This is a genomic window from Brevundimonas sp. Soil_N_31 (genome assembly GCF_057655995.1).
Window position 1 is genome coordinate 1 of sequence record NZ_JBDGLE010000009.1, and the last position, 54,639, is coordinate 54,639.

Annotated in this window: 54 protein-coding genes and 1 tRNA gene; 27 read left to right on the forward strand and 28 right to left on the reverse strand. The window is 67.6% G+C overall.

What is annotated here, in order from left to right; all coding sequences use genetic code 11:
* Nucleotides 1-182: 182 nt before the first annotated feature.
* From AC3A3G_RS14105 to AC3A3G_RS14115, 3 genes are read right to left on the reverse strand one after another with little or no spacing between them, the layout of a single operon-like run.
* Complete coding sequence (locus tag AC3A3G_RS14105; RefSeq protein ID WP_200167716.1) at nt 183-407, reverse strand: YdcH family protein; 225 nt, start codon at nt 405-407, stop codon at nt 183-185.
* 40 nt (nt 408-447) lie between these two features.
* Nucleotides 448-918, reverse strand: a complete 471-nt coding sequence (locus tag AC3A3G_RS14110; protein WP_487488485.1) for a TIGR02444 family protein — start codon at nt 916-918, stop codon at nt 448-450.
* Entirely contained in the window at nt 915-1,520 is a 606-nt protein-coding gene (locus AC3A3G_RS14115) for a UbiX family flavin prenyltransferase (RefSeq protein WP_200215850.1), read from the reverse strand. The genes AC3A3G_RS14110 and AC3A3G_RS14115 overlap by 4 nt, the downstream gene beginning before the upstream one ends.
* A gap of 127 nt (nt 1,521-1,647) precedes the next feature.
* On the opposite strand from AC3A3G_RS14115, the gene AC3A3G_RS14120 reads away from it, so the two are divergent.
* Entirely contained in the window at nt 1,648-1,821 is a 174-nt protein-coding gene (locus AC3A3G_RS14120) for a YdcH family protein (protein ID WP_125900050.1), read from the forward strand.
* Between the two features lie 78 nt (nt 1,822-1,899).
* On the opposite strand, the gene AC3A3G_RS14125 is transcribed toward AC3A3G_RS14120, so the two are convergent.
* A complete protein-coding gene (locus AC3A3G_RS14125; protein WP_368924643.1) occupies nt 1,900-2,565 on the reverse strand; it encodes a DUF1013 domain-containing protein in 666 nt (221 codons plus the stop codon).
* Between the two features lie 216 nt (nt 2,566-2,781).
* Between AC3A3G_RS14125 and AC3A3G_RS14130 the strand changes: the two genes are divergently transcribed.
* Nucleotides 2,782-3,444, forward strand: coding sequence for a beta/gamma crystallin-related protein (locus AC3A3G_RS14130; protein WP_487488486.1), 663 nt, complete (start codon nt 2,782-2,784; stop codon nt 3,442-3,444).
* A 57-nt stretch (nt 3,445-3,501) separates the two neighbouring features.
* On the opposite strand, the gene AC3A3G_RS14135 is transcribed toward AC3A3G_RS14130, so the two are convergent.
* Nucleotides 3,502-4,473: an NAD(P)H-quinone oxidoreductase gene (locus AC3A3G_RS14135; protein WP_487488548.1), complete on the reverse strand. Its 972-nt coding sequence runs from the start codon at nt 4,471-4,473 to the stop codon at nt 3,502-3,504.
* Between the two features lie 94 nt (nt 4,474-4,567).
* Between AC3A3G_RS14135 and AC3A3G_RS14140 the strand changes: the two genes are divergently transcribed.
* Together AC3A3G_RS14140 and rcdA are read left to right on the forward strand one after the other, a co-directional pair.
* Complete coding sequence (locus tag AC3A3G_RS14140; RefSeq protein ID WP_024353289.1) at nt 4,568-4,771, forward strand: DUF1192 domain-containing protein; 204 nt, start codon at nt 4,568-4,570, stop codon at nt 4,769-4,771.
* Between the two features lie 106 nt (nt 4,772-4,877).
* On the forward strand, nt 4,878-5,384 hold the full coding sequence (rcdA, locus tag AC3A3G_RS14145) for a protease adaptor protein RcdA (RefSeq protein ID WP_165906526.1): 507 nt from the start codon (nt 4,878-4,880) through the stop codon (nt 5,382-5,384).
* A gap of 43 nt (nt 5,385-5,427) precedes the next feature.
* On the opposite strand, the gene AC3A3G_RS14150 is transcribed toward rcdA, so the two are convergent.
* Together AC3A3G_RS14150 and rpmE are read right to left on the reverse strand one after the other, a co-directional pair.
* On the reverse strand, nt 5,428-6,984 hold the full coding sequence (locus AC3A3G_RS14150) for a L,D-transpeptidase family protein (RefSeq protein WP_200167705.1): 1,557 nt from the start codon (nt 6,982-6,984) through the stop codon (nt 5,428-5,430).
* 153 nt (nt 6,985-7,137) lie between these two features.
* Nucleotides 7,138-7,362: a 50S ribosomal protein L31 gene (gene rpmE / locus AC3A3G_RS14155; RefSeq protein WP_003168899.1), complete on the reverse strand. Its 225-nt coding sequence runs from the start codon at nt 7,360-7,362 to the stop codon at nt 7,138-7,140.
* Nucleotides 7,363-7,494: 132 nt separating this feature from the next.
* Between rpmE and AC3A3G_RS14160 the strand changes: the two genes are divergently transcribed.
* Nucleotides 7,495-9,339, forward strand: a complete 1,845-nt coding sequence (locus AC3A3G_RS14160) for an ABC transporter transmembrane domain-containing protein (RefSeq protein WP_487488487.1) — start codon at nt 7,495-7,497, stop codon at nt 9,337-9,339.
* Between the two features lie 209 nt (nt 9,340-9,548).
* On the opposite strand, the gene AC3A3G_RS14165 is transcribed toward AC3A3G_RS14160, so the two are convergent.
* From AC3A3G_RS14165 to AC3A3G_RS14190, 6 genes are all read right to left on the reverse strand, one after another.
* Nucleotides 9,549-10,589 (reverse strand): glycerophosphodiester phosphodiesterase, encoded by a 1,041-nt coding sequence (locus AC3A3G_RS14165; protein WP_487488488.1) that lies wholly within the window; start codon nt 10,587-10,589, stop codon nt 9,549-9,551.
* 243 nt (nt 10,590-10,832) lie between these two features.
* Nucleotides 10,833-11,639 carry an inositol monophosphatase family protein gene (locus AC3A3G_RS14170; protein WP_125900056.1) on the reverse strand — a complete coding sequence of 269 codons (807 nt, stop codon included), beginning with the start codon at nt 11,637-11,639 and terminating at the stop codon, nt 10,833-10,835.
* A gap of 132 nt (nt 11,640-11,771) precedes the next feature.
* Entirely contained in the window at nt 11,772-12,338 is a 567-nt protein-coding gene (gene efp / locus AC3A3G_RS14175) for an elongation factor P (RefSeq protein ID WP_200167699.1), read from the reverse strand.
* A gap of 127 nt (nt 12,339-12,465) precedes the next feature.
* Nucleotides 12,466-13,002 carry a TspO protein gene (locus AC3A3G_RS14180; protein WP_223850832.1) on the reverse strand — a complete coding sequence of 179 codons (537 nt, stop codon included), beginning with the start codon at nt 13,000-13,002 and terminating at the stop codon, nt 12,466-12,468.
* A 73-nt stretch (nt 13,003-13,075) separates the two neighbouring features.
* Entirely contained in the window at nt 13,076-13,576 is a 501-nt protein-coding gene (gene bfr / locus AC3A3G_RS14185; RefSeq protein WP_292060310.1) for a bacterioferritin, read from the reverse strand.
* Between the two features lie 181 nt (nt 13,577-13,757).
* Nucleotides 13,758-13,943, reverse strand: a complete 186-nt coding sequence (locus AC3A3G_RS14190; protein WP_003165676.1) for a (2Fe-2S)-binding protein — start codon at nt 13,941-13,943, stop codon at nt 13,758-13,760.
* Between the two features lie 117 nt (nt 13,944-14,060).
* On the opposite strand from AC3A3G_RS14190, the gene thiE reads away from it, so the two are divergent.
* The 3 genes from thiE (at nt 14,061) to AC3A3G_RS14205 (ending at nt 17,282) form a co-directional block, all read left to right on the forward strand.
* The gene (gene thiE / locus AC3A3G_RS14195) at nt 14,061-14,720 is read left to right on the forward strand and encodes a thiamine phosphate synthase (RefSeq protein ID WP_487488489.1); all 660 of its coding nucleotides are present in this window, start codon (nt 14,061-14,063) and stop codon (nt 14,718-14,720) included.
* Between the two features lie 85 nt (nt 14,721-14,805).
* Complete coding sequence (locus AC3A3G_RS14200; protein WP_487488490.1) at nt 14,806-16,482, forward strand: sensor histidine kinase; 1,677 nt, start codon at nt 14,806-14,808, stop codon at nt 16,480-16,482.
* Nucleotides 16,483-16,529: 47 nt separating this feature from the next.
* The gene (locus AC3A3G_RS14205; protein ID WP_487488491.1) at nt 16,530-17,282 is read left to right on the forward strand and encodes a hypothetical protein; all 753 of its coding nucleotides are present in this window, start codon (nt 16,530-16,532) and stop codon (nt 17,280-17,282) included.
* A gap of 4 nt (nt 17,283-17,286) precedes the next feature.
* Here AC3A3G_RS14205 and AC3A3G_RS14210 read toward each other — a convergent pair whose 3' ends face one another.
* From AC3A3G_RS14210 to AC3A3G_RS14225, 4 genes are all read right to left on the reverse strand, one after another.
* Nucleotides 17,287-17,622, reverse strand: a complete 336-nt coding sequence (locus AC3A3G_RS14210; protein WP_487488492.1) for a VOC family protein — start codon at nt 17,620-17,622, stop codon at nt 17,287-17,289.
* A gap of 231 nt (nt 17,623-17,853) precedes the next feature.
* Entirely contained in the window at nt 17,854-18,366 is a 513-nt protein-coding gene (gene eco / locus AC3A3G_RS14215; RefSeq protein WP_487488493.1) for a serine protease inhibitor ecotin, read from the reverse strand.
* 50 nt (nt 18,367-18,416) lie between these two features.
* Nucleotides 18,417-19,607: a thiolase family protein gene (locus tag AC3A3G_RS14220; RefSeq protein ID WP_487488494.1), complete on the reverse strand. Its 1,191-nt coding sequence runs from the start codon at nt 19,605-19,607 to the stop codon at nt 18,417-18,419.
* A 72-nt stretch (nt 19,608-19,679) separates the two neighbouring features.
* On the reverse strand, nt 19,680-20,516 hold the full coding sequence (locus AC3A3G_RS14225; RefSeq protein ID WP_487488495.1) for an acyl-CoA thioesterase: 837 nt from the start codon (nt 20,514-20,516) through the stop codon (nt 19,680-19,682).
* Between the two features lie 164 nt (nt 20,517-20,680).
* Here AC3A3G_RS14225 and AC3A3G_RS14230 point away from each other — a divergent pair, with 164 nt between their 5' ends.
* The 4 genes from AC3A3G_RS14230 (at nt 20,681) to AC3A3G_RS14245 (ending at nt 24,256) form a co-directional block, all read left to right on the forward strand.
* The gene (locus tag AC3A3G_RS14230; RefSeq protein ID WP_200167686.1) at nt 20,681-21,175 is read left to right on the forward strand and encodes a winged helix-turn-helix transcriptional regulator; all 495 of its coding nucleotides are present in this window, start codon (nt 20,681-20,683) and stop codon (nt 21,173-21,175) included.
* Between the two features lie 52 nt (nt 21,176-21,227).
* On the forward strand, nt 21,228-23,051 hold the full coding sequence (locus AC3A3G_RS14235) for a diguanylate cyclase (protein WP_487488496.1): 1,824 nt from the start codon (nt 21,228-21,230) through the stop codon (nt 23,049-23,051).
* Between the two features lie 58 nt (nt 23,052-23,109).
* Nucleotides 23,110-23,805, forward strand: a complete 696-nt coding sequence (locus tag AC3A3G_RS14240; protein ID WP_487488497.1) for a helix-turn-helix transcriptional regulator — start codon at nt 23,110-23,112, stop codon at nt 23,803-23,805.
* Nucleotides 23,806-23,875: 70 nt separating this feature from the next.
* A complete protein-coding gene (locus AC3A3G_RS14245) occupies nt 23,876-24,256 on the forward strand; it encodes a VOC family protein (RefSeq protein WP_234287710.1) in 381 nt (126 codons plus the stop codon).
* A 91-nt stretch (nt 24,257-24,347) separates the two neighbouring features.
* Here the strand turns inward: AC3A3G_RS14245 and mnmA are convergent, their stop codons facing one another.
* From mnmA to AC3A3G_RS14270, 5 genes are all read right to left on the reverse strand, one after another.
* Nucleotides 24,348-25,580 (reverse strand): tRNA 2-thiouridine(34) synthase MnmA, encoded by a 1,233-nt coding sequence (gene mnmA, locus AC3A3G_RS14250; RefSeq protein WP_374759225.1) that lies wholly within the window; start codon nt 25,578-25,580, stop codon nt 24,348-24,350.
* A 110-nt stretch (nt 25,581-25,690) separates the two neighbouring features.
* Nucleotides 25,691-25,975, reverse strand: a complete 285-nt coding sequence (gene sciP / locus AC3A3G_RS14255) for a CtrA inhibitor SciP (RefSeq protein ID WP_087139603.1) — start codon at nt 25,973-25,975, stop codon at nt 25,691-25,693.
* Nucleotides 25,976-26,161: 186 nt separating this feature from the next.
* Nucleotides 26,162-27,595 (reverse strand): flagellar hook protein FlgE, encoded by a 1,434-nt coding sequence (flgE, locus tag AC3A3G_RS14260; protein WP_040345797.1) that lies wholly within the window; start codon nt 27,593-27,595, stop codon nt 26,162-26,164.
* 12 nt (nt 27,596-27,607) lie between these two features.
* A complete protein-coding gene (locus AC3A3G_RS14265) occupies nt 27,608-28,348 on the reverse strand; it encodes a flagellar hook assembly protein FlgD (protein ID WP_487488498.1) in 741 nt (246 codons plus the stop codon).
* Between the two features lie 3 nt (nt 28,349-28,351).
* Nucleotides 28,352-29,740 (reverse strand): flagellar hook-length control protein FliK, encoded by a 1,389-nt coding sequence (locus AC3A3G_RS14270; RefSeq protein WP_487488499.1) that lies wholly within the window; start codon nt 29,738-29,740, stop codon nt 28,352-28,354.
* A 394-nt stretch (nt 29,741-30,134) separates the two neighbouring features.
* Here AC3A3G_RS14270 and flgK point away from each other — a divergent pair, with 394 nt between their 5' ends.
* From flgK to AC3A3G_RS14300, 6 genes are all read left to right on the forward strand, one after another.
* Nucleotides 30,135-32,225: a flagellar hook-associated protein FlgK gene (flgK, locus tag AC3A3G_RS14275; protein ID WP_487488500.1), complete on the forward strand. Its 2,091-nt coding sequence runs from the start codon at nt 30,135-30,137 to the stop codon at nt 32,223-32,225.
* Complete coding sequence (locus AC3A3G_RS14280; protein ID WP_200167676.1) at nt 32,222-33,169, forward strand: flagellin; 948 nt, start codon at nt 32,222-32,224, stop codon at nt 33,167-33,169. Before flgK ends, AC3A3G_RS14280 begins: the two co-directional genes overlap by 4 nt.
* Before the next feature lie 206 nt (nt 33,170-33,375).
* Nucleotides 33,376-34,494 carry an ABC transporter permease gene (locus AC3A3G_RS14285; RefSeq protein ID WP_125900073.1) on the forward strand — a complete coding sequence of 373 codons (1,119 nt, stop codon included), beginning with the start codon at nt 33,376-33,378 and terminating at the stop codon, nt 34,492-34,494.
* Entirely contained in the window at nt 34,491-35,285 is a 795-nt protein-coding gene (locus tag AC3A3G_RS14290; RefSeq protein WP_125900074.1) for an ABC transporter ATP-binding protein, read from the forward strand. Before AC3A3G_RS14285 ends, AC3A3G_RS14290 begins: the two co-directional genes overlap by 4 nt.
* Nucleotides 35,286-35,300: 15 nt before the next feature.
* Nucleotides 35,301-36,239: an MlaD family protein gene (locus AC3A3G_RS14295; protein WP_125900075.1), complete on the forward strand. Its 939-nt coding sequence runs from the start codon at nt 35,301-35,303 to the stop codon at nt 36,237-36,239.
* Entirely contained in the window at nt 36,236-36,856 is a 621-nt protein-coding gene (locus tag AC3A3G_RS14300) for an ABC-type transport auxiliary lipoprotein family protein (RefSeq protein WP_289647881.1), read from the forward strand. Before AC3A3G_RS14295 ends, AC3A3G_RS14300 begins: the two co-directional genes overlap by 4 nt.
* Before the next feature lie 85 nt (nt 36,857-36,941).
* Here the strand turns inward: AC3A3G_RS14300 and AC3A3G_RS14305 are convergent, their stop codons facing one another.
* Both AC3A3G_RS14305 and AC3A3G_RS14310 read right to left on the reverse strand, forming a co-directional pair.
* Nucleotides 36,942-37,592: a 3-oxoacid CoA-transferase subunit B gene (locus AC3A3G_RS14305; RefSeq protein WP_125900076.1), complete on the reverse strand. Its 651-nt coding sequence runs from the start codon at nt 37,590-37,592 to the stop codon at nt 36,942-36,944.
* 4 nt (nt 37,593-37,596) lie between these two features.
* On the reverse strand, nt 37,597-38,298 hold the full coding sequence (locus tag AC3A3G_RS14310; RefSeq protein ID WP_313575665.1) for a CoA transferase subunit A: 702 nt from the start codon (nt 38,296-38,298) through the stop codon (nt 37,597-37,599).
* A 195-nt stretch (nt 38,299-38,493) separates the two neighbouring features.
* Between AC3A3G_RS14310 and AC3A3G_RS14315 the strand changes: the two genes are divergently transcribed.
* The gene (locus AC3A3G_RS14315) at nt 38,494-40,935 is read left to right on the forward strand and encodes a S9 family peptidase (RefSeq protein WP_487488501.1); all 2,442 of its coding nucleotides are present in this window, start codon (nt 38,494-38,496) and stop codon (nt 40,933-40,935) included.
* A 159-nt stretch (nt 40,936-41,094) separates the two neighbouring features.
* On the opposite strand, the gene AC3A3G_RS14320 is transcribed toward AC3A3G_RS14315, so the two are convergent.
* Nucleotides 41,095-41,985, reverse strand: a complete 891-nt coding sequence (locus AC3A3G_RS14320) for a LysR family transcriptional regulator (RefSeq protein ID WP_487488502.1) — start codon at nt 41,983-41,985, stop codon at nt 41,095-41,097.
* Between the two features lie 241 nt (nt 41,986-42,226).
* Between AC3A3G_RS14320 and AC3A3G_RS14325 the strand changes: the two genes are divergently transcribed.
* Nucleotides 42,227-44,404 (forward strand): malate synthase G, encoded by a 2,178-nt coding sequence (locus AC3A3G_RS14325; protein ID WP_487488503.1) that lies wholly within the window; start codon nt 42,227-42,229, stop codon nt 44,402-44,404.
* Nucleotides 44,405-44,517: 113 nt separating this feature from the next.
* On the opposite strand, the gene AC3A3G_RS14330 is transcribed toward AC3A3G_RS14325, so the two are convergent.
* Complete coding sequence (locus AC3A3G_RS14330) at nt 44,518-45,861, reverse strand: MFS transporter (protein WP_487488504.1); 1,344 nt, start codon at nt 45,859-45,861, stop codon at nt 44,518-44,520.
* Nucleotides 45,862-46,048: 187 nt separating this feature from the next.
* Between AC3A3G_RS14330 and cyoA the strand changes: the two genes are divergently transcribed.
* The 7 genes from cyoA to AC3A3G_RS14365 are packed head-to-tail and all read left to right on the forward strand — an operon-like array spanning nt 46,049 to nt 53,021.
* Nucleotides 46,049-47,263, forward strand: coding sequence for a ubiquinol oxidase subunit II (cyoA, locus tag AC3A3G_RS14335; RefSeq protein WP_487488505.1), 1,215 nt, complete (start codon nt 46,049-46,051; stop codon nt 47,261-47,263).
* A 14-nt stretch (nt 47,264-47,277) separates the two neighbouring features.
* Nucleotides 47,278-49,290: a cytochrome o ubiquinol oxidase subunit I gene (gene cyoB, locus AC3A3G_RS14340; protein ID WP_487488506.1), complete on the forward strand. Its 2,013-nt coding sequence runs from the start codon at nt 47,278-47,280 to the stop codon at nt 49,288-49,290.
* 4 nt (nt 49,291-49,294) lie between these two features.
* On the forward strand, nt 49,295-49,939 hold the full coding sequence (gene cyoC / locus AC3A3G_RS14345; protein WP_313574232.1) for a cytochrome o ubiquinol oxidase subunit III: 645 nt from the start codon (nt 49,295-49,297) through the stop codon (nt 49,937-49,939).
* Entirely contained in the window at nt 49,936-50,322 is a 387-nt protein-coding gene (gene cyoD / locus AC3A3G_RS14350) for a cytochrome o ubiquinol oxidase subunit IV (protein ID WP_200167666.1), read from the forward strand. Before cyoC ends, cyoD begins: the two co-directional genes overlap by 4 nt.
* Nucleotides 50,323-50,347: 25 nt before the next feature.
* Complete coding sequence (locus AC3A3G_RS14355; RefSeq protein WP_368924625.1) at nt 50,348-51,115, forward strand: SURF1 family protein; 768 nt, start codon at nt 50,348-50,350, stop codon at nt 51,113-51,115.
* Complete coding sequence (locus AC3A3G_RS14360) at nt 51,112-52,461, forward strand: ATP-binding protein (protein ID WP_234287706.1); 1,350 nt, start codon at nt 51,112-51,114, stop codon at nt 52,459-52,461. The genes AC3A3G_RS14355 and AC3A3G_RS14360 overlap by 4 nt, the downstream gene beginning before the upstream one ends.
* 23 nt (nt 52,462-52,484) lie before the next feature.
* A complete protein-coding gene (locus AC3A3G_RS14365; RefSeq protein ID WP_087141195.1) occupies nt 52,485-53,021 on the forward strand; it encodes a response regulator transcription factor in 537 nt (178 codons plus the stop codon).
* 152 nt (nt 53,022-53,173) lie between these two features.
* On the opposite strand, the gene AC3A3G_RS14370 is transcribed toward AC3A3G_RS14365, so the two are convergent.
* Nucleotides 53,174-54,385 carry a CaiB/BaiF CoA transferase family protein gene (locus tag AC3A3G_RS14370; protein ID WP_487488507.1) on the reverse strand — a complete coding sequence of 404 codons (1,212 nt, stop codon included), beginning with the start codon at nt 54,383-54,385 and terminating at the stop codon, nt 53,174-53,176.
* A gap of 86 nt (nt 54,386-54,471) precedes the next feature.
* Nucleotides 54,472-54,547: transfer RNA gene (locus tag AC3A3G_RS14375), tRNA-Lys, on the reverse strand.
* Between the last annotated feature and the right edge of the window lie 92 nt (nt 54,548-54,639).

Consider the following 54,639-nt stretch of genomic DNA (forward strand, 5'->3'; position numbering starts at 1 on the left):
TTGATCGCTTCATTCTGTCCGTCCTTCGTTAGGGCGGACTCTAGCTATTCCTGGAGGAGTTTCAGGGGGTCACGTCACCCCCATGCGGATGTGGTCGATGTTCGGGAGTTCTCTCCCGCCAGTGAGTGACGCGCGCATCTCCACCGCTAACGACGAGAGAGTCAATAACTGTTGTTACGCCATCAGGCGATGATGTCGGGCAGCAGGCAGTCTTGGATCTTCACGATGTCATCGCGCAGAGCCAGTTTCTTGCGCTTGAGCCGGACGATCATCAGCTGGTCAGGAGCGGGCATGCAGCCCAGCGCTTCGATCGAGGCGTCCAGGTCGGCGTGCTCTTGAAGCAGGCGGGCCAGTTCGGCGCGCAGCTCTTTTTCTTCATCGGACAGGTAAGGTTCGTCGTCGTTCATCGTCATGCCCCGGACCGTCGGTCTTATAGCCGAGCCGGGGTCAGGTCGGAAGGCGTTCGGCCAGGGTACTGAGCGCCGGGCGGGGAATGACGCGATCCCAAAGGCGCGCGGTGTCGGCCAGCGCGTCCAGCGTCGGACGCTGGGCGGTCGATGCGGGCGGGGCCAGCACCTCCAGCGCCTCCAGAAGGCAGCGCTCGGCGGCCAGTTCAACGGCCTTCACCTGTTCGCGCACGGCCAGGCGGTCGTCGGTCTCGAGGTCCGGCACAGGCGTCTTCAGCGTGCGGCGCACGGCGCGCAGGGGGGCGATGGTGGTGGTCTGCCAGGCGCGGGCGGTGTCGCAGGCGGCCTCGATCGTCTCCTCATCGGGACGGCGGCCGGTGGCGGCGGTCCAGGCGGCCCAGAGCAGCAGGGGGACGTTCTGCTCGTGATGGTCCTGCAGGGTCAGGCAGGCCTCGGCGACGCTTGGTGCGGCGTAGGCGGCGCAAGCCCAGGTCCACAGGTCGTCGCTCATGCCTCGGCTCCGCCCTTCAGGCCTTCCCAGCGGCGTACGGCGGACCAGTCCAGGCCGAAGACATCTAGCGCCCGGCCGACCGACTGGTCGATCATCTGCTCCAGGCTGTCGGGTTTGGCGTAGAAGGCGGGCAAGGGCGGGGCGATGACGGCGCCCATTTCGGCAAGCGCCGTCATGGTGCGCAGGTGGCCCAGGTGTAGCGGCGTCTCGCGCACCATCAGCACCAGGGGGCGGCGCTCCTTCAGCGTCACGTCGGCGGCGCGGGTCAGCAGGGTCGAGGTCACGCCGGTGGCGATCTCGCTCATCGTCCGTACTGAACAGGGGGCGACGATCATGCCGAGCGTGCGGAAGGAGCCGGAGGAGATGGTGGCCCCGACATCGTTCAGCCGATGGACCACATCCGCCTTGGCCGTCAGGTCGTCAGGGCTGAGATCCGTCTCCTGCGACAAAGTGAGCAGGGCGGCGCGGGTGACGACCAGATGGCTCTCGACCCCCAGTTCGCGCAGGGCGTCCAGCACGCGCGCGCCATAGACGACGCCCGAAGCGCCAGAGATTCCAACGACTAGCCGAAGGGGCGCCGGCGCCCGAACGGTCGTGTTCACAACATCGGCCAAATTCGCCTCCAACCTGTCCGTGTCCGGAGCGGCGAGGGGTCACTGCAATGTGATTCCACACCCCGCCGAACCGGGCGCTCAGTGTAGTGGTCCCTTAGACATGGAGGCGCAAGCCATGACCATCGAGGCTCGTATTCGCGAACTGGGTAATCGGCATCGGTCGCTGGATGACACTATCCAGCAGGAGATGCGACGCCCCACCGCGGACCCGACACACCTCAGGGAGCTGAAGCAGCGAAAACTGCGACTTAAGGAAGAGATCAACAGTCTGGAAGCCCGAAGCCACTGACGGTTTCCCACCTGAAATGACGACGGCCCCGGAAGAGCGATCTTCCGGGGCCGTTTTGTCTCTATCCGCTGGCTGGGATCAGTCGCGCGAGCCGAACACCGACTCGGCAGTGGGTTCGGCGCCCAGGCCGTATTCTTCCTCGGGCTCTTCTGCGGCGACTTCCAGTTCCGCCTCGGGCTCGATGGGTTGCAGGACGCCGTTCTTGGCGTCGTCCTTGGCCTTCTTGTCAGCGGCCTTGCGCACCACTTCGTCCAGCTGCAGCTGGCCGGTCAGGCCCAGCGTCACCGGGTCGACGGGCTTGATGTTGGCCGAGTTCCAGTGGGTGCGGTTGCGCACGCTCTCGATCGTGGCCTTGGTGGTGCCCAGCAGCTTGGCGATCTGGGCGTCGGTCACTTCCGGGTGGTTGCGGACGAACCACATGATGGCGTCCGGGCGGTCCTGACGACGCGAGACCGGCGTGTATTTCGGGCCCGACTTGGCGGGCTTCAGCAGTTCGGCGTGGCGGCTGACCACGGCCTTCATGCGGTAGTTCTCGTCGTTCTGGGCCTTGTCCAGCTCTTCGCGGGTCAGTTGGCCGTTGACGATGGGGTCGGCGCCGCGGATGTCGCGCGCCACGTCGCCGTCGGCGATGCCGCGCACCTCAAGCGGGTGCAGGCCGCAGAAGTCGGCGATCTGCTCGAACGAGAGCGAGGTGTTGTCCACCAGCCAGACCGCGGTGGCCTTGGGCATCAGGATGTCGGTCATGGGCATGGATCCCGGCGGTTGCGGCCCGAAAAACGGGCGTTTGAATCGACGGCGCCCGACCTTTTCGGCCGGGCGCGAGAAGGCCTTTATAGGTGATCTCGGTCGAAATGAAAACGTCGTCTGTCGTTGTCATACAGCGAAGGTTCATCTGTCGTGATGAACATAGGGGGCCAGGGCGCGTTGTGCGCCGAGAGAAACCTCGAAGGAGACCGTGTCATGAAGAAGTTCGTGATTGCAGCGGCGGGATTGGCCATGACGGCGGGGGGCTTCTCCGCCATAAACGTGAGCACGGCGGAGGCGCAGGTGATGCAGCGTGGCGCGCCGCGTGGGTCGTATGCGCAGAGCTGCTCCGGGTCGTATGTGAATCAGGGGCGCCTCTACGCCGATTGCCGCGATATGCGGGGCAATATGCGTGAGACCTCGATTGAGCTGGCGCGCTGCTCCAGCGAGGAAATCATCAACCGCGACGGGCGTCTGGTCTGCGGCCGCTTCCAGGGCGATTTCGAGAACGGCGGCCGCCCCGGCCGTCCGGGCGGCGGCTGGGATGACGGTCGTCCGGGGCGTCCCGGCGGCGGTTGGGATGATGGCCGTCCCGGCAACGGCGGCTGGGGCCGGTCTTCGATCACCGTTTATCGCGACGCCGATTACCGCGGTCAGTCGATGAGTTTCCGTAGCGAGGTGCCGAACCTGCGCAACGTCGGCATGAATGACGCGATCAGCTCGATCCGCCTGTCGCGCGGAACCTGGGAAGTCTGCGAGGACGCCAACTATCGCGGGCGTTGCGAGATTGTCAGCGGCGACATGCGTAACCTGGGGAATACGGGCATGAACGACCGGATTTCGTCTCTGCGCCCGGCGCGCGGCGGCGGTCGCTGGTAAAGCACCGGCCTGTTCGGAAGGCGAGGGCCGGAGGCTGCGGCTTCCCGCCCTTTTCTTTTAGGGCAGCAGCACGACTTTGCCGACGTGGGCGCCCGCTTCCAGGTGCGCATGGGCGGCGGCGGCTTCGGCCAGGGGGAAGGCCGCCTCGACCTGAGCCTTGACGGCGCCGGACCTGACCCAAGGCCAGACCTTCGCCTCGACGGCGGCGGCCAGGCGGGCCTTTTCGTCGGCCGGGCGGCTGCGCAGGGTCGAGCCGGTCAGGATGATCCGTTTCAGCATGATCCGCATCAGATCGACCTCGGCCTTGGCTCCGGTCAGGGTGGCGATCACCACCCAGCGTCCGCCGGGCTTCAGGGCGTTGAGGTTCAGTTCGGCATAGGCCGCGCCGACCATGTCCAGCACCACGTCGGCGCCGCCCGCCTCCTGGATGGCGGCGGCCAGATCGTGTTTGGTCGCGTTCAGGCTGACGTCGGCGCCCAGGACGCGGGCGGCCTCGGCCTTGGCGGCGCCGCGCGAGGTGGCGATGACGCGGGCGCCTGCCGCCTTGGCCATCTGTATGGCCATGACGCCGATGCCGCTGGTGGCGCCGTGGATCAGCAGGGTCTCGCCCGCCTTCAGCCCGCCGCCCTCGAAGACGTTGGCGAAGACCGTGAAGGCGGTCTCGGGCAGGGCGGCGGCCTGGGTGAAGTCGAGGCCGTCGGGAATCGGCAGGGCGTGGCGGGCGTCGACCACGGCGTACTCTGCGTAGCCGCCGCCGCCCAGCAGGGCGCAGACCCGGTCGCCGACGGCCCAGCGCGTCACGCCTTCGCCCACGGCGTCGACTTCGCCCGCGACCTCTAGTCCCAGAATGTCCGAGGCGCCCGGCGGCGGCGGATAGCGCCCCTCGCGCTGGACGATGTCGGGGCGGTTCACGCCGGCCGCCCGCACGCGGATGCGGATCTCGCCGGGCCCAGGCGCGGGCAGGGGGCGTGTCGCCAGGCGCAGGGCGTCGGCGGGGCCGCGCCCGTTCTCGATCTCAATGGCCTTCATGGTTGTGGACACGGCGGCGCTCCCTTGGCTTGCATTCCGGTTCAATGCGGCGTTCACATAGGAGGTCATGCTCGGAATGGCCAAGGAGGCGAGGATGAGTTTCGAAGATCTGGAGCCCCGGCCGCAGCGCGGCGAGGCCCTCTCCGCTCTGGGGCGCGAAGACCTGGACCTCTACGCCGTGGACGAACTGCAGGAGCGGATCGCCGCCCTGGAGGCCGAGATCGCCCGGTCCCGCGCGGCGATCGACGGCAAGTCCTCGCAGCGCAGCGCGGCCGACGCGCTGTTCAACTTCCGCTGAGGGGCGGACGGTTGGGGACGGTTTCGACGGCCCTCTCCCGCAGAATCAGCTTCCGTGGCATGACGATTGCACCCAGCGGATGCATGAGATGCATGGATAGACGCCCGTGACAGCCATCGAAGCCGATCTGACCCCGGCGCGCCTCGCCGGCGCCGAAGTGCTGGACTTCGCACGCTCGGAGCTGTTCGAGCGCACCTTCCGCGAAGGCATGGAGCTGGTCGAGGAGACCGCCGCCTATCTGGACGGCGACGGGCGCCAGGATTCGCGCCTGCTGTCGCGCGCGGCGGCCCTGTCCTATGCGGGCGAGAGTATGAAGCTGACCACGCGGCTGATGCAGATCGCCTCGTGGCTGCTGGTCCAGCGCGCCGTGCGCGAGCAGGACATGAGCGCCGAGGCGGCGGGCGACCCCCGCTATCGCCTGGCCGATCGCCGCATGGACGCCGAGCCGCGTCGCGGCGACCTGCCGATCGCCCTGATCGAATACGCCGTGCGGGCGGAGAAGCTGTACGACCGTGTGCTGCATCTGGACCGCCAGATGTACGTCGAGCCCGCCGAGGCGCCCGCCAATCCCGTCCTGAACCAGATGGACCTGCTGCGCGCCGCTTTCGGCTGAGTTTCTCCTCCCCATGAAAGCGGGGAGGAGAAGGCAGGGCGTCTTACGGCGTCACTTCATCCGGATCGATCGGCGCGTCGGCGATGACCTGGGGCAGGTTGACGGCGATGCCCAGGGCGTCGGCCAGCTTGGCGTCGCGCTTATAGACGTCCTCACGGAAGGCGACGCGGCCCTGACCGTCGACGAAGGCGGTCCAGTACAGCAGGCGCACGCCGATGTTGCGACCGGTGGTCACGCGCTTGGTCTCGCCGCTGGCCTGGGCCGTGTCGAACAGGGCCAGACGCTCGGGATCGGGCGACAGCAGCAGACGGGCGAAGCCGATGGCGTCCTGCACCCGCACGCAGCCGTGGCTGCGCTGGCGCACCGACAGGTTGAAGGCGTGCTTGGCCGGGGTGTCGTGCAGGAAGATGGCGTAGCTGTCCTGCAGCTCGAACTTCACATTGCCCAGCGATGACTTCGGACCGGCGCGTTGCACCACCCAGCCGTCGGCGTTGACGTACATGTCGTTCGCGGCCAGGTAGCCGGGGCCCTTGGGCAGGATTTCGCGACGCGCGATGCCCATGGGCACGGTCCACGGCGGGTTGGCCACGACCGAGGCGAAGGGCTTTTCAAGGCTGGGGGTCTGGTTGGCGGCGGTGCCGACGACCACGCGGTTGGAGTGAACAGGCTTGCCGTCCTTCCAGTAGACCATGATGGCGGCGGCGGTATTGACCTCGATCCGCTCGGGATTCAGGTCGCGCTTCAGCCAGCGACGGCGCTCCAGGTTCAGGGCGATCTGACGGGCGCGATCCTCGGCGGTGGCGGTCAGCGAGCGCTGGGTGGCGCCGCCGATGCGGCCGTCGGCGCCCAGGCCGTGGCGGGTCTGGAAGCTGCGGACCGCCTGCTCGAGGTCCGGGCCGTAGGACAGGTTGCCCTTCAGTCGTTCGGCGGCGGCGGCGCTCAGGTCGCCTTCAGCGGCCAGGCGGGCGGTCAGGGCCGGGATGCGCGGGTCGCTGGTCCCCGGCTCGATGGTGCCGCCGATACGGAAGGCGGGCCAGCCGCCCTGGCGGGCGATGCGGCGATAGCGGGCGTAACCGGCCGACAGATTGGTGTAGCCCAGGTCCGTCGGGGGCAGGGCGTCGAACCACTGGCTCAGCTTGTTGGCGGCCACGGCGTCGACCAGGCCGCGCGGCAGGTCGACGCTGTTCTTCTGCATCTCCCACAGCTCTTCGACCGTCTCGGGCCGGACGCGGCCCTCGCTCAGCACCCTGGCGTAGGCCAGGGCGGCGGCGGTGGTGCGGATTTCAGCCGTCTCGCGGTCGGCGGCCAGGCCGACGAAGTCGAAGAAGTCCCCGGCGGGCAGGCCGTGGCGCTCGGCCCCGGCGGCGACCTCCTGCAGCACGCGAAGGCGGTCGGCGGTCCAGATCGGCTTGCCGCCGGTCAGTTGATAGACGGCGCGGACATCGGCCTGCTGCGCCGCGGGCAGGCGGCCGGCCTGGGCGTCGAAGCCGGCGATGAAGATCTGAGGGTCCGTGGTGCGCGTCTGGGCCAGCGCCCCGTTCGCGGCTGCCAGCGTCAGGCTCGTCGTGGCGACGCCAAGGCCCAATTCCCGTCGGTTCATCGTCTGTAACTCTTGTGGTCCGATATCGGCCCGGACCCAACGTCCACGCCCCGAGTAATCGAACGCGCCCATGTTAACGGTGTTCCGGGCAACAAAAAAGCGCCGGTCCTGGGACCGGCGCTTTTGTGGCGAACTTGTCGCACCAAGCGTGACTTACTTCTTGATGAAGCCGCCGAACTTGTTGTTGAAGCGCGAGACGCGGCCGCCGCGGTCCATCAGGTGCTGGTTGCCGCCGGTCCAGGCCGGGTGAGACGTCGGATCGATGTCCAGGTTCAGCGTGGCGCCTTCCTTCCCGTAGGTCGAACGGGTCTGGTAGGTGGTGCCGTCGGTCATCACAACAGTGATGAAGTGGTAGTCGGGGTGCGTGTCCGCTTTCATCGATCTTGTCCGTCTCTGCGCGACGACGATGCCGACCGTCACTGCGCGTAAATAGAGAATCCCGCCGCAGAGCGCGACGGGAGCGAGGGGCGGCGTTTACACCGGGGGGCGTTCCGGGGCAAGAGCGCGACCATGACCCAAGCTGAACCTCAACGTCATGCCCAGCCGACCGGCCGCCCCGGCGCCGGCGCCGTTCTGGCCGAACAGATGGACGAGGCGGGCGGCAAGCGCGCCAAGAGCCGCAACATCCGCCCCCTGGGACGGCTGCTGCCCTTCCTGGGGCGGCACAAGATGGACGCGGCCATTGCGACGGTCTGGCTGATCGGATCGACGGTCGCCTCCTTGGCGCTGACGGCGACGGCGCGCGGCGCCATCGACCAGGGGTTCGAGAACGGCGGCGCCAATATCGACAAGTGGTTCCTGATCCTGGGCCTCAACGCCGTGATCCTGGGGCTGGCGACGGCGCTGCGCTATTTCTACGTCACCAAGACGGGCGAGCGGATGATCGCCGATCTGCGCACGGCGCTGTTCCAGCGCATCCTGACGCTGGACCCGGTCTTCTTCGCCCATATGCGCACGGGCGAGGTGCTGTCGCGCCTGACCACGGACATCCAGTTGGTGGATACGCTGCTGACCACTTCTATCAGCTATGCGCTGCGCAACTTCCTGACCCTGATCGGCGGGGTGATCCTGCTGTTCTTCGTCAGTCCCAAGTTGACGGGGTTTGTGCTGCTGATCGTGCCGGTGCTGATCGTGCCCCTGTTCCTGTTCGGCCGGGTGGTGCGCCGCCTGACGGTGCAGTCGCAGGACACATTCGCCGGGGCAGTGGGCTTTGCGGGCGAAAGCGTCGACGCCATCGAGACGGTGCAGGCCTTCGGTCGTGAAAAGAGCGCCATCGGCCGCTTCGGCGCGGCGGTGGAGGAGGCGTTCGGCGTCTCGCTGAAGCGGATGCGGGCGCGCGGCGTGATGACGGCCATGATCATCATGGTGATGTTCGGCGGCGTGACCCTGGTGCTGTGGCTGGGGGCGCAGGACGTGATCGCCGGGACCATGACGCCGGGCGCCCTGCTGCAATTCGTGCTGCTGTCGGTGTTCGCGGCGGGCGCGGTCGGCGCCTTGGGCGAAAGCTGGGGCGACGTCCAGAAGGCCGCAGGGGCCATGGAGCGGATCGACGAACTGATGCGGGCGACCCCCGCCATCGCCCCGCCCGCCAGTCCGGTCGCCCTGCCTCAGCCGCCGCGCGGCGAGGTGTCGATGTCGGCGGTGGACTTCGCCTATCCGGGCCGCCCCGACCTGCCGGCGCTGAAGGGCTTCAGCCTGACCGTGCGGCCGGGCGAGACGGTGGCCCTGGTCGGGCCGTCGGGGGCGGGCAAGTCGACGGTCTTCCGCTTGCTGCTGCGCTTCTATGACCCGCAGTCGGGCCTGGTGTCGGTGGACGGCGTGGACGTGCGCGCGGCCGATCCGGTCGATGTGCGCAACCGCTTCGCCTGGGTGTCGCAGGAGGCGCCGCTGTTCTCGGGCTCGGCGCTGGAGAATATCCGCTTCGGCCGCGAGGCCGCGACGCTGGACGAAGCCCGCGCGGTCGCCGCCGAGGCGCAGGCGCTGGGCTTCATCGACGCCCTGCCGGAAGGTTTCGACACGCCTCTGGGCGAGCGCGGCAAGAGCCTGTCGGGCGGCCAGCGTCAGCGTCTGGCCATCGCGCGGGCTCTGGTGCGCGAGGCGCCGATCCTGCTGCTGGACGAGGCGACGAGCGCGCTGGACGCTGAGAACGAGCGTCTGGTGCAGGCCGCGCTGGATCAGGCGATGGAGGCGCGCACCACCCTGGTCATCGCCCACCGCCTGGCGACCGTGCTGAGGGCCGACCGCATCGTGGTGATGGACGGCGGCCAGGTGGTCGAGGAAGGCACGCACGCCGAACTCTCGGCCAAGGGCGGGCTGTATGCGCGTCTGGCCAAGCTGCAGTTTCAGGGGACGTAAAAGCTACCCTCTCCCGGCGGGAGAGGGCTTGAGCGCACGAGAGCGCAGCGATCGTTCTTGCGCGAAAGGGTGAGGGGCTTGTCCTGTCCGTCGGCGTAAGCCGTCGCAGGGGGGATTGCTTTGCCTTTCGACCGCGAACCCTCACCCTTTCGCCTTAGCCAATCGCTGACGCTCTTGGAGGCTCAAGCCCTCTCCCATCGGGAGAGGGGCTAGCGTGCGTTGACGGCGGCGGCGGGAAAATCGCTGAACACGGCGTCGACGCCGAGGGCATAGACGGCCTTCAGCCAGCCGATCAGGTCGCCGTGGTCGGCGGGCGCTTCGCCCACGCGATACTGCGCGGGCAGGAACAGGTTCTCCGCCCGGAAGGTCCAGACCACGACCTTCAGACCCGCCGCATGGGCGTCGACCGTCAGGGACGAGGCGGCCAGCGCGCGGCCCGCATCGTCGCGCGGCACGACCATCAAATCCTGCACGCCGACCGCGTCGCCATAGCGGGCGATCTCCGCTAACCCCTGCGGCGTGGCCATCTCGGCGTAGGTCGCGCCTGGCCGGTCGGCGGGGCCGCCGCCCGCCTGCATCAGCTGCAGCAGGGGCGCGTCGATGCGCGCCTTCAGCCGCTCCAGCGTGCCGACCTCGAAACACTGGATCAGGATGGGGGCGTCGGCGCCGGTTAGGCCGTGGCGCTCCAGCGCCGCGACGAAGGCGTCCTCCATCGGCAGACCAAGCGCGGCGAAGTGGCTGGGGTGCTTCAGTTCGGGCGCGACGCCGATGACGCGGCCGGTGCGGGGGCTGGCCTCACGCGCGATCTCGACCACGTCGTCGAAGGTCAGGATCGGCTCCTGACCGTCGAAGGCGGCCGAGGCGGGGCGCAGGGCGGGCAGGCGCTCGCGGGCGCGCAGGGTCTTTAACTCGGCCAGGGTGAAGTCTTCGGTGAACCAGCCGGTGATGGGCACGCCGTCCACCTCGCGGGTGGTGCGGCGCGCGGCGAACTCGAGACGATCGGCGACGTCGGTGGTCTCGCCGATCTCGTTCTCGTGGCGGACGACCAGGTGGCCGTCGCGGGTCATGACCAGATCGGGCTCGATGAAGTCTGCGCCCTGTTCGATCGCCAGCTCATAGGCGGCGCGGGTGTGCTCAGGGCGCTCGCCCGAGGCGCCCCGGTGGGCGATGACGACGGGGCTGAGAGGCGGAGCGGGCATGGCCGGTTGGCTCGACGACAGGAGGACGGCGGTCAGGATGGCGGCGATCATGGCCGAAGGGTAGGGGCCGGACGTGACAGGCGCGTGATCGCGTGACCCTCTCCCGGCGGGAGAGGGCTTGAGCGCACGGCGGCGCAGCCGTCGTTCTGGCGCGAAAGGGTGAGGGGCTAAGGTATCCGTTCGAGCGCTGAGTGACGGCTTACGCCGACTTTGGCCATGAACCCTCACCCTTTCGCCTTGCCAATCGCTTCGCTCTTGGAGGCTCAAGCCCTCTCCCATCGGGAGAGGGTGACGTCAGGCCTCGCGCAGAATCTTGCGCAGCTTGGCCTGGATCTCCGGGTTGCCCGCGACGATCTGCTTGCCGCTCATGGGGTCGCCGTCCTGGTCGATGGTGGTGACGACGCCGCCGGCCTCAGTGACCAGCAGGATGCCCGCCGCCACGTCCCACGGCTGCAGGTTGCGCTCGAAATAGGCGTCGTAGCGGCCTGCGGCGACCCAGGCGAAGTCCAGCGAGGCCGCGCCCAGGCGACGGATGCCTGCGACCCGCTGGCCGACGGCGTGGATGTCCTTGATGGCCTGGCCGTGGCCGGTCTTGCCGATGAAGGGCAGGCCCGTGGCGATCAGGCACTCGGCCATGTCGGCGCGTCCGGCGATGCGGATGCGGGTGTCGTTCAGGTAGCAGCCCTTGCCCTTTTCGGCCCAGAACATCTCGTTCATGACCGGGTTGTAGGTGACGCAGGCCACGATCTCGGACGTACCGTCGGGATGCTTGCGCTCCAGGCCCACCGTGATGGCGAAGTGGGGCATGGCGTGCATGAAGTTGGTGGTGCCGTCGATCGGGTCGACGATCCAGGTGTGGGTCTTGTCGGTGCCCTCGACCATGCCGCGCTCTTCGCCCAGGAAGCCGTAGCCGGGGCGGGCCTTCAGCAGCAGTTCGAACAGGGTCTGTTCAGCCTTGACGTCAGCGGCGGTGACGAAGTCGCCGGGGCCCTTGCGGGACACCTGGAGCTGGGACACCTCGCCGAAATCCCGGAGCATCGGGCGGGCGGTCTTGCGGACGGCGTCCATCATGACCTGGAGCAGGGCGGAAGCGAGGGCCATAGGCGGTTCTCCTGATCCGTCGATCCTCAAAAGCCAGCGGCCCGGATGGACGGAGAAGCAAAAGGGGCGCGGACCATCCGCGCCCCTGTAGTCTTTACAGCGCCCGGCCTTGGCCGGGAATGACGGCGTTTGTTAGTCCGCGCGGCGGACGTATTCGCCGGTCGAGGTGTCGACGATGATCTTCTCGCCCGTCGACATGAAGGGCGGGATCATGACGCGGATGCCGTTCGAGGCCTTGGCGGGCTTGTAGGACGACGAGGCGGTCTGACCCTTCACGGTCGGCTCGGTCTCGACGACTTCCAGCACGACCTGTTCCGGCAGCTCCAGGCCGATCGGACGCTCTTCGTGCGACTCGATGATGACCTTCATGCCTTCCTGCAGGTAGGGGATGCGGTCTTCGCCGACCCAGCCCTTTTGCAGTTCGATCTGCTCATAGGACTCGTCGTCCATGAAGACGAGGGTTTCGCCGTTGTCGAACAGATAGGAGTAGTCGCGCTGTTCCAGCGTGACGCGCTCGACCTTGTCTTCCGAGCGGAAGCGTTCGTTCAGCTTGTTGCCGGTCTCGAGGTTCTTGGCCTCGACGTTGGCGAAGGCGCCGCCCTTGCCGGGCTTGACGTGGCTGGCCTTGGTGACGACCCACAGGCCGCCGTTGTGTTGCAGGACCATGCCGGGCTTGATGGTGTTGGCGTTGATTTTCATGAGAACCACAGGGCTCGTTGCTGGGGGGCGGCGGGCGCCGACCGCCAGGGCGTGGCGCGCCAAATCGCGGCGAGCCCTAGAGGATCAAGCGAAAAAGGGCAATGGCGCTGCTCGGCGACCCGCGGATTCAGGCGGCGTCGTCCAGGCCGCGTTCCGCCTGATTGGCCAGGCGCACCCCCATGCCTGTGGGCGCGGCCAGCTTGCCTGCGCCGGGATCCAGCTTGCGCGCCTCATGGGCGAAGGCGGCGGCCAGACCGGCTGAGGACATGGCGGCCAGAATCTGGGTCCAGCGTCCAGTAGGCCGCGCCGCCAGCCAGACGGCGTTGACCGCCTGGGCGACAGCCCACAGACCCATTGCAGTGTTGCGGCCGGGACGGGCGGGGGCGTTCCACACGCGCAGGGCCGACAGGGTGGTGGCCGAGAAGACGGCGGGCAGGATTAGGCTGAACGGTCCGCGCGGCCGCTCGGTGATCGGACCCTCGCGTTTTCGGGCGCCGGTCAGGCCGCGTGTCTGCGGGGGAACGGCGCGGGTCGCCACAGCCGTCGCCGCCAGGGCGAAGCCGACGGTCAGCGCGGCGCCCAGGGCGACGTGCCGCCAATCGCGGCCTTCGGCGTTGAGAAAATCCGCTGCGTGGTCGCGGGCGGCGTCGAGGGCGTCGTCCATGCTGCTCATGCAGCCAAGAACAACCGGGCGCGGCGGACGTTCCCGCCCTCCGACGCCGCGCCCGGTCTTCGGATCAGTTCCCGGTGGCGGCGCCGTCGGTGACGATTTCCTTCATGGCCGACTGCAGATAGTTCTGCGCGCCCATCAGCTTGATCAGGCTGTGCTGGTTTTCGAGGAAGTCGACGTGCTCCTCGGTGTCGGCCAGGATCTTCATCAGCAGGTCGCGGCTGACGTAGTCGCGGGCTTCCTCGCACTGGGTGACGGCGTCGCGGGTCGCGGCGCGGCTGTCGATTTCCAGTTGCAGGTCGGCGCCCAGGCATTCGATCGGGTCTTCGCCGACCTTCAGCTTGTGCAGATCCTGCAGGTTGGGCAGGCCGTCCAGGAAGAGGATGCGCTTGATCAGCATGTCGGCGTGCTTCATCTCGCCGATCGATTCTTCGTAGATGACGTTGCCGAGATGGGTCAGACCCCAGCTCTCGAACATGCGGGCGTGCAGGAAGTACTGGTTCACCGCCGTCAGTTCGTTGGTCAGCACCGCATTGAGGGTGCGGATGATCGCGGGATCGCCCTTCATGGTCGTCGTCCTTGTTCAGCGGCGGCGAAAGCGACGTCAGCGCGACGACAGGGCCTCTCGGCCGCCCGTAAGGACTTCATAGCACGGCTGAAACGCCGTGGATTATTTGCGAGTTTTTATCACTGCATTGATAATGCGAGTGAAATCCGCTTTCAAAAAGCGGCGGCTCTTACGCTAGGCTCTACTCGGCCGCGATGGCGAAGGCGGCCTGGGTTTCCTGGATCATCTGACGCATTTCGCACACGCATTTGGCGCACTGGGGCGCGCACTGGTGGCTGGCGAAGATGTCCTTCGGACGGTTGGCGCCCGCCTCGATGGCGAGGGCGACGTCACGCTGGCGAAGACCGTTACAGTTGCAGACGTACAAGGCGGGGCACCCGGAACACTGAGAATGGCTCGCTATAGCATTTATTAAGGCGGGTGCAAATCATTCGCATGCCGATGCGACATTGACGACGACGGCGACGACGGGCAGGGCTCGGCCATGGCTCGTCAACCGCAAATTCCCGCTCGCCCGGCCTGCCGGCTGTACCTGATCACGCCGGTCGCCATCCCGGACCTGGAGGCCTTCGCCGCAGAGCTGGAGACCGCCTTGTCGGCCGGGGACTGCGCCGCCTTGCAGATCCGTCTGAAGGAAGCTTCGGACGAGGCGATCCGCGCCGCTGTCGCCCGGCTTAAGCCGATATGCCAGGCGCACGACGTGGCTCTGATCCTGAATGATCGGCCGGATCTGGCGCGCGCCACGGGCTGCGACGGGGTGCATGTGGGCCAGGAGGACGCCTCCCTGGCCGAGGCGCGGCGCATCATGGGCGAGGGCGCCATGATCGGCGTCACCTGCCACGACAGCCGCCACCTGGCGATGGAGGCGGCCGAGGGCGGGGCCGACTACGTCGCCTTCGGCGCCTTCTTCCCGACCGAAACCAAGGACGTCGTCCATCACGCCGAGCCCGACATCCTGACCATCTGGCAGGAGACGATGGAGGTTCCCTGCGTGGCCATCGGCGGCGTTACGGCCGAAAACGCAGCCGGCCTGGCGGCGTCGGGCGCGGACTTCGTGGCCGTCAGCGCCGGGGTCTGGGCGCATCCCGACGGGCCGGCGGCGGCGGTGCGCGCTTTCGACGAGGCGCTGCGAACCTCGTATTGATCCTAGGGTCACGCTTCAGGGGATGTTTAGGAACGCGCGCGAAGATCAGGGCCTAAGACTCTAGTTCTGGGCCGGATTGATGAGCATGAGCCGCGCGCTCCAAAGAGGAGAAGTCGCATTGGATGCGACGGGCAAGGGAGCCGCGCCGGCTGAAACCCTGGCTCCCCCGAACGCGGATTTCTTTCGCCAGCCCCTGGCGCCGATCCTGACGGCGCTGGGCGTGGCCGTGCTGGTGGTTCTTGCTGTCAGCTTCGCCCGCGCCAATGGTCTGGTCGCCGCCCTGTGGGGCGCAGGCGGCGTGGCCATGGCCGCCTGGCTGCGCGGCGGCCGCGGTCTGCAATATGACCTCGGTTTCGGCGTTCTGGTCGTGGCGGGCGTTTTCGCCGGGGAGATTCTGGCGGGTAACGGACCGTCGCTTTCGGTTCTGTTCACCCTGACCAACCTGCTGGAGATCGTTCTGGCGGTGGTGCTGACGCGCCGTCTGGTTACGGGGCTGCATGTGGATAGCGTGCAGGGGTTGGCGCGTTTCCTGACCATATGCGCGATCGCGCCCCTGCCGTCGGCTCTGATCAGCGCCGGGGCGCTGTCCAGCATGTTTGGGGAGGACTTTCTGGACGCCTTCCGTATCTGGTGGAGCGGTCACGCCCTGGGCTTCGCGGTGATCGGGGTGTTCGGTCTCAGCCTGCGCAAGGCCCATCTGAGAGTTCTGAAGCAGCCGGCGCGACTGGCCGAAGGCGTCGGCCTGGGCGTCCTGCTCGCCAGCGCCTGTTATGCGATCTTCTCACATCTGAGCCTGCCTTACGGCTTTCTTCTGCTGCCGCTGATCGTGATTGCGGCGGTGCGGTTTCGCGTGATCGGCGCCGCCTGGGCGCTACTGGTCGTGTCGGTGGTCGCCATCGGCGGCACCATGGCCGGGCACGGCCCCTATCATCAGTTCGGCGCCGAGGATCGTGCTCTTCTGGCGCAGCTGCTCGTACTGCTGGGTTACATGCCGATCCTGATGGTCGCCGCCTTGCTGGAAGAACGAGACCGGTTGATGCTGAGGGCCAAGGAAGGCCGGTTGCGCGCTGAGCGCGCCTCGGCCGCCAAGTCGCGCCTGCTGGCCAATGTGGCCCATGAGATCAAGAGTCCGATCGGCGGGGTCATCGGCATCGGTGAACTTTGGGCCGGGGGGCATTTGGGCCAGACGACGGACAGCCAGGTCGAGATGGCGCAGATGCTGGTCAAGACGGCGCGGCAGGTCGAGGCGCTGACGCATGATCTGCTGGACGTGGCCCGGGCCGAAGCCGGCGCGGTGAAGGTCGATCTGAGACCGACCGACGTGCGCGGGGTGTTGGAGGACGTGCGTCGGTCCATGATCCTGTTGCCGGAAGCGGCGGGTCTGAAGATCGAGGTGGTCGCCGACGGCGACGCCCTGGTGGCGATGGCGGATTCCCAACGACTGACCCAGGTGATCGGCAATTTGGCCAACAACGCGATGAAGTACGGCGCTTCGGGCGGGCTGGTCGTCCTTCGCGCCGCCTGGATCGAGGATCGCATACGCATTGAAGTCATCGATAGGGGCGCGGGCCTGTCCGAAGAAAAGCAGGCGCAACTGTTCGAGCCGTTCAACCGTCTGGGTCTGGAACGCTCGACCTTCGAAGGGCATGGCGTCGGCTTGACCCTGGCCAAGCGTTTGGTCGAGCTTCAGGGCGGAGACATCGGGGTGATCTCAGCGGTCGGCCAGGGGGCGAACTTCTGGGTCGAATTGCCCGGAGTCTGAACGCCTTCGCTTGACCAGGCGGGGCGGGCGCAGCCAATGTCGCGGGCATGAAAGCCGCATTCGCCGTCGCCGCCCTGTCGTTGATCGTCGCGCCTGCCGCGCTGTTCGCGACCTCCGCCGCCGCCCAGCAGGATCCTGCCGAACGCGCCCGCATCGAGGAACTGACGCGCAGGCTGAACGGGGCGATGCCCGCGCCGCAGACGCCGCCGCCAACCACGCCGCAGACCGCTCGGACGCCTGCTCAAGCAGCGCCCCAGGCTGTGCCCCAGACAGCACGTCGTGCGACGCCTCCGGCTGCGGCTCAGGCTGCGCCGCAGCCGCGTTCTCAGCCAACCCCCGCCCCGCGCCCGCAACCGCCGAAGATCGCCGGTCAGGCGCCGCTCGGAACCCCTCGGCCTCAGGCGGTTCTACCCGCTCCGCCGTCCGCGCCGAATCCGCAAGGCTTGAGCGGGGCGCAGCAGGCGGCCTTGCCGTTCAGCGTCGACCTGCCGCCAGGCTTCCTGTTGATCGAGGGCCGCACGGCCCCCGGCGCCCACGTCTATTCGGCGCGCAAGGCGGGCAAGACCTATCTGATGATTTACACCGGGCCGTCGTCGCAGTTTCCCATTTATGATGGGGAGCAGGTGATGGCGGGGGGGCGCATTTCGGTCGTCGTACCGGAGGGCGCGCGCCGCATCGCCATGGAGCACCTGTTCCAGCGCGCGACTGAACCCGCCGAGATCCACGTCTGGGTGATGGCCCAGGACGGCGCCGACCGTGACGAGGCCGAGCGCATCGCCCAGACCGTGGACCCCAAATAGGGCCTTACGTCTCGGACCAGACGGCCAGTTCGTTGCCGGACGGGTCGCGGAAGTGGAAGCGCCGCCCGCCGGGGAAGGCGAAGATGGCGTGGGTGATCGCGCCGCCTGCCGCCTCGACCTTGGCCTGCATGGCCTCCAGATCGTGGGCGTAGAGGATGGGCAGGGGCTTGGGCGTCATGGCGTCGGGCGTGAAGCCGCCGTCCAAGCCCTCGCTGAATGCCGCATAGGCCGGGCCGTAGTCCTGGAAGGTCCAGCCGAACGCCTGGGCGTAGAAGGCCTTGTGCGCCGTCAGGTCGGTCGCGGGCAGTTCAAGATAATCCAGCTTGCCGTCTTCGCGCATGACGAGTCTCCAGAGAAATGGCGGCGGACGCTTGCACGAAGACCGACTCTACGCAAACCTGCAAATGGTTCGCAGATGCAGGAGTCGGCCTATGATCGTCCTGAGCGCCGGATGCGCCTCACTGGCCTCGCTGATGCAGCGGGATGCGGACGGACGACGCGGGTCTGATACAGAACGGGCGCCGACCGAATCCGACCGACGCCCGCGTCTGATTTCAAAGAACGGCGCGGATCAGCGCGCCGTCTGGGTCTCGCCCGCGCGCCACACGCGATAGCGCACCTCGACGTCCGACGGCGTGTAGACCACCACCGGCAGGCGCGAGTTGTAGCGGATCAGCGGCTGCTCCTGCGTCGTCACGAAGGCTTCGCGCTCCGAACCGGGCGGGCAACCCATCAGGGTGCTGGCCCCGGCGCCCAGCGCGGGCAGGACATAGTAGTCGTAGCCCCAGCCTTGGGCCGTGCGGGTCTCCAGGCTGCCGCCGAAGAACTGGCGATTGCAGTCGACGGTCTTGGTCTTGCCGAGGATCAGTTCGACCTTCAGCGCGTCCTCGTCCGACTGGGCCGGCAGGTTGATGACATGGCGCGTCTGGCCCGCGGTCGCGGCCGGGAAGGCCTTGAGGTCGACGGACCCGGCCTGGGCGGTCGCGGAGTTGTTCTGGGTCATGACGCCTTCAGCCTGAGCGGTGGCGCAGGCGGTCAGGCTCAAGGCGGCGACGCCGGCGGCGAGGAGGGTAGGGAGTTTCAAGGGGGAGGTCTCCACAGTCGGTAAGCTTGGCCGCCGAAAACGCCGCAGGCTCAGACCAGTTCCACCGCCATGGCCACCGCCTCGCCGCCGCCGATGCACAGCGAGGCCACGCCCCTCTTGCCCCCGCGCGCCTGAAGCGCCGCCAGCAGGGTGGACAGGATGCGCGCGCCCGAGGCGCCGATCGGGTGGCCCAGCGCCGTGGCGCCGCCGTTGACGTTCAGCTTGGCGCGGTCGATGCCCAGCTCCTGCTGAGCGATCATGGCGACGACGGCGAAGGCCTCGTTGACCTCCCACAGGTCCACGTCCTCGACGGACCAGCCGGCCTTCTTCAGGGCCTTCTGCATGGCCGGGACCGGGGCGGTGGTGAACAGGGCCGGCTCATGGGCGTGGGCGGCGTGGCTGACCACGCGGGCGACGATGGGCAGGCCCAGAGCCTTGGCCGTGCTTTCGCGCGTCATGACCATGGCGGCCGCGCCGTCGGAGATGGAGCTGGAGTTGGCGGCGGTGACGGCGCCGTCCTTGACGAAGGCGGGCTTCAGCGTCGGGATCTTGGCGGCGTCTGCCTTGCCGGGCTGTTCGTCTTCGCTGACCGTCACCGGGCCCTTGCGGGTGGCGACCTCGACCGGGACGATCTCGGCCTTGAAGGCGCCCGAAGCGATGGCGTTCTTGGCGCGGGTCAGGCTCTCGATGGCGTATTCGTCCATCGCTTCGCGGGTGAACTGATACTGGGCGGCCGCATCCTCGGCGAAGACGCCCATGGCCTTGCCGGGGGAATAGGCGTCCTCAAGACCGTCCATCATCATGCTGTCGACGATGACGTCGTGGCCGATGCGGGCGCCGCCGCGGTGCTTGTTCATCAGATAGGGGGCGCCGGTCATCGACTCCATGCCGCCCGCGACGATGACCTCGGCCGTGCCTGCCAAGAGGGCGTCGTGCGCCATCATGGCCGACTGCAGGCCCGAGCCGCACATCTTGTTCACCGTCGTCGCCTCGACGTGTTTGCCCAGCCCTGCGCCGATGGCGGCCTGACGCGCGGGCGCCTGGCCCAGACCGGCGGGCAGGACGCAGCCCATGAAGATCTGCTCGATCTTCTCCGGCGCGACGCCCGCGCGCTCGACGGCGGCCTTGACGGCGGCTGCGCCCAGGTCAGTGGCCTTGACCGGCGACAGCGCGCCCTGGAAGCCGCCCATCGGGGTGCGGGCGAAGGAGCAGATGACGACGGGATCAGCAGCGGCGGTCATGACAGGCGTTTCCGTAAGTGAATCGTTTCGTGGGGGATTAGGGGAGGCGAAGGCCCGCTGGCAAGCGGCGCCTCACAGCAGCTTGCGGCGCTGGCGCGCCAGGGCGAGGGGGCGGCCGTCTGAGCCCCAGGCGATCGCCTCGTCCACCGACCAGCCCAGGCCGTGGTCCAGCAGGCGGTATTCGAAGAAGACCCAGCCGTCGGGCGCGCTGTCCGGCGTCGGATCAGCCAGGAAGTCGCAGCGCAGGTCCACCGTCGTCATCATCGGCGGCGCCTTGAAGGCCGTCCAGGCGGGCGGATAGAGGGCGTCCAGCAGGTAGCACATCCGCAGTTCGTCCAGCGGCGCGCCGTCCTTCACCCGCATCCACACCCGCTCGACGACCGGCTTGCCCTCGTTGCCGCCCAGAATGTTGGGGCCGTTCTCGAAGCGATAGTCGACGTGCTGCGAGAAGCGCGGCGCCATCGGGCCGCTGATGCCCGGCGCGTCCTTTAGGCTGTCCAGCGACGGCGGCGGCGCCAGCAGCGGCGTGAGCGGCGAAGGCGTCGCGCCGTCCGCGCCGTAGGTGGCGCTGGCGTGGTGGGTCAGCTTCGAGCCTTGGCCGCCCTCGACCACGGCATAGGCGACGTTGCGGCCGCCGCGCAGCATCCGGGGCCGGAAGTGCAGGGACTGGCCGTAACGGGCGGCGGCCAGATACTGGACCGTCAGACTGCGCAACGGCGCCTCGATCCCCAGCCCCTGGCGCATGGCCCCGGCGCACAGGGCCGCCAGCAGGCCGCCGAAGGGGAAGCCCGCCTCGGGCGGGGCGCTGATCGGGCCGTTCGAGAACTCGCCGGAAAGATGGGCGGCCAGGACGCCGTCATCTTCGGGCGTCAGGCGGAAGGCGGCGTGGATCAGGTCGGGTTCGGTCATGGCTCTCATCGAAAAGCGGAGGCGGAACCTGCGACGGCGCCGCCTCCGAGTCGAGGGATGGAAACGGCCGGGGAGCGGCCATGTCCGTTGCAAATAGAAACTGACCGACTCCGTCGCGATTGGCAACCCTTGTCAAAAGCCTGACGCGAGGTCACTTTCTGCTGATGGGACGCACCGCCGACTATTCGCGCCAGAGCTGCTCGGTCGCCGCCACCCTCGAGGTGATCGGCGATCCGTGGACCATGCTGGTCATCCGCGACGCCTTCAACGGCGTCAGCCGCTTCGAGCAATGGCAGGAGCGGCTGGGCGTGGCGCGCAATGTCCTGGCCGCACGCCTGAAATCCTTGGTGCATCATGGGGTGCTGGAGCCGCGCCCCTATTCCCAGCGCCCGCCGCGCAACGAATATGTGCTGACGGCCAAGGGCAAGGATCTGTACGGCGTCCTCGTCACCCTGCACGCCTGGGGCGAGAAGCATGTTTATGGCGACGAACCGTCGGGCATCGTCCTGCGTCACAAGACCTGCGGGCACGATCTGAAGCCCCGCATCGCCTGCGGCTGCTGCAATGAGATGGTTCGCCCGCGCGAGGTGGAGGTGGTCTTCACCGAGAACCGCCCGACCGTCGGCGAGGTCATGCCGGCCAAGGACGAAGCGGCGTAAAACCCTCTGATCGATTCAACCTCCGTCAACCGTCGAAGGTTAACGGTGGGGCATGTTTCAGTCCCTGACGTCCAGGATCGCCGCCGTCAGCGCCCTGGTGGTGATCGCATTACTGGTTCTTGTGGCCGCCCTGGCCGACGCTTCGCGGCAGACCCGCGAGAGCTTTCGCTGGGTGACGCACTCCGCCAAGGTCATCCAGGCGATGGAAGAGACCGTAGCCGGTCTGCGCGACGCGGAGTCGGGCCAGCGCGCCTATGTGCTGACGCGGAATCCGGCCTATGCCCAGTCCTTTGACACGCGGGTTTCGGACTCCTTGCGGGCGTTCGGCGAATTGGTGGAGCTGACGCGGGACAACCCGTCACAACAGGAGCGGGTGCAGGCTCTGGGCGCGCAGCTTTCAGGCCGTATCGAACTGTTGCGTCAGCCTTTGACCCTGGCGCGGAGCGGGGATTTCGCCCAGGCTGAAGCCTTCATCGTCGAGGGACGTGGATTCGATTCCATGAGCGCCTTCGTGCTGGCGGCGCGAGCGCTGCTGGACGAGGAGCGGGTGTTGCAGGCGCGCCGCGTCGAGGCGGCCGAGCAGCGGCTGGCGCGGGTGCGAGGTCTGGCCCTGATCGGCGGGCCGTTGATCGCCTTCTTCTCCCTGTCGGTGTCCTTCATGGTCATTCGCGGCATTCGCCAGCCGGTGCGCGTCATCACCCGCGCCATGACGGGTCTGGGCGCGGGCGATCTGAACCAGAGGATCGACGGTCGCATGGGCTCGCGCGAGTTCGACCGCCTGGCGCGCGGCTATAACGACATGGCCGACCGTCTGGCGACGGCGGCGACCGACCAGAGCCGCAGCGAGGGCGAACTGAAGCGCGTTCACGACGAGTTGCTGGCCAGCACTCAGATCCTGCGGGAACGGGGCGAGGTCATCGAACTTCTGGGCGGGATGGCGCATCGGATGCAGGCGGCCCGGACGGATGACGAACTGGCTCAGGTCATCCACGCCTTCGTGCCGCGCGTCCTGCCGGGCCTGCCGGGCGCGCTCTACGCCTACAACAACTCGCGTAATCTTCTGGTCCCGCTGTCGGGCTGGGGCGGGCACGAGAGCGAGCAGGACGGCTTTGCGCCGGACCAGTGCTGGGCCCTGCGTCGGGGCCAGAGCCATTTCGTGTCGGAACCCGGCGCGGATGTCGTCTGCGGCCATGTGGATCATATGGCGGCGCCCTATCACTGCGAGCCGCTGCTGGCGTCAGGCGAGGTGATCGGCGTCCTGCATCTGGACGGGCTGGTCGAGGCCGAGACGCAGTTCCGCCTCAACGTCCTGGCCGAGAACATCGCCTTGGCCATGGTCAATCAGAAGCTGCAGCGCAATCTGAAGGAGCAGACGATCCGCGATCCGCTGACCGGCCTGTTCAACCGTCGCTACATGGAGGAGGCGCTGGCGCTGGAGGTGGCGCGCGCCGCGCGTTCGGGCGCGCCCTTGTGCGTGGTCATGTGCGACGTGGACCATTTCAAGCGCTTCAACGATGAGTTCGGTCACGACGCTGGCGACGTGGTGCTGCAAGCCGTCGCCGCCGAGCTGGGCCACCGCTTCCGCGACGGCGACATCGTCTGCCGCTACGGCGGCGAAGAGTTCATCATCATCGCGCCGGGCACCACGGCCGAGGCCCTGTCGCAACGGGTCGATACGGTTCGCCAGGCCATCGCCGGCATCGCCCTTCGACTGGGCAAACAGCCGCTGGGCAGCAGCACCATGTCCTTCGGCGCCGCCGAATGGTCCAAGAGCATGGACCGTGACGGCGACGCCCTGGTGCAGGCGGCGGACGCGGCGCTGTACCGCGCCAAGCGGGAAGGCCGTAACCGGGTGGTCCTTCACGTCGCCGCCTGAGAGCCTGGCTGAAATCCATGCTGCCGCTTTCTGGCAGCAAGTCTGCTAAGCTTGCGGCGTGTCCCGTTCCGAACGCCTGCTTGATCTGCTGAACACCCTGCGGCGGCATCGTCGGCCGGTCAGCGGACGCGCGCTGGCGGCCGAGACGGGCGTTTCCCTGCGCACCCTTTATCGCGACATCGCCAGCCTGCAGGCGCAGGGGGCGACGATCGAGGGCGAGCCGGGCGTGGGCTACGTGCTGAAGCCCGGCTATCTGCTGCCGCCGCTGATGTTCACGCCGGAGGAGATCGAGGCCCTGGCCCTGGGTTCGCGCTGGGTGGCCGAGCGGGCGGATGCGCGATTGCGTGATGCGGCCTTGAGCGCCCAGGCGCGGATCGCGGCGGTGCTGCCGCCGGATCTGCGCGACGAGATGGAGGCCTCGGCCCTGTTCATCGGGCCGGGCGCGCCGATCCCCGCCGATGCGGTCGATCCGGCCCAGTTGCGCAAGGCGATCCGCATCGAGCGCAAGTTGAGGCTGAACTATCGCGACGAGGCGGGGACGGCGTCGGACCGAGTGGTCTGGCCCTTCGCCCTGGCCTTCTTCGACCGGGTGCGGCTGCTGATCGGATGGTGCGAGCTGCGCGGCGACTTCCGCAGTTTCCGCACCGACCGCATCGTCGAGGTCGAGGTGCTGGACGCCCGCTATCCCACGCGCAAGGCGGTGTTGCTGAAGCGATGGCACGAGGCCTGCGACCGTCAGGGGCCGCCGCGATGATGCTGACAGAAATTGGCGGTATGGGCGGCTAGGTTCTCCTTCTGTTCAGACAGGCGGAGGGGCCATGACCATGAGCGACGACATTCTGCTGAACGTGGCCGATCCGGGCGCGAGCGCGCATTTCTATGCCGGATTGCTGGGCCGCCGGCCGGTGGAGGCGGGGCCGGACCATGCGGTCTTCCTGCTGGCGCCGGGGCGGACGCTTAGCCTATGGCGCGGGCGAGGCGGGGCGCAGGCGGACCTGCGCATGGAGGCGCCCGCCGTGGTGGACCAACTGCACATCGACTGGTGGGATCGGGGCGCGCGCATCGTCCTGCCGCCCAGCGACATGGACTGCGGCCACGGTTTCGTAGCGCGCGACCCGGACGGCAACTGCCTGAGGGTCTATGCGGCCCATCAGAACCGTCACCCTCGGGCTTGTCCCGAGGGCCCATGGCGGACGTGTGCGTGACCTGAGCGGCTGTCCGTGCGGCTGGCGAATTCAGCGAAAAGCGTGTCGCCGCGCTGGGCCCTCGGGACAAGCCCGAGGGTGACGATAGGGGTTAGACCGCCACGGCCTCTGTCGACTGGATGAAGCCGCCGCCCATCACGCGCTCGTCGTCGGCCGGGTCGTAGAGGACGCAGGCCTGGCCGGGGGCGACGCCTTCTTCGCCCTGATCGAAGACGACCTGCACGGCGCCGTCAATAAAAGCCAGACGGGCGGAGGAGGGCTGTCGCGTCGAGCGGACGCGGGCCAGGACCGGGGCGCCGTCGCGGGCGGCTTCCTCGATGGTGGCCTGATCGCCCAGCCAGTTGGTTTCCTCCAGCGTCAGACGCGCGGTCAGCAGGGCTTCGCGCGGGCCGACGATGACGCGGCGGTTGTCGGGGTCCAGTTTGGTCACGAACAGGGGCTCGCCCACGGCGACGTTCAGCCCTCGGCGCTGGCCGATGGTGTAGTCGGTGATGCCCGAGTGGCGGCCCAGCACCCGGCCGTCCATGTGGACGATGTCGCCGGCCTCGCGCCCCTGCGGCCGCAGGCGATCGATCAGGGTGCGATAGTCGCCGGTCGGCACGAAGCAGATGTCCTGGCTGTCCGGCTTGGCGGCGATCCTCAGGCCCAGGGAGGCGGCGACGCCGCGCACCTGTGGCTTCTCCAGATCGGCGAGAGGAAAGCGCAGATAGTCGAGCTGATCCTGCGTCGTGGCGAACAGGAAGTAGGACTGGTCGCGCGAGTGATCGACCGCCTTGCGCATCTGCGAGCGGTTGCCGTGGGTGGCGCGGCGGACGTAGTGGCCGGTCGCCATCGCCTCGGCGCCCAGATCGCGGGCGACGTCCAGCAGGTCGCGGAACTTCACCGTCTGATTGCAGCGAATACAGGGGACCGGCGTCTGGCCCTTCAGGTATGAATCCGCGAACTGGTCGATCACCGCGTCCTTGAAGCGGCTTTCGTAGTCCAGGACATAGTGCGGGATGCCGATCAGATCGGCGGCCAAACGGGCGTCGTGAATGTCCTGACCGGCGCAGCAGGCGCCCTTCTTCTTCAGCGCCTCGCCGTGATCGTAAAGCTGAAGCGTCACGCCCACGACGTCATAGCCCGCCTTGTGCAGCAGGGCGGCCACGACGGTAGAGTCCACGCCGCCCGACATGGCGGCGACCACGCGCGCGCCCTGCGGCAGGCCGACGGCCAGTCGCACGCTCTCGATCGCGGCGTCCAGGTCGGCTTGCGACATGGGGGCGATGTCGGGAACGGGGCAGAGGATGTCGTCGGTCAGGGCGTCCATGGTCATCGCCGCCATTTAGGCCCTTAGGCGCGCGATTTCGAGGCCTGGTCCGAAACAAGGCGCGCCCCAATGAAAAAGACCGCCCCATTCAGGAGCGGCCCATGATCATGCGTCAAGCCGGAAGGCTAGTCGCGATAGCTCTGGATGCGCGTGGTGCGCAAACCCTGCATGCCCCATTTGTCGATGGCCTTCTGCCAGGCCAGGAACTCCTCGGCCGTCAGACGGTATTTGGCCAGGGCGTCCTCCAGGCTGATCAGACCGCCGCGGACGGCGGCCACGACCTCGGCCTTGCGGCGGATGACCCAGCGGTTCGTGTCCGACGGGGGAAGATCCCGCAGGGTCAGGGGCGTGCCCGTCGGGCCGACCACGTACTGTTCGCCGTTACTGTTAAGGCGTCGCTCTTGCAGCATGGGCTTAAGCCTCTCTCACCACCACCATAGACGCACAGGCTAGGGCCCCGCCCGCTAAGGGGCGTTTAAGCGTCGTGGTGAAGGAATGGCTAAAACGCATCCGGCCGGTCCGGCGCGTTCTGCGCCGGCTAAAGGAAGGATTCATCGAGTCTAACGAGACCTTGCTCATGGATTCCCGTTGGCCGATCAGCGCTTGATGTTGATCAGCTCCGCCAGCATCTCGTCGGCGGTGGTGATGATCTTGGACGAGGCCGAATAGGCGCGCTGGGTGGTGATCAGGCCGGTGAACTCGGTCGACAGGTCGACGGTCGAGGCCTCCAGCTGCTGCGCGCCCAGCAGGCCCGCGCCGCCGGTGCCGGGAGCCTTCAGGTTGAAGGTGCCGGAGTTCTGGCTGACGCGGAAGGCGTTGCCCGACACTTCGGTCAGGCTGTCGGCGCTGGGGAAGGTGGCCAGGGCGACCTGGGCGATCTTGCGCATCACGCCGTTGTCGAAGATGGCGGTGACGAAGCCGGTCTCGTCGATCTTCACCTCGGTCAGGTTTCCGAAGGCCGTGCCGTTCGTATAGGTGGCCTGGACGATGGAGGTGCTGTCGTACTGCGTCAGGCCGCCCGCCGAGGCGTTCAGGTCGAAGGCGATGGTCTGGGCCGCGATGCCCAGCGACGGATCCCAGGCGCCGTCGGCGCCCGGCGTCGCCCCGTCGGACGAACCCAGCGACAGGCTGGCGTTGGTGGGGTCGTCGAACAGGCCGGTGCCCGCGGTCCAGCCCTGCATCTTGGCCACGTCCAGACGCCCGTCCTGGGTGAAGGCGATGCGGCCGGACTTCAGCAAGCCGTCCGTGTTGGTTACCGTGCCTTCGGGGGCGCGGATTTCGGCGTGCCATTCGTTGGCGACGCTGCTCTTCAGGAAGGAGACGGTGATGTTGCGTTGGCCGCCCTTGGAGTCCGACACCGGAATGGTGATCTCGAAGTCCGGCTTCACGCCCGTCGCCGGGTCGTTGGCGTACATCGACATGGAGTGGGTGGCCGGGTCATAGGCCGTGACGCCGGTCGGGGGCGGGGTCTGGGCGGCCTCATTAACCGGCTGGCTGGACTTCAGGTTGGCGTTCAGGCCGACGCGGGTGGTCGGCTCGGCCGCGCCGCCGACGGAGCCGACGTTGATGGTGCGCAGGCGGCTCATGTCGGACGGATCGCTGTTGACCACGCCGTCGGCGTCGACCGGCCAGCCCTGCAGATACAGGCCCGAGGTGTTCTGCAGATAGCCCAGGTCGTCGATCTTGAACGCCCCGGCGCGCGTGAACAGGCGCGCGTCCGACAGGGTCAGGTTCTCGGACTTTTCGGTGACGACGAAGAAGCCCTGGCCGGCGATGGCCAGGTCGGTGCCGGAGGTCGTGCGCTGAAGCTGGCCCGCCTGGCTGATGAAGTGGCGGGCGGCGGCCTGAACGCCGCCAGCGGAATAGTTCACGCCCGCCGTCTGGGCGTTGACCACGGTCGCGAACTCGGTCGACGCGCGCTTGTAGCCGACCGTGTTCACGTTGGCGATGTTCTGCGAGATCGTCGAAAGGGCCGCGGCGTTGGCGGTCAGACCGGACACGCCGGCCATCATGGCGCCGTTGATGCTCATGTCTGGGGTTCCTTACGAGAGAAGATTGAAGGGGTTGAGTTTCGAGGCGAGGGCGCTGGCCGCGCCGGCGTCGTCCTCGGGTTTGGCGACGGCCTTCTGTTCTTCCAGCGCGATCAGGCTGGACACCGGCATGATCGAGTTGCCGATGATGACGAAGGGCGTGTTGTCGTACATCTCGACGCCGGTGACGCGGCCGCGGATCAGCACCTGGCTGTCGACGGCCTTGCCCGCGCCGTCCTTGGCGACGACCTTCAGCGTATAGACGCCGCCGTCGTCGACCTGGCCGCCTCCGGTGGTCTTTCCGTCCCACTTGAAGTCGTGCATGCCGTTGGTCTTGTCGGGGGCCGGGCCGCTCCAGACCACCTTGCCCGAGGCGTCCAGCACCTGAAGCGTGGCGTCGGTCGCGTCGGCGGCCAGCTCATAGCTCCAGTTGGCCTCGCCGTCTTCGAAGCGGGTCGCGGCCCAGACAGCGGTGGCGTCCTTGCCGATATATTGCGCCGCGCCGGTCAGGCCGTCGCCCTGCTGCGCCTTCAGCAGGCCGGTCAGGAGGTCATTGGTCAGCAATTGCTGCTCGACGCCCGCCATCTGCGTCAGCTGGGCGGTGAACTCGTTGGAATCCACCGGCGACAGCGGATCCTGGTTCTTCAACTGCGTGGTCAGCAACGACAGGAAGGTCTGGAAGTTGGAGGCCAGCATCTGACCCCCGGCGTTCACCCGGCCCGCGGCGTTGTTGGAAGAGACGGCGTCAACCATCGATCAGACCTTCAGATCGACGCGGTCAGGCGTCAGGGAAAGGGATGTCCAGGCGCTGGGCGGCGGAACGACGGAATCGGCCTCGGCGGCCAGGCGGGCGGCGCCGGAGAAGGCGCGGCGGTCCGGCTGGCGCTCGAACGCGCCGCCGCCGAAGCCGGACGAAGGATCGCGCTCGGCGAACTCCAGGTCATCGCGCGAAAGCTGCAGCCCCGCGTCCAGAAGTTGACGCCGCAGTTCGTCGGCGCGGGCGCGCAGGTCGGCGGCCGCCGCCGGATTGTCGAAGGCCAGGCGGGCCGTGACCTGGCCGTCGGACTCGATCTCCAGACTGACGTCGACCCTGCCCAGGCCTTCGGGCGTCAGGGCCATGTCGAAGCGGGTCGAGCGGCCGTCCAGCTTCTTGACGATCTGGGCGGCGATCTGGGCCGTGGTCTCGACCGTGGCGCGCGACAGCTGGGACAGGCCCAGATCGCGTTGAGCGCCGGGCGCCTGAGAGGGGGCTTCGACGGCGCCTTGTTGCGGCGCGGCCGGGGCTTCGCCGTCGACCGGGGGCGCGGCGACGGTCGCTGCGGCAGGCGCTTCGACGAGCGTGGGCGCGGCGGTCGGGCGCGCGGCTGGCGCTGACACGGCAGCGTCGACGGAGGTGTCGGCTTGGGCGGGACGATGGGCGGTCGCTTCGGCGCCGCCCGTCGCGGCGGCGGCCTGTATCGCTTCTCGCGCTGAGGCCAGACGTTCGCCCGCGCCCGATCTAAAGCCGGTCACGCCCAGCAAGGCGGCGTCGTGTGCAGAAAGAGACGCCGGTCCAGGACGCGACGACGGCGGCGCGTCCGACGGCTCGTCGCTCTCGGCAGGCGTGGTTTCAAGCGCCGCGTCCGATTCTGCAAAGGCGGCGGGAAACGCGGCTTTGAGGGCGGCAGGCGCAGCGGCGGAGAGCATCGTCGCGGCTGAGGTCGGTGCGGCCATGGTCGGCGCAGCCGCAGCTACGGGCTCGACGGCAGGGGCGGCGGGAGCCGCCTCTATAGTCTCGGGGGCGGCCTCGAAAACGGCTTGCGGTGCGGGCGTCGTTGCGGCGGTGAAGGCAGGCTTCGCTTCTGTCGTCGGCGCCGCCGGATCGGCAGGGGCTTGCGGAACGGCGGCCTGTTGCACCGGCGGGGGCGGCGCGAACCAGGCGGGCGGGGCCGCGACGACGACGTCGTCCTCTTTGGCGGGTTCGTCTGGAGCGACGGTTTCGGGCGTCTCGGCGACCGGGGCGGCGGGCTGCGCGGCCTGCGCCTCTTCCTTCAGCATCAGGTCCGCGAAGACGGCGCTGTCGGTCGCCGCCTCGGCGGAGGCGTCGGCGCTCGCGCCGCCGGGGGCGGCGGGCGTCAGGACAGACATGAGGCTGACGGCGGACATGCGGGCGGCAGGCGCTTTCGGTCGATGAGGAGCGGCGCCTGCTGCGCCTGGGTCATTCGGCAGAGCCTCCGCAAGCCTTGGGCCAAGTGTAGACAGTTCGTATAATATATTGAAATTTATCAATATTAATGGATTTTCGGTCGCCGTTTCAGCGACGTGACGCCGGGCGCTTCTTGCCGCGCTTGTCGCTTTTTGCCGGGCGCGGGCGGCGCCGTTCGACTTGGCCCGTCGCTTGCCTCTCTTGCTGACGAATGCACAGGGGCTGAACGCCGATGTCGAGGAAAATCAAAGAGATGGTCAGAAGACCTGCTCAATTCGCCGGGCAAGATTTGCTCGCTTGCCTGCAAGGCTTGCCGAGCGGCCGTCCCGTGCGCTCCGGCGTGGGAGACGTCTGATGTCCCTCAACTCGATCATGAACATCGCCACCTCGGGCATGAACGCGGCCCAGACGCAGCTGCGGGTGGTCTCGGACAATGTCTCCAACGTCAACACGCCCGGCTATGTCCGCAAGATCGCCGACCAGCAGTCCTGGGCCAGTCAGGGCGTCGGCGCGGGGGTGGAGATCGCCCGCATCCGTCTGGCCACCGACCGCTTCCTGCAGGCCGCCAGCCTGAACGCCAGCGCTGACGCCGGCCGTCAGACGGTGCGCTATGAGCTATACGACCGCATCCAGTCGATGTTCGGCGATCCGGGCTCCAACAGCGGCTTCTTTTCGCAGATCGACAGCGTCTTCGCCGCCTTCGCCGCTTCGGCAGAGAACGCCACCTCCGGCCCCGCTCGCCAGGACGCCATCTGGAAGACGCAGGCCCTGTTCGATGAAGCCGCCCGCATCAACAGCCAGATTCAGTCGGTGCGCGAAGACGCCGACGCCCGCATCAAGAGTGCGGTCGAGACGGCCAACAGCCTGCTGGAGCAGATCGAGAAGCTGAACGTCGAGATCGCCAAGGCCACGGTGATCAATGCGGACTCCTCGGGCGCGCAGACGGCTCAGGCGGCCTTGATCGATCAGCTGTCGGGCCTGATGGACATCCGCATCACCGGCCGTGCGGTCGGCGGGGTTGAGATCCGCACCGGCGCCGGCATCCTGCTGGCGGGGCAGGGGGCGGCCAAGCTGGACTATGTGCGCGCCGGCGCCGTCTCGGCCGAGACGGTGTTCAACGAGGTCATGGTCATCGAGCCCCCCGCCGGAAAGGCGCGCTCCCTGGCTGAAGGCTTGGGCTCGGGCGAGATCAAGGGGCTGCTGGAGCTGCGCGACGGCGAGGCGCCGGCCACGGCCGAGCGCCTGGCCGAACTGATGTCGCGTCTGGCCGACGAACTGAACCGGGCGCACAACGCCTCATCCGCCGCGCCGCCGCCCAACAGCCTGACGGGCCGCAACATCGGGCAGTCGCTGGAGACCGCCCTGCAGGGCTTCACCGGCCGCACCTCCATCGTCATCACCAATGACCAGGGCGTAGCCCTGCAGAAGATCGACCTGGACCTGGCGACGCTGAATCCGGCGACCTTCCTGGCCGACCTGAACGCCCAGCTGGGGGCCAACGGCAGCGCCAGCTTCGTCGACGGGCGTCTGAAGATAGAAGGCGCGCCCGGTACGGGCGTGGTGGTGGTCGACGATCCGGCCGCGCCCTCGAACAAGGGCGGGCGAGGCTTCTCGCACTTCTTCGGCTTGAACGATCTGATCACCAGCGAGCAGCCGGCGATCTATGAAACGGGCATGACGGGGGCGTCGCAGCACGGCTTTACGCCCGGCGAGACCATCACCTTCCGCTTCAGCGACTCGGCGGGCGCCAAGTTGCGCGACATCGAGGTGGCGGTCCCCCCCGGCGGCGACATGACCAGCCTGCTGGCGGCGCTGAACGACCCGATGACGGGCGCGGGGCGGATGGGGACGTTCAGTCTCAATCCGGCGGGCGAGATGACGTTCACGCCGCGCCCCGGTTCGGGCGCGAACCTGTCGGTGCTTCAGGACCGCACGACCCAGGTTCCTTCGAATGTGTCGATGAGTGAACTGTTCGGTCTGGGCGGGGCGCGCGCCTCGCGGGCCGACGCCTTCTCGATCCGGGCTGACATCGCCCGCGATCCGGCCCTGATGGCCTTCGCCAAGGCCGATGCGACGGGCGGGCTGGGCACGGCCGTGGTCAGCAAGAACGACGCGCGCGGCGCGCGCCTGCTGGCCAGCGCGGGCGAGAACGCCGCTTCCTTCTCGGCGGCGGGCGGGGCGGCGGGCGGCTCCATGTCGCTGGCGCGCTATGCGTCGGAGCTGTCGGGCGAGATCGGCAGCCGAGCCGCCATGGCCAAGAACAACGCCGTCAGCGCCACGGCCCTGGCCAAGGAGGCGACGGCGCGCCGCGTCTCGGTCGAAGGTGTCAACCTGGACGAGGAACTGGTGCTGATGACCACCTATCAGCAAGCCTTTAACGCTTCGGCCCGCATGGTTCAGGCCGCCAAGGACATGTACGACATCCTGCTGGGAATGGTTCGATGACCCGCGTTTCGACCTACGGAAACTATCAGTCGGCCCTGCTTGACCTGATGTCGGCCCAGTCGCGCATGGCGGACGCCCAGCAGAAGGTGAACACCAAGAAGAACGCGACCGATCTGGTCGGTTTCGGTCGGAGCTCCGAGACGGTCAGCGCGCTGAAGTCCAGCCAGACCCGCATCGAGACCTTCATCGACACCAACAAGACCGTCGCGGCGCGGCTGGAGACCCAGGATCTGGCGATGGACCGGGTCGCGGACGCTTCGACGGCGGCGCGTCAGGCCATCGCCGACGCCATCGCCGCCGGGCGGATGGACACGCTGATGGGGACGTTGAACAGCCTGTTCGTGGAGGCTCAGGACGGGCTGAACATGAAGCACCAGGGCAAGTATCTGTTCGGGGGCGGGGTCACGGACCGCGCGGCGGTGGAGTTGCCCGACATCCCCGGCCAGCCGGGGGCCAGCATGATGGCCAAGCTGGCGGCCTTGCCCGACGAGAGCGCCGCCTTCCGCAACGACCAGCTGAAGCAGTCGTCCTGGCTGGACGAGAACGTGTCGATGGACACGGGCTTCCTGGCCGACGCCATCGGCTCTGAGCTGTTCGCCATCTTCCGCGACATCCAGCTGGCCCATGAGGCGGCGCCGCTGGACGGCCAAATGACGGACGCTCAGAAGACCTTCCTGACCACGCAGATGGGCCGCTTCGAGGCGGCGGCGAAAGGGGTGGTCGAGTTGCAGGCCGCCAACGGCGGGATGCAGAACCGTGTCGACCGTCTGCTGGAGTCCCAGGAGGCGCGCAAGATTTCGATCGACACCATCCTGTCCGGCAAGACCGACGCCAACATGGCCGAAGCCGTCACCGAACTGGAGCTGGCGCAGATCTCCCTGCAGGCGTCGGCCCAGGTGGTCAGCCAGCTTCGCCAGGTCTCCCTGCTCGACTATCTGCGCTAGGTCTTTTCACGCCGCCGTCATTCGCGGGACGCTGAACGAAAAACGCCCGACGACGTTCACAAAGCTGCGCCGTGACGGGAGGGCCTTGGCTTGCGTCGAGCAACGCCGGAAGAGATCGAGTTTTGTCATCAGTCGTTGACGCGACGCGAAAATCAGAGCTTTAAGCGGCGTATGCGAGCAGGCGGGCCTGTGTCAGTGTCGGATTCATGAATCGGGCGGACTTCCAGATTGACGAACACCAGGACGGTCAGGCGCGCTTGCGGCTGGCCGGCGACTGGTCGACCGTCGCCGTCGGCCGCCTGGGCGATCGGCTGAAGACCGAGCTGGACGGTCGAGCCGTGACGGCGCTGGACCTGGATGATCTGGGTCGTTTCGACACCGCCGGCGCCCTGGCCGTGGCCCAGGCCATGAGCCGCCCTATCCCTGAATCCGCCTGGTCCGCACGCCCCGAAGCCGGGCGCCTGTATCGCATGGTGGCCAAGCTGGACTGCATGACGGCCGAGCCGCCGCGCCGCTCGGCTCCCATGACGCGCGGCTTCGCCAAGGTCGGGCGCGGGGTCTATGATTTCGGCGCCGAGGCCATGCTGTCGCTGGCCTTCCTGGGCCGTCTGATGGCCGCAGTGCTGACCACGCTGAAGCATCCCGGCCGCATCCGCTGGGCCGCCTGGTTCAGCCAGGCGGAGCGCACGGGTCTGGACGCCATTCCGATCGTGGTGGTGACCAACTTCTTCATCGGCGCCGTGGTGGCCTTCATCGGCGTGGACCTGCTGACCCAGTTCGGGGCGGGGGTCTTCGCCGTGCAACTGATCGGCGTCGCCGTCTTCCGCGAGTTCGCCGTGGTCATCACCGCCGTGCTGCTGGCGGGTCGTTCGGCCTCGTCCTTCGCCGCCGAGATCGGCTCCATGCGCATGACGCAGGAGGTGGACGCCATGCAGGTCATGGGCGTCGATCCCTTCCAGGCCCTGGTGATCCCGCGTCTGGCGGCGCTGTTGGTCATGCTGCCGCTGCTGACCTTCCTGGCCATGATGGGCGGCCTGCTGGGCGGGGTGCTGGTGTCGTGGAGCCAACTGAACCTGGGCCCGGCCTTCTTCTTCCAGCGGCTGGTCGAGGACGGCTACATGCCGACGCACATGATGGTCGGCCTGATCAAGGCGCCGGTCTTCGCCCTGGTGGTCGCGGCCATCGGCTGCCGTCAGGGCATGTCCGTGGCGGGCGACGTCGAGAGCCTGGGGCGCCGGGTGACGGCGGCGGTGGTGCAGGCGATCTTCGCCATCATCCTTCTGGACGCCGTCTTCGCTCTGATCTTCATCGAGCTGAAGATATGACGGACGAGACGCATAAATCGGACGACCGCGAGGCCGTCATTCAGGTGCGGGGCCTGCTCAGCCAGTTCGGCGAGCGGGTGATCCATCAGGATCTGGACCTGGACGTGATGCGCGGTGAAGTGCTGGGCGTTGTCGGCGGGTCGGGCACCGGCAAGACCGTGCTGCTGAACTCCATCATCGGCCTGAAGGAGCCGGAGGGCGGGGAGGTCCGTCTGTTCGGCGAGGATCGCGCGGCCATGTCCAAGGCCGAGGCGGCCGCCGTCGAGCGGCGCACCGGCGTCCTGTTCCAGCAGGGGGCGCTGTTCTCGTCCCTGACGGTGCTGGAGAACGTGGCCTCGCCGCTGGTCGAGCATACGAAGCTGTCCAAGTCGACGATCCGCGAGCTGGCCGAGATGAAGGTGGCCATGGTGGGCCTCAAGCCCGAGGCCCTCTATCTGAAGCCGGCTGAGCTGTCGGGCGGGATGCGGAAGCGCGTCGGCCTGGCCCGCGCTCTGGCGCTGGACCCCGAACTGGTCTTCCTCGACGAGCCGACGGCCGGGCTGGACCCGATCGGGGCGGCGGCGTTCGATGATTTGATCCGTCAGCTGTCGGACGATCTGGGGCTGACGGTCTTCATGATCACCCACGACCTCGACAGCCTTTACGCCATCTGCGACCAGGTGGCCGTGCTGGCGGACAAGCATGTGGTGGCCAAGGCGCCGGTCGCCGAGCTGGAACGCTCGGACCACCCTTGGATCAAGGAATACTTCCTGGGGCCGCGCGGACGCGCCGCCCACAAGAGCGCGGCCTGAGGAGGGCGCGAAACGATGGAAAGAGACGCCCATTACGCCGCCGTCGGCATCGCCACAGTCGCCCTCATGCTGGCGCTGGCGGTGTTCACCATCTGGCTGGCCCGGTTGCAGTTCAACAAGGACTTCGACGTCTATGACATCGTCTTCTACGGCCCGGTGCGCGGCCTGTCGGAAGGCGGCGAGGTGCACTTCAACGGCATCCGCGTCGGCGAGGTGACCAACCTGAATCTGGATCCGAAGAAGGGCGATCAGGTCATCGCCCGCGTGCGGCTGAACGGCACGACGCCGGTGCGCGTGACCTCGCGCGCCCAGTTGGAGCCGCAGGGCATCACCGGCCTGAACTATATTCAGATCACTGCCGGTTCGCCGGACAGCCCCATTCTGAAGGATCAGTATCCCGACCATGTCGTGCCGGTGATCCAGAGCCAGCCCAGCCCCATCGCCGAGCTGCTGAGCGGATCGGGCACGGTGCTGGCGCAGACCGTGGACGCCCTGAACCGCATCAACCGCGTGATGTCGGACGACAACATCCGCAGCTTCTCGACCAGCGTGAAGAACGTCGAGGCCCTGACCGCCGAGCTGGAGGCCCGCAAGGGCATGTTCCAACAGCTTGAAGAGACCATCACCAAGGCCAACGCCGCCGTCGGCGAATATCAGGCCCTGGGCGCGAGCGCGCGCCAGATGGTCGACACCGACGGCAAGCAAGCCATCGCCAACATCAACGCCGCGACGCGCGAGGCCCAGGCCGCCATCGCCTCAATCAACCGTTCGGCGACAGGACTGGAAGGTCCGCTGGGCGACTTCGGCACGCAGACCGTGCCGCAACTCAACGACACCATCCGACAACTGGATCAGGCGACGCGCTCGCTGCAGTCGCTGATCGACAATGTGCGTGAAAGCCCGCGCGACTTCATCGCCAAGGCGCCGTCCAAGGAAATCGAGGTGCAGCCGTGATCCGTTCTACCTTCATGATCGCTGCGGCGTCGGTCGCCTTGTCGGGTTGCGCCTTGTTGTCGTCGCCCGATCCGGTTCAACTGTATCGCTTCGGCGGGGCCTCGGCCTATGCCGGGACGGGCGCGACCTCGGCCTGCCCGGACGTTCACGTCTCCATGCGCCGGGTGGACTTCCCCGAGGCGGCGCGCGGTGATCGCATCCTGGCCGTCACCGGGGCCGAGGCGGCCTACATCAAGGGCGCGCGCTGGGTGTCGCCGGCCGAGACCCTGTTCGAGGAAGCGCTGCGCAACGCCTTTCTGGACGGCGGCACGTGCACCGTCCTGAGCAGCGGGCCGCTGTCGCGCAACGGCTTGCTGCTGAGCGTGGACGTGCGCCGCTTCGAGGCGGCCTACGCCGCGCCGGGCGGCGTGCCGGATGCGAACATTGTGGTGCTGCTGCGTCTGTTCCGCATGAGCGACCGCAGCCTTGTCGTCGAGGACCGCATCACGGTGCGCGAAAGCGCAGGCGAGAACCGCCAGTCGGCCATCGTCGCCGCCTTCGACCGCGCCACGGCCGAGGCCAGCCGCCAGATCGTCCTGTGGACCGACCAGCAGGGCTTCCAGGCGACGCGGGACTAAATTCCTTCTGCCTCCGAAGTGAGCATGAAAAACCCCGGCGGCCTCGCGGTCGCCGGGGTTTTGCGTTTCAGGCGGGGCGGGCGGCTCAGCCCAGGTTCGCCGCCACCGTGTAGTCGGCCTCGGTCTTGGCCGCGACCTCGTCCAGGGTCACGCCGTCAGCCAGTTCGATCAGCTCCAGCCCCGAACCGTCCGGCTTGACGTCGAAGACGGCCAGGTCGGTGATGATGCGGCTGACCACGCCCGTGCCCGTCAGCGGAAGTGTACAGGCTTTCAAGACCTTGGACTGGCCGTGCTTGTTGGCGTGATCCATGACCACGACCACGCGCTTGACGCCCGCGACAAGGTCCATCGCCCCGCCCATGCCCTTCACCAGCTTGCCGGGGATCATCCAGTTGGCGATGTCGCCGTTCTGGGCCACTTCCATGGCGCCGAGGATCGACAGGTTGATGTGGCCGCCGCGGATCATGGCGAAGCTGTCCGAGGAGCTGAAATAGCTGCTCTCGGGGATTTCGGTGATGGTCTGCTTGCCGGCGTTGATCAGGTCAGGGTCTTCCTCGCCCTCATAGGGGAAGGGGCCCATGCCCAGCATGCCGTTCTCCGACTGCAGGGTCACGACCATGCCCTCGGGGATGTAGTTGGCCACCAGGGTCGGAATGCCGATTCCCAGGTTCACATAGAAGCCGTCCTGTAGCTCCTTGGCGGCGCGCTCGGCCAGTTGTTCGCGAGTACGAGCCATTGGATTAAGCCTCCCGCTGACGAACAGTGCGCTGTTCGATGCGCTTTTCGGACACGGTCTGGATCAGGCGGTCGACATAGACGCCCGGCGTGTGGATGTGGTCGGGGTCCAACGAGCCGACGGGGACGATTTCCTCGACCTCGACCAGCGTCACCTTGCCGGCGGTGGCCATCATCGGGTTGAAGTTGCGGGCCGTCTTGCGGAACACCAGATTGCCGCGCTCATCGGCCTTCCACGCCTTGACGATGGACAGGTCGGCGACCAGCCCCGTCTCCATGACGTATTTGCGGCCGTCGAAGTCGCGCACTTCCTTGCCCTCGGCGACCAGGGTGCCGACGCCGGTGGCGGTGAAGAAGGCCGGGATGCCCGCGCCGCCCGCGCGGATGCGCTCGGCCAGGGTACCCTGGGGGTTGAACTCCAGCTGCAGTTCACCGGCCAGATACTGGCGCTCGAACTCCTTGTTCTCGCCGACGTAGGACGAGATCATTTTGGCGATCTGGCGTGTCTCCAGCAGCTGGCCCAGGCCGAAGCCGTCCACGCCCGCATTGTTGGAGATGACGGTCAGACCCTTCACGCCCGTGTCGCGCAGGCCTGCGATCAGGTTTTCGGGAATGCCGCACAGGCCGAAGCCGCCGGACATGACGGTCATGCCGTCGAATGTCAGCCCCTCCAGCGCGGACTTCACGTCAGCGTAAATCTTGCCCATCGGACTCCCTTTTTCACCGTCTGATGAATATCGCGGTCTCTTCCGTCCTTAAAGCGGGCCGGGATGAGGGGCAAGCGGCAAGCGCGACGCAGGGGAAGGCATGGCGAAGCTCTGGCGGAGGCTGAGCGGTTGACCCCACGTCTCAAGGGCTACACACCTAGCGTCACAGAAGACTCGTCTCAGTGGGGAAATTTCATGCGCAATCGACTGATGAGGGCCGCCTTGCCCGCCCTGGTGCTGGCCGCGGCCGTGCCGGCCCTGGCTCTGCCCGCCGCCGCCCTCGCCCAGGACGCGGCTCCGACCTACCAGCAGCCGCCGCAGCCGATCGCTCAAATCCTGGACGCCAAGCCGAACCCGGGCGTCAGCGTCAGCCCGGACCGCAAGACCCTTCTGCTGACCGACCGCTCAAACCTGCCTAGTATCGCAGAACTATCTGAGCCGATGCTGCGACTGGCCGGTTATCGCATCAACCCTCGCAACAACGGCCCGGCCAACAGCCGCGTTTCCTGGCTGACGGGGCTCAGCTTCCAGTCAATCGACGGCGGCCCCGCGCGGCCCGTGTCGGGTCTGCCCGCCAATGCGCGCCTGACGAACACCAGCTGGGCGCCGGACGGCAAGACGGTCGCCTTCCTCGTCAACGTGCCCGGCGGACTGGATCTGTGGGTTGCTGACGTCGCCCAGGCCAAGGCGCGCAAGTTGAACGGACCGATGGTCAACGCGGCCTCAGGCGCGGGCTTCTCGTGGCTGCCGGACTCGTCTGGCCTGCTGGTCCTGGCCGTTCCAGCCGGTCGCGGCGTGGCGCCGAACGTCGAGCATCCGCCCGAAGGCCCCATCGTGGCCGAGACGGGCGGCCGCGCCGCCCCGGTCCGCACCTATCAGGATCTGTTGTCCAATGCGGGCGACGAGGCCCTGTTCGACTATTATTTCACCAGCCAGCCGACCGTGGTGTCGCTGAACGGCCGCGCCCGCACTGTGGGCCAGCCGGGCGTCATCCTGGGCGTCTCGAACTCGCCGGATGGCCGCTACCTCCTGCAAACGCGGGTGAAGAAGCCCTACAGCTATGTCGTGCCGGCCAGTCTGTTCCCGTCTGAAATTATCGTCACCGACCTGAACGGCCGCGAGGCGCATCGCGTCGCCGACCTGCCGTTGCGGGACAATGTGCCGACGCCGTTTGACGCGGTGGCGCCGGGGCCGCGTTCGGTCCAGTGGCGAGCGGACGCCGACGCCACCCTGGTCTGGACCGAGGCTCAGGACGGCGGCGATCCGCGCACCGCCGCCGAGGTGCGCGACCGCGTCTTCATGTTGCGCGCGCCGTTCAACGACCGGGCGCAGACTCTGCTCGACCTCAAAGAACGCTACGCCGGGACCACCTGGGGCCGCGACGACGTCGCCATCGTCAACAGCCGCTGGTTCAACACCCGCCACGAGACCCGCACCCTGGTCGATCCGTCGAATCCGGGGCAGGGTCGCGTCCTGGTCGATCGCAACTATCAGGACCGCTACAACGATCCGGGCTCGGTGATGACCGAACCGAACGCGCGCGGCCGCTCGGTCATGCGCTTCAACGCCGACGGCTCAAAGGTCTTCGTCGAGGGCGACGGCGCCACGCGCCAGGGTCAGTATCCTTTTCTTGACTTGATGGACCTGAAGACCGGCGAAACGGAGCGTCTGTGGCGCTCGGCGCAGGGCGAGTATGAGACCGTGGTCGGCGTGCTGGACGAGAACGGCCGCAAGCTGGTGACCTACCGCGAAAGCCGCACTGATCCGGCCAACCTGCGGGTGCGCGACCTGGATGGCGGCGTGACAGCCCTGACCGCCTTCCCGGACCCTGCGCCGCAACTGGCCGGTGTCAGCCGAGAGCTGATCACCTATACCCGCGACGACGGCGTGCAGCTGTCAGGCACGCTGTATCTGCCGGCTGGTTACGACAAGGGCCGCGACGGCCCGCTGCCGTTGCTGATGTGGGCCTATCCAGCCGAGTTCACGGATGCCGCCGTGGCGGGGCAGGTCGTGGATACCGACAACCGCTTCGTGCGGCCCGGCGGCTCCAGCCACCTGTTCCTGCTGACCCAGGGCTACGCCATCCTGGACAACCCGACGATGCCGATCATCGGCCGCGATGGGGCCGAGCCGAACGACACCTACATCGAGCAACTGTCGGCAAGCGCCAAGGCGGCGGTCGACGCCGTCGTGGCCTTGGGCGTGGCGGATCGCGAACGCATCGCCGTGGGCGGGCACAGCTACGGCGCCTTCATGACGGCGAACCTGTTGGCGCACACCGACCTGTTCAAGACCGGCATCGCGCGCTCGGGCGCCTACAACCGCACCCTGACGCCCTTCGGCTTCCAGGCGGAGCAGCGGTCCTATTGGGAGGCGACCGAGACCTATAACGCCATGTCGCCCTTCACCTACGCCAACAAGGTGAACGAGCCGATCCTGCTGATCCACGGCGAGGCGGACGCCAACTCGGGCACCTTCCCGATTCAGACGGAACGCTTCTACGCCGCGCTGAAGGGCAACGGCGCCACGGCGCGCTATGTCGTTCTTCCCAAGGAGGATCACGGCTATCGCGCGCGGGAATCGGTCGGCCACACCCTGTATGAGATGGGCGCCTGGCTGGATCGCTGGATGAAATGAGCCAGAACCCTTCTCCCCTTGTGGGAGAAGGTGGCCCTTCAGGGCCGGATGAGGGGTGTCGGCGCGATGCCTGAATGGATGTCGCCAGCCTGCTTCTTCGCACCCCTCATCCGTCCGGCTTCGCCGTCCACCTTCTCCCACAAGGGGAGAAGGAAGAAGTCAGCGATCCCACTCCGGCGTCTCTCCATAGAGGCCGGTCAGGAAGTCGATGAAGGCGCGGACGCGGGTTTCGGCCCGCGCCCGGCCCGCCGTCAGGGCGAAGATCGCCACGTCCGACGAGCCGGCATACTGCGGCAGCACCACCTTCAGCCGCCCGTCGCGCAGCTCGTCGCCGACGTCCCACGTCGAGCGCAGGGCGACGCCGAGGCCCGCCAGAGCCAGTTCGCGCGCCACTTCGCTTGAGTTGGTCCGCACGCGGCTGCGGGCGCGGAAGACGACGGGGCCTTCGGGGCCTTCCAGCCGCCAGGTCGACTGGTTCTCGGCCGCCAGCTGGGCGTGGCGGCGCAGGTCGTCCAGACTGTCCGGGGCGCCGTGCTCGGCCAGATACGCGGGCGAGGCGCACAGCACCCGCCGGTTCGGCGCCAGGCGATGCATCAGTGGATTATCCGCCTCATAGCCGCCGATCCGCACGGCCACGTCCACGTCCTCGGCCATCAGGTCCACGAAGGCGTCGGTTAGGTTCAGCTCCAGCGTCAGGCGGGGTTGCGCCGCCAGGAAGGGTTGCAGCAGCGGCGCCAGCCGCCGCCGTCCGAACGAGGTCGGCGCCGAGACGCGCAGTAAACCGCGCGCCTGGGTCGTGCGGCGCGACACCACGGCCTCCAGATCCTCGACGCCTTCCAGCAGTTGCGCCGCGCGGTCATAGACCAGCCGCCCGGCCTCGGTCGGGGCCAGACGGCGCGAAGTGCGTTCGATCAGCCGCACGCCCAGCCGGTCCTCCAGCCGCGCCAGCCTGCGCGAGGCCACGGCGGGCGACAGGTCCAGCCGCCGCGCGGCGGCGGACAGGCTGCCTTCCTCCAGTGCACGGACGAAGATTTCATACTCGGCCAGCATGGCGGGCTCTCATCGTTGCGTCTTTTGCAAAGATAGATATCTTTCTTCGCCGTGGATAGAGAGGCAGGCTCGGACTACTTTGCAGCCTGCTGCTCTCTCGGTCGTCATCCTCGGGCTTGTCCCGAGGATCCAGAAACGCCGACGCTGATCGTGAGGGGGCGCCGCCCGTTGCGCGTCTGGATTCTCGGGACAAGCCCGAGAATGACGGATGAGGTGAGGGCCTTAGATGAAGGAGACCGCCATGTTCGACGCCCCCAAGACCCCCGCTGACGCCTATGTCCGCCACGGCAGCCTGAAGGTCGCCGCCGAGCTTGACGCTTTCGTGCGCGATCAAGCGACGCGGGATTCGGGCGTGAGCGCCGACGCCTTCTGGGCCGGGGTCGAAGGGCTGCTGGCCCGCTTCGGCCGCCGCAACCGCGACCTTTTGGAACGCCGCGACCAGTTGCAGAGCAAGCTGGATGACTGGCACCGCGCCTATCCGGGCCAGCCGGATCAGGCGGCCTATCAGACCTATCTGCGCGAGATCGGCTATATCGAGCCAGAGCGCGACGGCGTGCGGGCTGAGACGGCGAACGTTGACCCCGAGATCGCGACCCTGGCCGGGCCGCAATTGGTCGTGCCCCTGACCAACGCCCGTTATCTGCTGAACGCCGCCAATGCGCGCTGGGGCAGCCTGTACGACGCGCTTTACGGCACCGATGCGCTGGGCGAGGCGCCGAAGGCGGGCGGCTATGACGTCGAGCGCGGCGCCCGCGTCATCGCCCGCGCCCGCGCTTTTCTGGATCAGGCGGCGCCGCTGGCTGAGGGCGGTCATGCCGAGGCGGTCGGCTATCGCGTCGAGGACGGGCGGTTGGCCGTCGTCCTGTCCGGGGGGCGTGAAACAGGGCTGGCCGATCCGGCCGTCTTCGCCGGTCATGCGGGGGAGGCGGCGGCGCCGTCGGGCGTCCTACTGCGCCACAATGGCCTGCATCTGGAGATCGTCATCGACCGCGCGCACCGCATCGGCGAGAGCGATCCGGCGGGCGTCGCCGATGTGCTGGTCGAGGCGGCCCTGTCGGCCATCGCCGACGCCGAGGACAGCGTCGCCGCCGTCGATGCGGCGGACAAGCGGCTGGTCTACGCCAACTGGCTGGGCCTGATGCGCGGCGATCTTCAGGCCGATTTCCAGAAGGACGGCCGCACGGTCGAGCGGCGCTTGAACCCTGATCGCGTCTATACGACGCCGGATGGCTCGTCGCTGGCGCTGAAGGGGCGCAGCCTGATGCTGGTGCGCAACGTCGGCCTGCACCTGACGACCGACGCCGTGCTGGACGCCCACGGGCGCGAGACGCCCGAGCATCTGCTGGACATCGCCATGACGGGCCTGATCGGCCTGCACGACCTGCGTCGCCCGGCCGAGGCGCGCAACAGCCCGGCGGGTTCCGTTTATGTGGTGCGGCCCAAGATGCACGGGTCGGACGAGGTGGCCTTCGCCGACGAACTGTTCGGCGCCGTCGAGACCATGCTGGGCCTGCCCGCCCTGACGCTGAAGATGGGCATCATGGACGAGGAGCGCCGCACCAGCGTCAATCTGATGAACTGCATCGCGGCGGCCAAGGGCCGGGTGGTCTTCATCAACACCGGCTTCCTGGATCGCACCGGCGACGAGATCCACACGGTGATGGAAGGCGGCCCCGTCGTCCGCAAGGAGGCGGTGCGCGAGACCGGCTGGATCAAGGCCTATGAGGACCGCAATGTCGACATCGGCCTGAAGGCGGGCCTGTCGGGCCGGGCGCAGATCGGCAAGGGGATGTGGGCCGCGCCGGACCGCATGGGCGACATGCTGGCGGCCAAGGCGGGCCATCCGCGCGCGGGGGCCTCGACAGCCTGGGTTCCGTCGCCGACGGCGGCGACCCTGCACGCCCTGCATTATCACGAGGTCGACGTCTGGGCGCGTCAGGCCGAGATCGCCACGCGCGCGCCGACCGGCCTGACGCCTCTGCTGACCCCGCCGTTCGCGACCGGAACGCCGGGCGCCGACGAGATCCGGCAGGAGCTGGACAACAATGCGCAGGGCATTCTCGGCTACGTCGTGCGCTGGGTAGATCAGGGCGTCGGCTGCTCCAAGGTGCCGGACATTCACGATGTGGGCCTGATGGAGGACCGGGCGACGCTGCGCATCTCCAGCCAGCACCTGGCCAACTGGCTGCGCCACGGCGTCACGACCGAGGACGAGGTCATGGAGGCGCTGAAGCGCATGGCCGTGGTGGTGGATCGCCAGAATGCGGGCGATCCGGCCTATCGTCCCTTGTCGCCGGGGTATGACGGCCCCGCGTGGCAGGCGGCCTGCGATCTGGTGTTCAAGGGCAGGGAGCAACCGAACGGCTACACCGAACACCTGCTGACCCACTGGCGCCGCAAGGCCAAGGCGCAGGGCTGACCACACGCCACCGCGCTCTAGCAGCGAGGCGCCGCGCGCCGAGCGCTAGCGCAACAAAAAAAGGGGCGCGACCGGCTGGCCGCGCCCCTTCTTTATGGGACGATGGGTAAGCCCTACGCCTTGGCGCCCGCGTTGCCCTTGGCCAGTTCGCGGTTCAGCCACAGGGCCAGCAGGGTGCAGACGGCGCCCGACAGCAGATAGGCGCCGCCCGCCACCAGGCCGAACTTGCCCGACAGCGCCAGCGCCGCCAGCGGAGCGAAGCCTGCGCCGAACAGCCACGCCAGATCCGACGTCAGGGCCGAGGCGGTGTAGCGGTTGGTCAGGCTGAAGCTGGAGGCGATCGAGCCGGACGCCTGACCGAACGACAGGCCCAGCAGGATGAAGCCCAGGATCATATAGGTCAGCTCGCCCGCCGGGCCGCCGTCCAGAAGCTGGGGCGCAAAGCCCGAGAAGGCGGCGATGCCCGCGGCCGTGACGGCCATCAGGGCGCGGCGGCCGTAGCGGTCGGCCAGCCAGCCCGAGGCCATGATGGCGAACAGGCCGAAGACGGCGCCGATCAGTTCGATCATCAGGAAGCGGCTGGGCGCCTCGTCCGTGTAGAGGAAGACCCACGACAGCGGGAACACCGTCACCATGTGGAACATGGCGAAGCTGGCCAGGGGTGCGAAGGCGCCGATGACGATGCTTCCGCCTTCTTCGCGTACGGCCTGGGTCACGGGGGTGGGGTGCAGTTCCAGCGTCTTGAAGGCGGCCTGGAAGGTCGGCGTCACCACGATGCGCAGGCGCGCGAACAGGGCCACCACGTTGATGGCGAAGGCCACGAAGAACGGATAGCGCCAGCCCCAGTCCATGAAGTCGGCGGCCGACAGCTTGCTCAAGAAATAGGCGAACAGGGCGCTGGCCACGATCAGGCCGAAGGGCGCCCCCAGTTGCGGCGCCATGGCGTACCAGCCGCGGCGTTTCTCAGGCGCGGCGACGGCCAGAAGCGAGGCCATGCCGTCCCAGGCGCCGCCCAGGGCCACGCCCTGGCCGATCCGCAGGGCGATCAGCACGGCGGCCGACCAGTGACCGACCTGCGCGTGCCCCGGCAGGAAGCCCAGGCAGACGGTCGACAGGCCCAGCAGGAAAAGGGCGATGGTCAGCTTGGTCCCGCGCCCGAAGCGCCGGTCGATGGCGATGAACAGGGCGGTGCCGAACGGCCGGGCGATGAAGGCCACGGCGAAGACGGCGAAGGACAGTAATGTCCCGCCCAGCGGGCCCGCATAGGGGAAGACCAACTGCGGGAAGACCACGACCGAGGCGATGGCGTAGACGAAGAAGTCGAAGAATTCCGACGTCCGGCCGATGATGACGCCGATGGCGATTTCGCCCGCGTCGATTTTGCCGTCTCGCGCGTTGATCCGGCTGGCGTCCCGTTCGAGGGGCTCTGAAGAAGGCGCGCCGCTGGCTGCGTTCATGACCGATGAGGCTCCAGGAACCGGGGCGCACGCGCGCCCGCGACAATAGAATGACGAAACAGCTCCTTTGCTCCCGATGGATGCGAGGGGGGATAGGGCAGATTGTCCAGTGTCAAGGTTTGGAAGGCGCGGCTACGGGGCTTGCAAGATGACCGTGCCCTTGCCTCGAACCTCGACTGGAGCCGCCGTGCGCCGACTGCGCCCCCTGTTGCTGTTGCCCCTTCTGGCCCTGCTGCCCGGCTGCGAGGCCGTGGTCCTGGCGCCCGCCGGCGACATCGCCGCCCAGCAGCGCGACCTGCTGGTCTGGTCGGTGGCGCTGATGCTGATCATCGTCATTCCAGTGATGGCGATGATCGTCTTCTTCGCCTGGAAATATCGGGAATCGAACCGGGAAGCCCGGTACGAGCCGGACTGGGACCATTCGACCCATCTGGAGCTGGTGATCTGGGCCGCGCCGCTGCTGATCATCATCTGCCTGGGCGCCATCACCTGGGCCGGGACGCACCTGTTGGACCCCTATCGCCCGCTGGACCGCATCGCTGAAGGCAAGGCCGTCTCCGAAGATCATCGCCCGCTGCAGGTCGAGGTGGTGGCGATGGACTGGAAGTGGCTGTTCATCTACCCCGAATACGGCATCGCCACGGTGAACGAGCTGGCTGCGCCGGTTGATCGGCCGATCCGCTTCCATATCACCTCGACTGGGGTGATGAACTCCTTCTACATCCCCGCCCTGGCCGGTCAGATCTACGCCATGCCGGGCATGGAGACGAAGCTGCACGCCGTCATCAACCGTCCGGGCGAATACGTCGGCTTCTCGGCCAACTATTCCGGCGACGGCTTCTCGAACATGCGTTTCGCCTTCCACGGTCTGGATCAGGCCGGCTTCGACCAGTGGGTCGCGGGCGTGCGCGCCGCCGATCAGGGTCTGGATCGCGACACCTATCTGGAGCTGGAGAAGCCCAGCGAGAAGGTGCCGGTCCTGCACTACGCCTCGGTCGATGACCGCCTGTTCGACGCCGTGGTCAACATGTGCGTCGAGCCGGGCAAGATGTGCATGGGCGAGATGATGGACATCGACCGCAAGGGCGGTCTGGGTCTGGCGGCGGTCAAGAACACCCTGCCGCTGATCTATGACAAATACGCCCGTCGCGGCGACGCCGTGTTCGGCGCCGGCGAGTCCTATGTGATGACGCTGTGCACCCCGCTGGAGGCCGAGGCCGCCGCCGTCGAGGCCGCCCGCCGCCGTCAGGCCTTCGGCGAGGACGTCGCCCGCGACACCCCGCTGAACCGGGTCATGGGGCAGGGGCTGGAACGCCCCGGCCGATCCGAACAGGGCGAGCGTTTCGCCTCTCTCTTCTCCGCGCCTTCCACGGCGTCCGCGCCCGCCGCGTCGCAATCCTGAGCGCCTGAACGATCATGACTGTCGAACAAACCACATCGCCACTTCTGGGTCGGTTGAACTGGGACTCGCTTCCGTTCCACGAGCCCATCCTGGTCGCCACCTTCGCCGTCGTCGTCATCGGCGGTCTGGGGGTGCTGGCCCTGCTCACCCGCTACAAGCTGTGGGGCTATCTCTGGAAGGAGTGGTTCACCACCGTGGACCACAAGAAGATCGGGATCATGTACATGATCCTGGGCCTGATCATGTTCCTGCGCGGCTTTGCTGACGCCATCATGATGCGGATCCAGCAGGCCATGGCCTTCGGCGGGTCCGAGGGCTATCTGAACGCCCACCACTATGATCAGATCTTCACCGCCCACGGCGTGATCATGATCTTCTTCGTGGCCATGCCCATGATCACCGGCCTGATGAACTATCTGGTGCCGTTGCAGATCGGGGCGCGGGACGTCTCCTTCCCCTTCCTGAACAACTTCAGCTTCTGGATGACGACGATGGGGGCCGTGCTGGTCATGGCCTCGCTGTTCATCGGCGAGTTCGCGCGCACCGGCTGGCTGGCCTATCCGCCGCTGTCGGGCATCGGCTACAGTCCTGGCGTCGGGGTCGACTATTACATCTGGGCGCTACAGGTGGCGGGGGTAGGGACCACCCTGTCCGGCATCAACCTGATCGCCACCATCGTGAAGATGCGCGCGCCGGGCATGGGCCTGATGAAGATGCCGGTCTTCACCTGGACCTCGCTGTGCGCCAACGTCCTGATCGTGGCCTCCTTCCCGATCCTGACGGCGACGCTGGTGCTGCTGTCGGCGGACCGTTATGTCGGCACCAACTTCTTCACGAACGACTTCGGCGGCAATCCGATGATGTACGTGAACCTGATCTGGATCTGGGGCCACCCCGAAGTCTACATCCTGATCCTGCCGCTGTTCGGCGTCTTCTCCGAAGTGACCTCGACCTTCTCGGGCAAGAAACTCTTCGGCTACACCTCGATGGTCTATGCGACGGTGGTCATCACCATCCTGTCCTACCTGGTGTGGCTGCACCACTTCTTCACCATGGGCTCGGGCGCGTCCGTGAACTCCTTCTTCGGGATCACGACGATGATCATCTCGATCCCGACAGGGGCCAAGCTGTTCAACTGGCTGTTCACCATGTACCGCGGCCGCATCCGGTTCGAGCTGCCGATGATGTGGACGGTCGCCTTCATGCTGACCTTCGTGATCGGCGGGATGACGGGCGTCATGCTGGCGGTGCCGCCGGCGGACTTCGTGCTGCACAACTCCCTGTTCCTGATCGCCCACTTCCACAACGTCATCATCGGCGGGGTGCTGTTCGGCCTGTTCGCCGCCATCAACTATTGGTGGCCCAAGGCCTTCGGCTTCAAGCTGGAGAAGAAGTGGGGGCTGGTCAGCTTCTGGTGCTGGGTGGTCGGCTTCTGGATGGCCTTCATGCCGCTGTACGTTCTGGGCTTCATGGGCGTGACGCGCCGGATGCGGGTCTTCGACGATCCGGCTTATCAGATCTGGTTCATCATCGCGGGCGTGGGCGTGGCGATCATCGCCGTCGGCATCCTGGCCATGCTGATCCAGTTCGCGGTCAGCATCATCAACCGCGACAAGCTGCGCGACGAGACGGGCGACCCCTGGCATGGCCGGACGCTGGAGTGGGCCACCTCTTCGCCGCCGCCGGACTACAACTTCGCCAAGACGCCGATCATCCACGACGGCGACGCCTGGTGGGACATGAAGGCGCGCGGCTATGAGCGTCCGACCGCTGGCTTCAAGCCGGTCCACATGCCGTCAAACACGGGGGCTGGATTCATCCTGTCGGCGCTGTCGCTGATCCTGGGCTTTGCGCTGATCTGGTACATCTGGTGGCTGGCGGCGGCGAGCTTCGCGGCGCTGATCGGCTACGCCATCTTCCACACCTTCAACTACAAGCGCGACTACTTCATCCCGGCCGAGACGGTTCAGACGACCGAGGACGCGCGCACCAAGGCCCTGGCGGCCGCAGCAGCGACGCAGGGGTGATCCGATGAGCCACGCACCTTCCCTCAACCCCGACTATGTCGACGACGCCGGGCGGCCGATCTTCCACCCGGTAGAGGAGCCGCACCACCCGGAAGGCCACAGCACCATGCTGGGCTTCTGGATGTATCTGATGAGCGACTGCCTCATCTTTGCGATCCTGTTCGCCGTCTACGCCGTGCTGGGCGGCAACTATGCGGCGGGCCCGGCGCCCAAGGATCTGTTCGACCTGCCGCTGGTGGCGGTGAATACCTCCATGCTGCTGTTCTCGTCGATCACCTACGGCTTCGCCATGCTGGCGATGTACCGCAACAAGGTGGCGCAGACGCAGGTCTGGTTGGCGGTCACGGGTCTGTTCGGCCTGTGCTTCCTGGGGATCGAGCTCTATGAGTTCGCCCACATGATCCACCTGGGCGCCACGCCCCAGCGCAGCGGCTTCCTGTCGGCCTTCTTCATCCTGGTGGGCACCCACGGCCTGCACGTCACCTTCGGCATCATCTGGCTGGTCACTCTGATGATCCAGGTGGGTCAGAAGGGTCTGATCCAGGCCAACAAGCGCCGCCTCATGTGCCTGAGCCTGTTCTGGCACTTCCTGGACGTCATCTGGATCGGCGTCTTCACCTTCGTCTATCTGTTCGGGATGCTGCGATGAGCGCTGAAGCCCACAATGAGCACGCCGTGGACCATCACGACGATCACCACGGCGATGACCATGATCACGGCACCTACAAGGGCTATCTGATCGGGTTCGCCCTGTCGGTCGTGCTGACCGCCATTCCGTTCTGGCTGGTCATGGCCGGGGTGCTGGCGCCGCAGCTGACGGGCCTGATCATCACCGCCTTCGCCGTGGTGCAGATCGTGGTCCACATGATCTTCTTCCTGCACATGAACCATAAGTCCGAGGGCGGTTGGAACATGCTGGCGCTGATCTTCACCCTGGTGATCGTGGTCATCGCCGTCGCCGGTTCGGTCTGGGTCATGTATCACCTGAACACCAACATGATGCCCGTCCACGACATGCAGGGGATGGGCTGAGCCCTCTCGCACGCGGAGACGCCGCTTGACGTCATCGTCGGCCCCTGAACCCGCCGCCCGTCCGGCGTCACGCCGTCGAACGGTCGCGGGACTGGCGGCGTTCGCCGTACTGATCGCGGGCTTTTCGGCGCTGGGCGTCTGGCAGGTCCAGCGCCTGGCGTGGAAGCAGGAGCTGATCCGTCAGGTCGACACTCGCATCCATGCCGATCCCGTTCCCGCGCTGGGACGGCAAGGGTTCGGCGCCGTGACGCGCGAGGCGGATCAGTACCGTCGCGTCACGGCCAGCGGCCGCTTTGCGCATGACCGCGAGGTGCGGGTGAAGGCGGTGACGGACCTGGGGCCGGGCTTCTGGGTCGTGACGCCGTTGACGGACGCGCGCGGCTTCACCGTCTTGATCAACCGAGGCTTTGTCCCGGCCGAGCGCGCCGCGCCCGAAAGCCGCGCTGAGGGTCAGGTCGAAGGGCCGGTGTCCGTCACCGGCCTGTTGCGGATCAGCGAGCCCAAGGGCGGCTTCCTGCGCGACAACGATCCGGCGGGCGACCGCTGGTTCTCGCGCGACGTGGCCGCGATCGCTGAGGCCAAGCAGCTGAGCGGCCCCATCGCGCCCTATTTCATCGACGCGGACGCAACGCCCAATCCCGGCGGCTGGCCGCGCGGCGGGCTGACGGTGGTGCGGTTCGCCAACAGCCATCTGGTTTACGCCCTGACCTGGTTCGGCCTGGCGCTGATGTCGGCGGGCGGGGCGGTGCTGTGGCTGCGCGAAGAGCGGCGCCGTAGGCTGGGGGGGCGATGATGCAGACCCAGACCCTGAGCCGCTTCGCCCGCACCCTGATGGGCATGGACGCCAATGCCGAGACGTCCGTGTCGCCGGGCGCGGCCGGTCGCCGCAACATGCTACTGCTGATCCAGTTGCGCTGGCTGGCGGTGATCGGTCAGGTGGCGACCATCGTCATCGTCCACTGGGGCCTGGGCATCAGCCTGCCGCTGGGGCCGCTGCTGCTGGCGCCGACGGCCCTGGCGGTGATGAACCTGGTCAGCGCGCCGGTGACGCTGCGGCGCAAGGTCGTGACCGACCCGGAGATCCTGCTGGCCCTGTGCGTCGATGTGGCGGCGTTGAGCTGGCTGCTCTACTTCAGCGGCGGGGCGACCAATCCGTTCGCGGCCCTGTACCTGATGCAGGTGGTGCTGGCGGCGGTGCTGCTGCGCCCGGCCTACGCCTGGGGCTTCGTGCTGGCGACGGGCGCCTGCCTGGCCTTCCTGGCGATCTGGCGGCAGCCGCTGGACCTGCCTGCCGGAGCCGATGCGCGGCTGGGCCTGATCCAGCAGGGAGCCCTGATCAACTTCATCCTGATCGCAGTGCTGCTGGTCGCCTTCGTCACCCGCACCAGCCAGAACGTGCGCGCCCGCGACGCTTATCTGGCCGAGGCGCGGCAGCAGGCGGCGGAACAGGACCACATCGTGCGCATGGGGCTGCTGGCTTCGGGCGCGGCGCATGAGCTGGGCACGCCGCTCGCCTCGCTGTCGGTTATTCTCAGCGACTGGCGACGGATGCCCGCGCTGAACCGCGACGAGGATATGGTGCAGGACATCGAGCAGATGCAGGCCGAGGTCGAGCGCTGCAAATCCATCGTCACCAACATCCTGATGTCGGCGGGAGAGGCGCGGGGCGAGGCGCCCACCGTCACCACCTTGAAAGCCTTCCTGCAGGAGATCATTGCGGAATGGTCCGACAAGGCGGGCGAGGTCATGCGCGTGACCTTAGACGGCCCGACGCCTGGCAATCCGCCCATTATCGCCGATCCGGCGCTGAAACAGGTGTTCAGCGCGCTTTTGGACAACGCCCACGAGGCTGGGGCGCGGAACCTGGAGGTTCGGGCCGCCGCCGACGCGGGCGGGTTGTTCATCGCCTTCGAGGACGACGGTCCGGGCTTTTCCCCAGCCATTCTGGAGAAGCTGGGACAGCCCTATCAGTCGACCAAGGCGCGCGCAGGCTCGGGCCTGGGCCTGTTTCTGCTGGTGAATGTGATACGCAAGTTGGGCGGGACGGTGGTGGCCGTGAACCGTTCAAGAAAGCAGGAAGGCGGGCAGGGGGCCATGGTGCGCCTGACCTTGCCGATCGACGCCCTGGCTCCGAAATGAGGGGCCGGGAAAGAGGGAATGAGATGACCGACGAGCCCCGCCAGCTTCTGATCGTCGAGGACGACGAGTCCTTTTCGCGCACTCTGCGCCGATCTTTCGAGCGACGCGGCTATCAGGTCGTCTCGGCTCATAGCCATGACCAGATGGTCGAACTGCTGAAGACGCACCATCCTGATTACGCCGTGGTGGATCTGAAGCTGGGAACCGCGTCAGGCCTGACCTGCGTGCAGACGCTGCACGCCTTTGATCCCGACCTGGTGATCGTGGTGCTGACGGGCTTCGCCAGCATCGCCACGGCGGTTGAGGCGATCAAGCTGGGCGCGCGGCACTACCTCGCCAAGCCCGCCGGCACCGACGCCATCGAGGCCGCCTTCGGCCGCGAGGCGGGCGATCCCGATGCGCCTCTGACGGCGCGCTCGACCTCGATCAAGACGCTGGAGTGGGAGCGCATCCACGAGGTGCTGGCCGAGACCGACTTCAACATCTCCGAGACCGCGCGTCGCCTGGGCATGCACCGCCGCACCCTGGCGCGGAAATTGGAGAAGCGGCAGGTCAGCTGAGACCTGCCCTATTCAGGCGTCATCCTCGGGCTTGTCCCGAGGATCCATAAACGCTGCGTTCCAAGGTGAAGCTCGGCATGCAACACGGCGATGTCGAGTCTATGGATCCTCGGGACAAGCCCGAGGATGACGAACTGAGAGACAGGGAAGGCTCACCTCTCCGTCTTCAACGCCCCCAACACGGCTTCCGTATCCTGCCCCAGCTTCGGCGGCGGGGCGTCATAGCGCACCGGAGTCTTCGACAGGCGGATGGGCGAGGCGACAGTGCGGACGGGATCGGCCAGGTCGGGCCGCGTCTGCTCGACCGTTAGGCCGCGATGGATGGCCTGGGGCTCCTCGAACACCTGATCGATGGTGTTGACCGGGCCGCAGGGCACGCCCGCCGCCTCAAGCGCCTGCATCAGCCCCTGCATAGTGAAGACTTCAGTCTGCGCGGCGATCAGCGGTCCTAGCGCCTCGCGGTTGGCGACGCGCAGGGCGTTGGTGGCGAAGCGATCCTCGACTTGCAGCCCCAAGGCGCCGCACAGGGCGCGGAACTGGCCGTCGTTGCCTACGGCGATGATCACCATGCCGTCCGAACATGGGAAGGGCTGATAGGGGGCCAGGTTGGGGTGGGCGTTGCCCATCCGCGTCGGCGCCTTGCCCGATACGAAGTAGTTGGTCGCCTGGTTCGCCAGCATGGCCGCCTGAACGTCGAACAGGGCGATGTCGACGTGCTGGCCTTCGCCCGTCGCTCGCGCGTGCCACAAGGCCGCCAGGATGGCGTTGGAGGCGTACAGGCCGGTGAACAGGTCCACGACCGCCACCCCGACCTTCATCGGCTCGGCGCCCGGCGCGCCGTCCGGCTGGCCGGTGATGGACATCAGCCCGCCCATGGCCTGGATCATATAGTCGTAGCCCGCCCGGTGCGCGTCCGGCCCGTCCTGGCCGAAGCCGGTGATGGAGCAATAGACCAGCTTCGGATTGACCGCCGCCAGCGAGGCGTAGTCGAGGCCGTACTTCTTCAGCCCGCCGGTCTTGAAGTTCTCGACCACCACGTCACAGGTCGCCGCCAAACGGCGCACGGCTTCGGCGCCTTCAGGGCTGGCGATGTCCAGCTCGACCGACTTCTTGCCCCGGTTGGCGCACAGGAAATAGGCGGCGTCGCCGGGCTGTCCCTCAGCCGTGGTGGTGAAGGGCGGGCCCCAGTGGCGGGTGTCGTCGCCCGCGTCCGGCCGTTCGATCTTGATGACCTCGGCCCCCAGGTCCGCCAGCGTCTGCGTCGCCCACGGCCCGGCCAGAACCCGCGACAGGTCCAGCACGCGCACGCCGTGAAGCGGGCCATAAGAGGAAGGGGCGGCGGGAATCGAGGCGGTGTCAGACATGCGCGTCTTCTAGCAGAAACCGCACGCGGCAGGACGGTTTCGCGCCGAAGCGACTGCCATCCAACGATGTAAAGAAAAAGAGACGATGGTGGGTGATCACAGGTTCGAACTGTGGACCCGCTGATTAAGAGTCAGCTGCTCTACCAACTGAGCTAATCACCCGTACCGTCGTCTGCGCCCTTGGTGTGGCGCCGGTCCTTCGCGGCGGCGTTGATGGCCTCGGCGAAGGGCGCTCCTATTACTCAGGACCGGTG

Excerpts from the sequence above, each read along its gene's own strand:
- AC3A3G_RS14105 (WP_200167716.1), bottom strand. The coding sequence starts at position 407 with ATGAACGACGACGAACCTTACCTGTCCGATGAAGAAAAAGAGCTGCGC.
- AC3A3G_RS14110 (WP_487488485.1), bottom strand. The coding sequence starts at position 918 with ATGAGCGACGACCTGTGGACCTGGGCTTGCGCCGCCTACGCCGCACCA.
- AC3A3G_RS14120 (WP_125900050.1), top strand. The coding sequence starts at position 1,648 with ATGACCATCGAGGCTCGTATTCGCGAACTGGGTAATCGGCATCGGTCG.
- AC3A3G_RS14125 (WP_368924643.1), bottom strand. The coding sequence starts at position 2,565 with ATGACCGACATCCTGATGCCCAAGGCCACCGCGGTCTGGCTGGTGGAC.
- AC3A3G_RS14130 (WP_487488486.1), top strand. The coding sequence starts at position 2,782 with ATGAAGAAGTTCGTGATTGCAGCGGCGGGATTGGCCATGACGGCGGGG.
- AC3A3G_RS14135 (WP_487488548.1), bottom strand. The coding sequence starts at position 4,473 with ATGAAGGCCATTGAGATCGAGAACGGGCGCGGCCCCGCCGACGCCCTG.
- AC3A3G_RS14140 (WP_024353289.1), top strand. The coding sequence starts at position 4,568 with ATGAGTTTCGAAGATCTGGAGCCCCGGCCGCAGCGCGGCGAGGCCCTC.
- AC3A3G_RS14150 (WP_200167705.1), bottom strand. The coding sequence starts at position 6,984 with ATGAACCGACGGGAATTGGGCCTTGGCGTCGCCACGACGAGCCTGACG.
- rpmE (WP_003168899.1), bottom strand. The coding sequence starts at position 7,362 with ATGAAAGCGGACACGCACCCCGACTACCACTTCATCACTGTTGTGATG.
- AC3A3G_RS14160 (WP_487488487.1), top strand. The coding sequence starts at position 7,495 with ATGACCCAAGCTGAACCTCAACGTCATGCCCAGCCGACCGGCCGCCCC.
- AC3A3G_RS14165 (WP_487488488.1), bottom strand. The coding sequence starts at position 10,589 with ATGATCGCCGCCATCCTGACCGCCGTCCTCCTGTCGTCGAGCCAACCG.
- AC3A3G_RS14170 (WP_125900056.1), bottom strand. The coding sequence starts at position 11,639 with ATGGCCCTCGCTTCCGCCCTGCTCCAGGTCATGATGGACGCCGTCCGC.
- efp (WP_200167699.1), bottom strand. The coding sequence starts at position 12,338 with ATGAAAATCAACGCCAACACCATCAAGCCCGGCATGGTCCTGCAACAC.
- AC3A3G_RS14180 (WP_223850832.1), bottom strand. The coding sequence starts at position 13,002 with ATGGACGACGCCCTCGACGCCGCCCGCGACCACGCAGCGGATTTTCTC.
- bfr (WP_292060310.1), bottom strand. The coding sequence starts at position 13,576 with ATGAAGGGCGATCCCGCGATCATCCGCACCCTCAATGCGGTGCTGACC.
- thiE (WP_487488489.1), top strand. The coding sequence starts at position 14,061 with ATGGCTCGTCAACCGCAAATTCCCGCTCGCCCGGCCTGCCGGCTGTAC.
- AC3A3G_RS14200 (WP_487488490.1), top strand. The coding sequence starts at position 14,806 with ATGAGCCGCGCGCTCCAAAGAGGAGAAGTCGCATTGGATGCGACGGGC.
- AC3A3G_RS14205 (WP_487488491.1), top strand. The coding sequence starts at position 16,530 with ATGAAAGCCGCATTCGCCGTCGCCGCCCTGTCGTTGATCGTCGCGCCT.
- AC3A3G_RS14210 (WP_487488492.1), bottom strand. The coding sequence starts at position 17,622 with ATGCGCGAAGACGGCAAGCTGGATTATCTTGAACTGCCCGCGACCGAC.
- AC3A3G_RS14220 (WP_487488494.1), bottom strand. The coding sequence starts at position 19,607 with ATGACCGCCGCTGCTGATCCCGTCGTCATCTGCTCCTTCGCCCGCACC.
- AC3A3G_RS14225 (WP_487488495.1), bottom strand. The coding sequence starts at position 20,516 with ATGACCGAACCCGACCTGATCCACGCCGCCTTCCGCCTGACGCCCGAA.
- AC3A3G_RS14230 (WP_200167686.1), top strand. The coding sequence starts at position 20,681 with ATGGGACGCACCGCCGACTATTCGCGCCAGAGCTGCTCGGTCGCCGCC.
- AC3A3G_RS14235 (WP_487488496.1), top strand. The coding sequence starts at position 21,228 with ATGTTTCAGTCCCTGACGTCCAGGATCGCCGCCGTCAGCGCCCTGGTG.
- AC3A3G_RS14245 (WP_234287710.1), top strand. The coding sequence starts at position 23,876 with ATGAGCGACGACATTCTGCTGAACGTGGCCGATCCGGGCGCGAGCGCG.
- mnmA (WP_374759225.1), bottom strand. The coding sequence starts at position 25,580 with ATGGCGGCGATGACCATGGACGCCCTGACCGACGACATCCTCTGCCCC.
- sciP (WP_087139603.1), bottom strand. The coding sequence starts at position 25,975 with ATGCTGCAAGAGCGACGCCTTAACAGTAACGGCGAACAGTACGTGGTC.
- flgE (WP_040345797.1), bottom strand. The coding sequence starts at position 27,595 with ATGAGCATCAACGGCGCCATGATGGCCGGCGTGTCCGGTCTGACCGCC.
- AC3A3G_RS14265 (WP_487488498.1), bottom strand. The coding sequence starts at position 28,348 with ATGGTTGACGCCGTCTCTTCCAACAACGCCGCGGGCCGGGTGAACGCC.
- AC3A3G_RS14270 (WP_487488499.1), bottom strand. The coding sequence starts at position 29,740 with ATGTCCGCCGTCAGCCTCATGTCTGTCCTGACGCCCGCCGCCCCCGGC.
- flgK (WP_487488500.1), top strand. The coding sequence starts at position 30,135 with ATGTCCCTCAACTCGATCATGAACATCGCCACCTCGGGCATGAACGCG.
- AC3A3G_RS14280 (WP_200167676.1), top strand. The coding sequence starts at position 32,222 with ATGACCCGCGTTTCGACCTACGGAAACTATCAGTCGGCCCTGCTTGAC.
- AC3A3G_RS14285 (WP_125900073.1), top strand. The coding sequence starts at position 33,376 with ATGAATCGGGCGGACTTCCAGATTGACGAACACCAGGACGGTCAGGCG.
- AC3A3G_RS14290 (WP_125900074.1), top strand. The coding sequence starts at position 34,491 with ATGACGGACGAGACGCATAAATCGGACGACCGCGAGGCCGTCATTCAG.
- AC3A3G_RS14295 (WP_125900075.1), top strand. The coding sequence starts at position 35,301 with ATGGAAAGAGACGCCCATTACGCCGCCGTCGGCATCGCCACAGTCGCC.
- AC3A3G_RS14305 (WP_125900076.1), bottom strand. The coding sequence starts at position 37,592 with ATGGCTCGTACTCGCGAACAACTGGCCGAGCGCGCCGCCAAGGAGCTA.
- AC3A3G_RS14310 (WP_313575665.1), bottom strand. The coding sequence starts at position 38,298 with ATGGGCAAGATTTACGCTGACGTGAAGTCCGCGCTGGAGGGGCTGACA.
- AC3A3G_RS14315 (WP_487488501.1), top strand. The coding sequence starts at position 38,494 with ATGCGCAATCGACTGATGAGGGCCGCCTTGCCCGCCCTGGTGCTGGCC.
- AC3A3G_RS14320 (WP_487488502.1), bottom strand. The coding sequence starts at position 41,985 with ATGCTGGCCGAGTATGAAATCTTCGTCCGTGCACTGGAGGAAGGCAGC.
- AC3A3G_RS14325 (WP_487488503.1), top strand. The coding sequence starts at position 42,227 with ATGTTCGACGCCCCCAAGACCCCCGCTGACGCCTATGTCCGCCACGGC.
- AC3A3G_RS14330 (WP_487488504.1), bottom strand. The coding sequence starts at position 45,861 with ATGAACGCAGCCAGCGGCGCGCCTTCTTCAGAGCCCCTCGAACGGGAC.
- cyoB (WP_487488506.1), top strand. The coding sequence starts at position 47,278 with ATGACTGTCGAACAAACCACATCGCCACTTCTGGGTCGGTTGAACTGG.
- cyoC (WP_313574232.1), top strand. The coding sequence starts at position 49,295 with ATGAGCCACGCACCTTCCCTCAACCCCGACTATGTCGACGACGCCGGG.
- cyoD (WP_200167666.1), top strand. The coding sequence starts at position 49,936 with ATGAGCGCTGAAGCCCACAATGAGCACGCCGTGGACCATCACGACGAT.
- AC3A3G_RS14360 (WP_234287706.1), top strand. The coding sequence starts at position 51,112 with ATGATGCAGACCCAGACCCTGAGCCGCTTCGCCCGCACCCTGATGGGC.
- AC3A3G_RS14365 (WP_087141195.1), top strand. The coding sequence starts at position 52,485 with ATGACCGACGAGCCCCGCCAGCTTCTGATCGTCGAGGACGACGAGTCC.
- AC3A3G_RS14370 (WP_487488507.1), bottom strand. The coding sequence starts at position 54,385 with ATGTCTGACACCGCCTCGATTCCCGCCGCCCCTTCCTCTTATGGCCCG.